Genomic DNA, 48,994 nt, shown 5'->3' on the forward strand with positions numbered 1-48,994 from the left:
CTAACTGTACTCTAGCGGATCCTTCGTGCTCATGACGGATTTCGGGGTTTTCACGACTCCTCCCGACCCGCAAGTGCCCGGCCGTCGACTCGTCCCGCCCGGCCAACCGGGGCAAGAACCTCGCGAGGTCCGCCGAGGCATGCCCCGATCCCGGTGCGTCCGGGCCGAGGGCCCGTCGCGGCCCCGACGTCAGACGAGCTCCGCGACGACCCGACGCAGCTCCCTGAGAGTCATGGGTTTGCTCAGGTAGGCGTCGGCCCCCGCATCCAGGCAGCGCTCGCGGTCGCCCGACATCGCGAGGGCGGTGAGGGCGACGATGGGGAGAGTCCGGGTCTCCGGGGCGGAACGCAGGACACGGATGGCCTCGAGCCCATCGATCCCGGGCATCTGGATGTCCATGAGCACCAGCCGCGGCTGGAGCGTGGAAGCCATGCGGATCGCCTCCTCCCCGTCGCGAGCCTGGGAGACCCGGTAGCCGGCCGCGACGAGGACGTCGGAGATCAGCTTGCGGTTGAGCTCGTCGTCGTCGGCAAGGAGGATGAGCGGTGGTTCCGGCTCCGGAGCCTCGCCCGCGGCTTCCCCGCTCGCGAGGCCTGCGGAGCGCGTCGGTCGTGCCTCGAGCGGAGGGGAGGCCGTTGCCCGGCCGGGGTCGTACTCCTCGGGCTCGTCGAAGGGCTCCCACGGGATGGTCACGATGAACCGGCTCCCGCGACCGGGCTCGCTCTCCACCGAGACGACGCCGTGATGCAGGGCCGTGAGCTTCTCCACGAGCGCCAGCCCCAGGCCGGTCCCCGTATACTGGCGGGACAGGCGGCTGTCGATCTGGCGGAACGGTTGGAAGAGGATCTTCATATCCTCCTCCCGGATGCCGATCCCGGTATCCCAGACCGTGAATGTGAGCGAGCGGGATGCCTTGTCCGCCTTCACATCGAGGCCGACGGCCCCCCCTTCCGGCGTGAACTTCACGGCGTTGCTCAGGAGGTTCACCAGGATCTGCTTCAGCCGCAACTCGTCGGCGAGGATCGAGTCCGCCCCGCCGTCGGTCGCGCAGGACAGCCTCAGGTTCCTGGACTGGGCCGCCTGACGCACGAGCCGGATGCTCCCCTGACAGATCGAGTCGATGCTGGTGGGTATGGGGTCGAGCCGTATCTGCCCGGCCTCGGCCTTCGACAGGTCGAGGATGTCGTTGATCAGGCCCATCAGGTGCCGACCGCTCTTCTCCACGTCCCGGATGACCGAGACCTGCTCGTCGGTCATCGCGCCGTAGACGCCCTCGACCAGCGACTCGGAGAGGGCCAGGACGGCGCTCAGGGGCGTGCGAAGCTCGTGGCTCATGCTGGCGAGGAACTCGTCCTTGAGGCGGGAGGCGTGGGTCAGCTCGAGGTTGGTGCGCGTCAGCTCCTCCGACCGCTGGCGGAGGGCCTCTTCCATCTCCTTCCGCTCCGTGATGTCTCGCATGATCGTGGAGAAGAAGGCCACGCCGCCGTCATTCCCGCGGTGCGCGAGGATAAGCTGGGAGACGGGCCTGGCTCGGCCCGCGGCGGTCAGCACCTCCGTCTCGCCGAGCCAGTGCCCCTCGCGGACGGCCGTCGGGATTCCCTCCTGAATGATCCTGGCCGATGACTCGGGGGGGTGGTAGTCCTTGATGGACCGCGGGAGCCCTTCGGTGACCGGGCGAATCCCGAGAATCCTCCTGAAGGCCTCATTTTCCCACATCGGCACCCCTTCGGGCGTCGCCGTGGCGATGTAGTCGGTCGAGGAGTCGATGATCCGCGCCAGTTTGTGGACGTCCGCCGCCTGCGCGGCGGCCTGCCGCTCCAGCTCGGCGTTGAGTGCCCGGATGGCCTGGTCGGCCCGCCGACGTTCCGTGGCGTCCATGACGGCCGCCAGCACCATGGGCCCCGAATCGGTCTGGACGAGGTTCAGGCCGATCTCGACGGGGAACTCGCTGCCGTCCTTGCGAACGGCGTTGAGCTCGCGCCCATGTCCCATATCCATACGGAACGGCGAGGCCGTGAACTGGCCGCGGAGCTGCTCGTGGTGGCCGCGTGCGGACTCGGGGACCAGCATGTCGATCGACTTGCCGATGAGTTCGTCCCGTTCATAGCCGAGCCAATCGACGAACCGGCCGTTGACCATCGTGATCAGGCCCGCGGCATCGACGACGATGAGGCCCGCCGGCACCGACTCCACGACCGTCCGGAATCGCTCCTCGCTCTCGCGAAGCGAGAGCTCCGCCAGCTTGAGCGAGGTGACCTCCGAATGCGCGACGACGGCCCGGCTCGGTCCTCCTTCCACGAACGGGGTGACGCGACCGATGAACCAGCGGCGGGCGGAGGGGGAGTGGCAAGGATACTCCATCTCGAACATCGGCCTGCGTCCCGCCAGGACGTCGCGGATGCCGGCCGCGAAGTCGGCCGCCTGGGCGGCGTCCTCGCCGGTCGCTGCGTCGCAGACCTGGAGGTAGTTCCTCCCGTCGCACGCGTCGCCGAACAGGCCGTTCTCGCAGGCGAAGTCACGCCAGCTCCGGTTGACCGCGAGGATGTCTCCCGTCTCGTCAAGGACCGCAATCGACGTCCGGAGCGAGTCGAGGACGGAGCGTGCCAGCCGCTCGGACTCCCTCCGCGCCTCCTCCGCGGACCTGCGCGCCGTGATGTCCTGATGGACCCCGCAGAGGCGCAAGGGGCGTCCCAGGGCGTCTCGAGCGATGACCTTGCCGACGTCGAAAATCCATGCCCAGCTACCGTCCTTGCGGCGGAGCCTGTACTCGGCGGTGAATTCCGGACTGAACCCGTCGAGGTGTTCTTTCACGGACTCGCGCACGCTCGGGGCGTCGTCGGGATGGAGCAGATCCTCCCAGGCCTGTATGTGCCCCCCTAGCTCCTCGGGGCGATATCCGAGCATGCCGGCCCAACGAGCGTCGTAGTCCAGCCGGCCGGAGGGGAGATGCCAGTCCCACGTGCCGAGGCCGGCGCCGTCGAGCGCCAGCCGATATCGCTCGTCGCTCTCGTGCCGACGCTCCTCGGCTCGCTTCCGGGATGTGATGTCGATGATCGAGCCGACAGCCCCGATCGGACGCCCCCCCTCGCCTCGTTCGACGCGGCCCCGACACTGGAACCAGCCGAGGTGACCATCGCAGAGCGTCGCGCGGAACTCGAAGAAGATCTCGTCCGATCGTCCCTCGAAGGCGCCGAGGATCGCGGCGGCGACACTCTCGCGATCGTCGGGATGATGCCAGGCGATCCAGCCCTTCAAGTCCGCCGGGACGCCCGCCTCGCCAATTCTCACCCATTCCCAGAAAGTCGGGTCAAGCCGGCTAATCGCCGCGTCCTCGCCCGCCTCCCAGGTCACGACCCGACCGCTGGTGGTGGCCAGCCTGTAGCGATCGGCAGTCTCGCGGAGCTGCGACTCCATCCGCTTCCTCTCGGTGATGTCCTCGACGGTGCCGACCAGCCGGGCGGCCCGTCTCCCAGGACCATCAACCTCGACCTCCGCCAGCCCATGCGACACCACCCAGCGCAGGGAGCCGTCGTCCTGGATCACGCGGAACTCGATCGAATACGGCTCCGAGTCGACCCGCCCCAGCGCCGCCTCGACCCGGGCCCAGACCTCGGCGACGTCGTCCGGGTGGAGGCGATCCAGCATCTCGTCGATCGAAAGCCGCTCGCCGGGCAGGCCGAATATCTCGCGATATCGCGCGTCATAGGAGGCGACCCCGATCGTCGGGTCGTAGACCCACCACCCAAGCCGGGCGGCGTCGAGCGAGAGCTGACGCTGCTGCGACAGGCGTTCCAGAGCCTCCTCGGCCCGTCTCTTCTCCGTGCGGTCGACGAACGAGGCGAGGATCCCATCGTCAACGCTGACGCCCGAGATTTCGACCACGAGCACGCGGCCGTTCTTGCAGGTCACCGAGACTTCGACGGGACCGATGCGGCCCCCCATGTGGGCCGCCTCTTCGACGGCCACGGTCCACATGCTCCGCACCTGCCGGCGATAGGCCTCGTCGGGATACGCCACCTGCAACCACGCGTCGAGCGTCGGTACGTCGACCTTCGAGTAGCCGAAGAGTTCGACGAAACAGTCGTTGAGGTACGCGGTGACGCCGTTCCGGTCGATGTACCCCAGCGGCAGAGGCAGACGCTCGACGAAGCGGCCGAGCATCCCCGCACCGATTCGGAGCTCGGATCGTGCCCGCGACCCTGCCGCCACCAGCCTGGCCGCCCGCGTGAGCAGTTCGGTGGCGACGATGGGCTTCGTCAGGAAGTCCCAGGAATTCCCGGCGAGAGTTGCCATCCGGAGTATCTCTTCCTCACCCGAGGCCAGCACCAGGACCGGCACGTCGCGCGTCGTCGACCGTGCATGCAGATCCTCGATCAGCCGCTCGCCACACAGGCCGGGCGCCTTCAGGTCGCTGAGGACGAGGGCGGGCACCACCTCGACGGCCCGTGCGAGCCCCTGGTCCCCGTCACCGACGACCTCCACGCGATATCGCCCGCCGAGGATCTCGGCCAGGGAATCCCCCTCGACGGGGTCGTCCTCGATGATCAGGACCAGGGGTAGCTCGTGACGCGGATCGAGGTCCGTCGATCCTTCGGGCACGGTCGAGTCCCGATCACGGCCAACTCCGGTCCGTCGATCGGGCTCGGGGATGACTTCACGCCGGTCGTCAAGGACGCCGGCGCCGTGTCCCTCGACCGAGAGGATGGCTCCGCCGACGGTCGCTTTCCATCCGTCGAACGTACAATGAGCCTTTGTCCACGAAGCGTCGGTCCTCGCCCCGTCAATCGTGCCTGGGGCCCAACTCCGACACACCCTGGTGTTTGTGCCCACCACGGCAAGGTCCTTCCACATCGCTTCCGAAGTGAATCGAGCACGTGGATGGCCAGAACGATCGCGCAGAGCGGGATGTTGGTCGATCCCGTGGCCACCTCGGAGTCGGCCTACCGCGCAGATTGCCGAGGCGAACTGGCGTCAACTTCAGGGAAAGTCAGCTCGCCGCCGGCCCTTCCCGAACTCAAGTCCTTCGGAGAATCGCAGCTTCGCGACTCAGAGCATTCGACCATTCTAAGTCAGAATATCACAGAGTGGGCGGCCAGGTCTAGCAGACTTGATAGACACATAACATATCATCCGTCGCTTCCGGATGCAGCGAGCCGGCCGAGTCCCCGACACTCCGCGGCCGAATCGTCGGCCCATACGCTCGATGCGTCGGCCCGCCCGCCTCACCACGCATTCGCATCGACACGCACGCGACGGACCAGGCGGCCGGCCCCCGGATGCGCGTCCTCGTCGCCCAGCCCGGCGGGCGCAGCGAAATCGCTCCACCAGCCCCGGGAAGTCGCCTCGCCGAACTGGGCTCCTTGACCGGCGTGCGAGCCCCGTGCACCATTCGCACGGGCCGCACGCCGACCGTTCGCGCCGTCGTGGTCAAGCCGCCACAGCAAGGGCCGTCAGCCAGCCGTGCGAGTCGGAGCGGGCCAGGGGCGAAGCCGCCAAGGGTCGATGCCACGAGACGGGGCAGGCCGGGACATGGCAATGCCGGTCGTCGATTCGATCCCACGTCGTCCAGCCTGGAAAAGCAGCAGAGCCGCCACCCGACCCCGAGCCAGATAACACTCAATGTCGATGTTCGGACCATCTCGAGTCGTGATTTCAGGACTTCCCTTGGGCTGATTTTTCGGGTGTTCCCGGGGTGGTTATGTCGCAAGAGATGACTCAGAATAGAGCCCCTTGAATGCTGCGTCTCAAGCTGGAATTCCCGCTCGGCGTGGCATATCGCCAGGAGATCCGCCGCCGTCGCCGGAGGCCGTTGAGCGTCCTCTTTCGAGGCGTCGGGGCCGACGACTCGGCTAGCCCGAACTTCACGGGTCAGCCCGCCGTGGGCGCGTCCGAAAAGGTCGTCGGAGAAACCGGGTGATGAACCGTTGCGACTGGGCAAAGAACGAACTGGCGATCCGCTACCACGACCAGGAGTGGGGCGTGCCGGTCCACGACGACCGCCGCTGGTTCGAGTTCCTGATCCTGGAGGGAGCCCAGGCCGGGTTGAGTTGGGACACGATCCTCCGCAAGCGAGAGGCGTATCGGCTCGCATTTGCGGGTTTCGACCCTGAGGCGGTGGCAGGGTTCGACGAGGCTCGCGTCGAGACGCTGCTGGCCGACCCCGGCATCGTGCGGAACCGGCTCAAGGTCACCTCGGCGGTGAAGAACGCCCGCGCGTTCCTGCGCGTGCAGGAAGAGTTCTCCGGCTTCGACCCGTACATCTGGCGGTTCGTCGAAGGGCGTCCGGTCGCGAACTCCTGGCACGAGCTCGGTCAGATCCCCGCAAGGACGCCGCTCTCCGATGCGATCAGCAAGGATCTCAAGAAGCGGGGTTTCACGTTCGTCGGCACGACGATCTGTTATGCCCTGATGCAAGCGACGGGGTTGGTGAACGACCACCTCGTTGGCTGCTTCCGGCATCGTGAGGTCGGCGGCGCATGAGCGCCGGGCGATCCTCTCGCCGTCCACGTCCGCCCTGGCGACGACGCGAAGTGGGCCGGCCTACTTCTTCGTCGATTTCGTCGAGCCTCCGGCCGCTCTCAGCCTCACGATCCGCCCGATCAGGTCATACGGAATCGGCTGATCGAGCGGGAAACGGAGGTTCCCCTTCTCCCCCGCGTAGGGCGCGACCGCTTCCAGGAGGGCTTGGTCCCCTCTGACCGGGGGATAGAGCCCGATGTGATTCTTGAAGGCCGCGAAGTAGACGAGGATCGTCTTCTGCCGGAATGCTGGCATCCGGTAGCTGATCGTTTCCTCCGCGTCGGGGGCCGCTTCGCTGACGGTGACCCGAATCTTCTGGAGAATCTCCTGAACGTCCGGCGGGAACGACGCGATGTACTCGTCGATCGTCCCGTGTGTCGATTGAGCTTTTGCCATGTCGTCTCCTCGAAATGGAGTCTACCACGGCGATCGGCTTCGTCCTCAACCTCGTGGGCGGCGGATCGCCCGAACGTCTTGAACGGCGTGCGAGCCCCGAGCGTCATGCGCGAGGGCCTCACGCCGACCTTCCGTGCCGTGCCACCCAACCTCATCGGCTCGAATCGTCTCGTGCTCAGGGCTGAGGCCTGGGGGCCTCGTTCGGCCTCGCCAGCCTGGCCCGCCAGTCGGCGGCCTTGTCCGGCTTTCCCCAGGCGTCATAGAGCTTGACGATTCGCTCGGCGGCTTCGCCCAGGCCTTGCTTGTTCTGGGGTGGGATCCTGGCCTCGCGTGCCTTCATGCCCTCGTAGCCCGAGATGATCAGCGGCTCGGATTCGGCGTACTTGTTCTGGCCCAGGAGTGCCTGACCGAGATGGCTGCGGGTGGCGAAAGTGGTCCACTCGTCGGGCTGGAGGTTTTCGCGAACCACCAGGCACTCGCGCAGCAGGGGCTCGGCTTCGGTCCATTTGCCTTGCTGAATGAGGCTCTGGCCGAGGGGCGCCAGGATCCCGGCCATGCGGAATTCGTCGGGCCCGGACTGCTTGCGGAGCTGCTCCAGCGCGTCGCGTAACAGTGGCTCGGCTTCGGCACCGCGGCCGGACTGATTGAGGAGGGCTGTCAGGTCCCGTGTCAGGTCGAGGGTCAAGGAACCGTCGGGCCCCTGCAACCTGCGATAGGCTTTGAGTGCCCGGCGGAACAGGGGCTCGGCTTCGCTCGGCTTCGAGGGCGCCAACTGATGCGCCCGCAAGTGGATCCCTTCGAGCATCTCGGGGTCGTCCGGATCGAGCTTCGGCTCGTCCGTCTTGGGCGCCGGCAGTCGGTTCAGGAGTGAATCGACGTCGGCCCAGAGCTTCTCCCACGACTTCTGCTCGCCCGAGGGTAGCCGGGCCAGCGTCTCGGCCTCGCGGATGCCCGCCAGGTAAGGGTCTTCCTTCCAGAACCGGAAGGCCTGCGCCATGTCCGGGAGATCCCGCGGCGGGGCAGATCCGAGGCGCCTGTTCGAGGCTTCCAGTTCGGCCTGCAACCAGTCGAGGGCCTGTCGGCGGAGTTTCGCCCTCGCGGCGTCATCGATCGGCGGCACATCCTTGCCTGGCCCTGCGCAGGCCAGGGCCAGGAGTTTTCGGACGTGATCGTAGCCCGACCCCTCCGTGACCGGCTTGCTGAAGATCGCAATCGCTCGTCCCCAGTTCCGGTCGGCAGCATATCGCTCGCCGATGACGGATCGCAATTGCGAATGACGGTCGACCAGATCGTCGATGGCATTCCGGTCGGCCAGGAAACCCGGGGCAGCGACGGCCATCCTCGCCCAGAACTCGTGCAGGGCATACTGGACCAGACTATCGGGAGGTCCTCTGCGTGACCACTCGCACCAGAACCGGATGTGTGGCAACAGCAATTCATGGGCGACCATTCTAGTTCGAGCGATCTGAGCATCCACGAGTCTGAGCTGGAAATCGAGGCATTGTCGCCAGGCGGACGTTTGATGAGGAACTTTGGAAGCCAGCTTCTGCCAGTAATCGACCGCTTGTTGAAGCACCGTGGCGCCCGCGGCAGGATCGTCCGCGGCGGCAACCGCGAGGCGCTTCTCATAGGCCGTTGCCAGCCGATAGTGCTGTCGGGCCTGCCCGGGATCAGCGAGGACGACGCTCTGACGGATCTCAATCGCCTTGGTGTAATGCGGGATGGACGCGGCGGTTTGCCCGTGGCGGCGCTGAATGTCGCCGAGGATTTCCGCCTCGTCGGCGAGCGCGGAGTCGAGGTTTCCCGCGGCTACCATCGTCATCTTGATCGACCGGGGAAGCCCTGCGGTATACATCCAAAGATCATCGACCGCACGATAAAGGTCGCCGTCGCCCCGAGCCAGATTGCTCCATGGTAGGGCCTTGAGGATGGTCAAACTTGGATTCCAGCCCGCGGTGGCGATCGTCACGCCGTCCGGGCTCACGGCCGCGTAATGCGGGCTCGACAGGGAGACGAGCTCCTTGCCGATCCGCCAGTCCCAGACGAACAACCTGGAGCCGCACACGAAAAGTCGATCGCCGCCGGTACTGAAAGCCAGGTGACCGAACCCGACTCCCGGCCTCGCCTGGACCGACGAACGCAACTTCCCGAGGGCCGTGTCCCACAGGATCAGGCGGGGAGGAGTATCCTCCGCCTCCGCCACGAAGGCCAGCAGGTCTCCGTCCCGATGGAACACCGGGACACGTTGGTCTCGCTCCCATTTCCCCGTCTGCACCGCGCCGAGTGGACCATCGAGGCGGTTGAGCAGTCGTCCGGTGGACACATCCCAGACTTGCAAACTTGTACCTGTTAGCAGGGCCGCCCGCGTGCCGCCGGGATTGACCGACACGACTCCCAGGCCGCGCGCCTCGGGAGCGGGCAACCGTCGCTTCGAGGTCACATCGAACACGGCCACTTCGCGGTCGTGGTTGGAAGCCACGAGGATCCGGCCCGAGGCATCGAAGGCGGCGTGATAGGGACGCGGGAAGTCGATCGACCGCGTCTCGACCAGGCGCGTCCCCTGGTGAAGGAGGTCGTAGAAGGAGAGCCCCGCATCGGTCGCGACGACCAGTTCGTTCGTCTTCGGCTCGGTCAGGAGGGCCTGGCCGGCGTAATCCCCCACGGCCTTGAGCGGGAACGAGCGATAGGTCAGGTCGCTCGTGCGGAACAGGTGGAAATTCGCCCTCTGTGGAAAGAGGAGGCTGGCGCCGGAGTCGGCGAATGCCACGAGTTCGGCCTGGGCGGAACTGGGCTCCGCGTTCGTATCGATCGCGAGTGTGGCGACCAGGCCCGGCGTCCAGCACTTGAGCAGCCCGTCGACCCCTCCGGTGACCAGGCGGCCGTCGGGCAATCGTGCTAACCCGCAGATCGACGACCCATGCGACAGGGTCTGGCTTTCCCCATCGGCGTCGCGGATCGTGACGGTCCCGTCGGGGCTCCCCGCGAGCCCGAGCTGGGATCGCGGATCAAAAGCGAGGTAGTTGATGATTCCGGGATGGGAGATGTGAAGTGAGGGCCCACTCCGCGAGTTGCGTTGCAGCCTCAATCCATCCGAATAAACGACCTCACCGTATCCGGAGTGAAGGACGGGTGTCGCGGGCCTGATGGTGGAACTGTACCTGGGCAGGATCGGGTCCAGATCGGCCGAGGGTCGCAGGGTCTGGGCATCGAAGAGACGAACCGCATGGTCGGCGGCGGAGTGCTCGTCGAAGCCGATGAACTCGTCGTGGACTCCGACATACACTCCCGCGAGATCCACGAACACCTTCAAATCGCTTGGGTGATGGAGCGGCGCCAGCACCACCGACGCCCGCCGCTCCCAACCCTCCGTGACAATCCGCTCGAGGGTCCCCTCTGAAGGAGCCGTGCGACCGATCGGCGGCGCTCCGATACGGAGGACGTACAGATCTCTTCCGCCGGGCCCAAACGCGATATCGGCGCCGCCGGTGCCTGCGGCTTCGTGCACGATTCGTCCCGTCTCGACGAGGAGAATCCGGAAGGGCGGCCGGGACGAGTCGGCGGAGCAGACACCGACATGGCGGGTCAGCGGATCGATCTCGAGCTTCCTCGCCCGACCGGTCGTCTGCCGCCAGAGTTCCCTGAGGGTCCAACTGTCCCAGAGTGCCACGGTTCCGTCACGACCGGCGGTCGCCAGGAGCCGTCCGTCGGCCGATGCAGCGACGCTATCGAGCCCCCCCTGGTTGGTCTGCAGGCTCCACCGTTCCAGGGGACAGCGGGCCATGAGATGGCCCCACTCCCAGCCGCGCAACTCGGGCTGGGCCCCCCAGAGGATGTCCGCCACGCGATACCTCGCCTGGTCATCGCCCTGCAGCATCGACTCGGCCAGCTTCATCGTCGAGCGGTAGCCCTCCCGCTGGGCGATCTCCTTCTCAGCCTCGGCCCGCGCCGCGATCCGATTCATCTCGTTGCTGGCCAGTCGCTCTCGCCGCGCGAGATTCGACTCTCGCTGGGCAGCGTTCCTGAAGTAGGATGCCGCCGTCAGCGAGGCCGCCGTCACCGCGACCATCAGGGCCGTGAGCACTCCGCCCAGCACCGCGATCACCGGATTGCGCCGGGCCCACCGCCAGTAGCGCTCGCGAGTGCTCACTTGCCGGGCCCGGATCGGCTCGTCGGCCAGGAATCGGCGGAGGTCCTCGGCCATCGCCTCGGCCGATTGATACCGCGCCTTCGGATCCTTCTCGATCGCCTTCAGCACGATCGTCTCCAGGTCCCGCGGGATCCTGGGATCGATGGCCCGGGGCCCCGGCGGCTCCGCGTTCTTGATCTGCTCGATGAGCTTCAGCCGGTCCGAGGAGTCGAATGCCGGTCGGAGCGTGAGCAGCTCATAGAGCGTGAGGCCCAGCGCGTAGATGTCGGACCGGGGGTCGACTTCACCTCGGAACCGGCACGGTGCCATGTAGCGGAGGGTGCCCACGATGTCGCCGGTTTGCGTCAGCCCCTCGTCATCCCCCTTGGCCAGTCCGAAATCCGCGATCCAGACGACCCCCGCGTGGTCGAGCAGGAGGTTGCTCGGCTTGATGTCCCGGTGGACGATCCCGCTGGCATGGGCGTAGGCCAGCCCCTGGGCCACCTGGCGGCCGATCCGGGCCACGCTCCCGAAGTACGGAGACCGCCGGCTCGAGAGGTACGCCGTCGAGACCTGGCTCCCGCCGGGCAGCAAGGCCGAGGGCGCCGGGGGCGTGGTCGTATCGGCCCCGATTGGAGCGGTCTCCGCGGTCGCGAAGTCCCTGCCGGGGTTCGGGTCACGGGCGATTTTCTCGCCCGTTGCACGGTTGGCCGCGTCGGATTGCGGGATATCACAGGACGGTGCCGCCCCTTCGATCGCGATCTGGCCGCTCAGGAGCGACTCCGCGACCCGGCCGATCGCGGGCGCGGGCACACCGGGCGAGGTGGCGGCCTCGGCGAGCCTGGGGCCGGTCGCCACGTCGGGCTTCCGCCCGCGATCGCGGAGCCGCACCAGCTCGTCGATGACCTGGTCGAGCCCCTGGCCCTGGATGAACTGCATGGCGTAGTAGGCCGTCTCGCCGTCGTGGCCGACCTCGTAGACCGGCACGATGTTCGTATGGTGCAGCCGCGCCGCCGCCTTCGCCTCGCGGCGGAATCGCTTCAGCGACTCACCGTCGCGGGCGACCTGCCCCGGCAGCACCTTGAGCGCCACCCGGCGGCCCAGGCTCATCTGCTCGGCCTCGTAGACGACGCCCATCCCACCCCGGCCGATCTCGCGCAGGATGCGGTAATCGCCCAGCCGGCGTTCGTTGCCGGGTGACAGGGCCGGCGATCGCCGCACGCCCGCCGGCACGGGGTCCCGATCGATCGTCAGGTCCCGCTCGACCATCACCAGGGCCGGCAGCAGCTCGCGGATCAGGTCGGCCAGATCGGGGTGGAGGGCCGCGTATTCCTCGACGCTGGGCCGCTCGCCGGCACGATACCGCGCCAGGAACGATCCGGCGATCACCTCGAAGGGGTCGCGATCGGCGGTCGGCTCGCTCATGGTCCCTCACCGGAGAACTCGCCGGGCAGGGCGGCAAGGATCTCCTTGAGCCGCACCAGCGCGCGGGTGTAGCGTTTACTCGCCGCCGACTTGTCCAGGCCCAGGGCCGCGGCGGCGTCGCCGTTGGTCATCTGCTCGTAATGACGGAGGACCAGGATCTCGCGGTCCAGCGGATCCATGCGGTTGAGGGCCTCCTGCAGCCGGATCTTCCGCTCGGCCCGGATCGCCGCCTCGCTGGGGCTGGTCAGCTTGCCCAGGAGACGGGCGGCCAGGGCACCCGTACTGGCCCCGGGCATCGCGCCGCGGTAGATCGACACCTCGCGGCCGACGTCGCGGCCGGGGGTGTCCAGGTGCCGCCGATGATGCTCCTGTACACGCTGGCCGACCAGGAAGCGAAGCCAGATGTAGAACGGGACAGACGGGTCGCGGATGAACTCGTCGAGCCGCCGGATCGCGTCGAGATAGCCCTCCTGGATCACGTCGGACGCGTCGACGCGCCCCAGGAGCCTTGGGTCCAGGCGCAGCGCGACCATTCGGCGCAATCGCTCTCGGTATCGCTCCAGGAGCCTAGCGATGGCCTCCCGGTCGCCCGCGGCGGCGCGCGCGACGAGGTTCGGCACCTGCCCGGGGGGTGGTGACATGTCATTCATACTACGTGGAATACTGCGAAATGCAAGGAATGGGGACAAATCCCTCGGGCCTCGACCCCGATCGCCACCGCCCACGCGCACTATTTCGTTATGTTTTGCTTCCTAGACGAAGGTTCGGTCCCCAATCAGACTGGGCCCGCAGTACAGGTAGATATGCCCAAGTAGAGGACGAAGCCCGTCCGGGGACGTGATGACGATTCTCAGGACCGGTGCACGCGATGGCGTGGCGCCGAGCGGATCGCCGTCCGTCTCCAGGCGGCTTCGAGAGCCCCGACGTCGCATTTCTCCCCCCTGAAGGGCCGATCCATGACGACAGCAGCCTCCCCCGTCGAGCCGGCGCTGGAATCGACCCAGCCCGTGGCAGAGGACTCCCCGCCGCTGATGGCGGTCCATACGCCGAACTTCCCCTCGCTCTTGCGGCAACTCGGGGCGTCGCTGCTGGTGACCACCTACCAGGCCGGCAAGCTGGTCGTGGTCCGCGACGAGGGGGACCACCTCAACACCCATTTCCGCGCCTTCCAGTCTCCGATGGGCATGGCCCTGGCCGGCGATCGGCTGGCGGTCGGGACCAAGATCCAGGTCTGGGAGTTCGTCGATGTCCCGGCCGTGACGGCCAAGCTGGAGCCGCCGGGCCGCCACGACGCCTGTTTCCTGCCCCGCTCGAGCCACGTCACGGGCAACATCCAGATCCACGAGATGGCCTGGGGGGCCGGCAATGAACTCTGGGTCGTCAACACCCGCTTCTCCTGCCTCTGCACTCTCGACGGCTCGGCCAGCTTCGCGCCGCGGTGGCGGCCGCCGTTCGTCTCGGCGCTGGATCCGACCGATCGCTGCCACCTCAACGGCCTGGGGATGGTCGACGGCCGCCCGCGCTACGTCACGGCCCTGGGCGAGACGGACACGCCGGCCGGCTGGCGGGCGGACAGGGCCGGGGGCGGCATCGTGATGGACGTGGCCTCGGGCGAGGTGATCACTCGCGGGCTGTCGATGCCCCATTCGCCGAGGTGGTACGGCGGGCGGCTCTGGGTCTGCGAGTCGGGCGCGGGGACATTCGGCTACATCGACCCGAACACCGGCAAATACGTGCCGATCGCCGAGGTTCCCGGCTTCACCCGAGGTGTCGACTTCGCCGGCAACCTGGCGTTCGTGGGCCTGTCGCAGGTGCGCGAGAGCGCCGTCTTCAGCGGCATCGCGATCACCGAGCGGCTGACGGCGGAGGAGCGGACCTGCGGCGTCTGCGCGATCGACCTGAGGAGCGGCCGGTTGGTGGCGCTCCTGCGGTTCGAGACCGCCGTGCAGGAAGTCTTCGCCGTGACGGTGCTGCCGGGGCGGCGGTTCCCGGAGCTGATCAACGACGACGAGAGCCTGCTCGAGAACTCGTTCACGGTCCCCGACGCGGCGCTGGCCGACGTATCGGCGGCGCTGCGGGCGCCGGCCGGGAATGGGCATGTCTGAGCGTGGATAAATTCGCGGTCCGGTGATCCCCGACGATTCCCGCGGCGAATTGCGCCCGCCCTCCGGAGAATCTCGCGGCGATTCCCCGTCGGGTCATGGCCCGTGAAGTCCTGAGAGTTTGCTCATCACCGAGGTGATTCACCAGCACAGGAGCGATGAAACGATGAAGGTCGGCACGGCGAGCGATCGGCGACGAATCGGTCCGGGTTTGGTCGAGCATCGGAGGCGGCAACGCCGACGACTGCGGCCGTCCTTGCTGGCGCTGGAGGACCGCAGGCTGCTGTCGACCTTCACCGTCACCAGCACGCTCGACGACGGCAGCCCGGGCACCCTGCGCCATGAGATCGGCCAGGCGAATGCGAACCCGGGAGACGACACGATCGACTTCGACGGTGGCGTGTTCGCCACCCCGCAGACGATCACGCTGAACGGCAACCAGCTCGAGCTGGGCGACACGTCCGGGGCGACCACGATCACCGGCCCGATCGGCGGCGTCACGGTCGACGGCAACGACGCGAGCCGGGTGTTCCAGATCGACGGCGGTGTCACCGCGTCGATCTCGGGGCTGACCATCACCGGGGGCAGCACCGGCTACTTCCAATCTGGTGGCGGCGTGCTCAACTACGGCACGGCCACGCTGATCAACTGCACCGTCAGCGGCAACACCGCCCGCCCGGACTGGTTCAACCCCGGCGGCGGCCTCGCCACGGGAGGCTACTGGGGCAAGGACGCCGCAACCACGCTGATCAACTGCACCATCAGCGGCAACGACGGCGGCGGCGTGAACGCCGCTTGGGGCACCACCACGCTGACCAACACGATCGTCGCCGGCCAGGCATCCGGGGGCGACATTAGCGGCACCGTGTCGGGCACGAACAACCTGATCGGCACCGGCGGCTCGGGCGGGCTGGTCGACGGTGTCGACGGCAACATCGTCGGCGTCACCGACCCGGGGCTGGCCCCGCTGGGCGACTACGGCGGCACCAGCCCGACCATGGCCCTGCTGCCCGGCAGCCCGGCCATCGACGCCGGGACCGGCGCCGGCGCACCGGCCACCGACCAGCGGGGCCAGCCCCGGGCCGGTGCCGTCGACATCGGCGCCTTCGAGAGCCAGGGCTTCACCCTCACGCCCGTCGCGGGCACCCCGCAGGGCTCGGACATCGGCACGCCGTTCGCCGACCCGCTGGTCGCGACCGTGTCGGCCGTCAACCCGCTCGAGCCGGTCGACGGCGGGGTCGTCCGCTTCGTCGCCGGCCGCGTCGGCGGCGCCACGGCGATCCTCTCGGCCCCCTCGGCGGTCATCGCCGGCGGCCAGGCCGCCATCACCGCCGCACCCAACAACGCGCTCGGCGGTTACGAAGTGGTCGCGTCCGTACCGGGGCTGTCCCCCGTCTCGTTCGCCCTCACCAACACGGGCACGCCGTTCGCGGCCCTGGTCGTCAATACGACGAGCGATTCGCTCTTCCCAGGCCCGGGCCTCCTGAGCCTGCGTGAGGCCATCGGGTTCGCCAACGTCGATTCCCTGGGGATCTCGAGCATCACCTTCGATGCGGGAGTCTTCGCCGCGCCGCAGTCGATTACCTTGACCGGGACCCAGCTCGAGCTCTCCAACACGACCGAGACGGTGACGATCACCGGCCCGGCGGGAGGCGTGACGGTCAGCGGCGGCGGGCTGAGCCGGGTATTCCAGGTCGACCCGAATGTGACGGCGTCCATCTCGGGGCTGACCATCACCGGCGGCAATGCCGGCTACGACGGCGGCGGCGGCCTGATCAACCTCGGCACGACCGCGCTCATCAACTGCACGATCGGCGGCAACTCCACCAACGGGGGCGGCGGCGGCCTGGCCACCGGCAGCTCTTCCTACCCCGGAGCCACGACCTCGCTGACCAACTGCACCGTCAGCGGCAACTCCAGCTTCGCCGAGCTGTACGCCTCCTACGGCACCACCACGCTGACCAACACCATCGTCGCCGCCGTGGGCGGCGGATTCAGCATCTTCGGCACCGTGTCGGGCACGAACAACCTGATCGGCACCGGCGGCTCGGGCGGGCTGATCGACGGGGTCGACGGCAACATCGTCGATGTGGCCGACCCCGGGCTGGCCCCGCTGGGCGACTACGGCGGCACCAGCCCGACCATGGCCCTGCTGCCCGGCAGCCCGGCCATCGACGCCGGGACCGGCGCCGGCGCACCGGCCACCGACCAGCGGGGCTACGCCCGGGCCGGTGCCGTCGACATCGGCGCCTTCGAGAGCCAGGGCTTCAGCCTCACGCTCGTCGCCGGCACCCCGCAGAGCTCGGACATCGGCACGCCGTTCGCCGACCCGCTGGCCGTGTCCGTGGCGGCCGTCAACCCGCTCGAGCCGGTCGACGGCGGGGTCGTCCGCTTCGTCGCCGGCCGCGTCGGCGGCGCCACGGCGATCCTCCTGGCCCCCTCGGCGGTCATCGCCGGCGGCCAGGCCGAGACGACGGCCGCGCCCAACAACGCGCTGGGCAGTTACGCCGTGGTCGCGTCCGTACCGGGGCTGTCCCCCGTCTCGTTCGCCCTCACCAACACGGGCACGCCGTTCGCGGCCCTGGTCGTCAATACGACGAGCGATTCGCTCTTCCCGGGCCCGGGCCTCCTGAGCCTGCGTGAGGCCATCGGCTTCGCCAACGTCGATTCCCTGGGGATCTCGAGCATCACCTTCGATGAGAGCGTCTTCGCCGGGCCGCGGAAGCTCATCGCCTTGACGGGGGCCCAGCTCGAGCTCTCCAACACGACCGAGACGGTGACGATCACCGGACCCGCGGCGGGCCTGACGGTCAGCGGTGGCGCGATCGAGTTGACCACAGCCGGTTCCGACTCCGGCTTCCCGGTCTCGAGCTCCGATCTGCTTCAGACGAACCTGAGCAGCTCGAGTGTCACGGGCAACATCGGCGACGAGGAAGGGCTCAACACGGCGGCCGACATCACCGCGCTGAGCAACGGCCAGTTCGGCCCCGCCGCCCCGGTCAACCCCCCCGGGCCGAACCCCGAGGTCGTGCTGATCCACGACGGGGTGGAGATCACCTACAATCTCGACACGGGCATGCACCCGCTGGGTTATGACCTCACGAACATCAACACCTACGCAGGCTGGGGAGACTCAGGCCGGAGCCAGCAAGACTACACCATCTATTATTCGACGGTGACCGACCCGGACACATTCCTGGAGTTGGATGCCGTGTTCGCCCCCAGTTATGACGGGCGGCCCAGCGACACGGCGGCGTTCCTGTCGGGCAGCTCTGGGATCCTCGCCAGCAATGTGGCTTCGATACGCTTCTCCTTCCCATCGACCCAGAATGGCTACGTCGGTTACCGAGAGCTGGACGTCCTGGGTGTCCCTTCAACCGCCCTGGTCCTTCCCTCCGGAGGGCCGAGCCGCGTGTTCCAGGTCGATGCGGGAGTCACCGCGTCGATCTCGGGGCTGACCATCACCGGGGGCAGCACCGGGGGCAATGGCGCCGGCTTGCTCAACTACGGCACGACCACGCTGATCGGCTGCACCCTCAGCGGCAACTCCGCCAACAACGGCGGCGGCGTGTTCAACGCCGGCACGGCGACGCTGACCGACTGCACCGTCAGCGGCAACTCCGCCAGCAACGGCGGCGGCGTGTTCAACGGTGGTAGACTCACGCTGGTCAACAGCACCCTCGACGGAAATACAGGAGGATATGGCGGCGGCCTGTACATCGGCAACGGTGCCTCGGCCACGCTGACCGGCTGCACCGTCACCGGTAACAGCGGCGGCCTGATCAATCTCGGCGGAACGGCGACGCTGACCGACTCCACCATCAGCGGCAACGGTCGCGGCCTGAACAACGGCTACGGCGGCACCATGACGCTGGCCGGCTGCACCCTCAGCGGCAACTTCGGCTTCGCCCTGATCAACAACGGCACAGCCACGCTGACCAACAGCACCTTCAGCGGCAATGCCGGCTACGGCCTGGTCAACAACGGCACGGCGACGCTGACCGACTGCACCGTGAGCGGCAACTCGGACAGGGGCGTGGAGGCCCGCCCCGGGAGCACGACCACGCTCACCGACAGCACCGTCAGCGGCAACTCGGGCAGTGGCCTGAGGATCTGGTACGGCGGCACGGCGACCCTGACCGGCTGCACCATCAGCGGCAATGCCTCAAACAACCAAGGCGGCGGCGTGTACGTCATGGGCGCGGCCACGCTGACCAACTGCACCATCAGCGGCAACTCCGCCCTCGGCAACGGCAACAGCCCGGGCGGCGGTGGCCTGGCGATCTCCCGGCGAGGCAGGGTCGCGCTGACCAACTGCACCATCAGCGGCAACTCCGCCCTCCGCAGGGGCGGCGGCGGCCTGTTCAACGATGGTGGCACGGCGACGCTGGCCAACACCATCGTTGCCGGGAATACCGCCGACCGAAGTCCTGACGTCATTGGCGACTTTGCCTCTCAGGGGAATAACCTGATCGGCAAGACCGACGGCAGCAGCGGGTGGGTCGGCTCCGACCTGACAGGCACCATCGCGACGCCGCTCAACCCCTTGCTGACACCCCTTGGCAATTTCGGCGGCCCGACCCTGACGATGGCCCTGTTCGTCGGCAGCCCGGCCCTCGACGCGGGGAACATCGCCCTCATCCCCGCGGGGATCACGACCGATCAGCGCGGGCGACCCCGCATCATCAACGGCACCGTCGACATCGGTGCGTTCGAGGCACAGACCGCCATCGCCCCCAGCTTCGTGGTGGACACCACCGCCGACAAGGTCGATTTCTCCGACGGACGGACCAGTCTTCGCGAAGCCATCGGATCCGCCAACGCCTTCGCCGGCAACAGTGTCACCTTCGATCCGACCGTTTTCGCTAGTGTCCAGACGATCACGCTGTCGCTGGGGCAACTCGAGCTGAGCAACACGTCCGGGACGGAGACGATCACCGCGCCGGCGGCGGGCGTCACGGTCGACGCTAACAACGCGAGCCGGGTGTTCCAGGTCGACCCCGGCGTCACCGCGTCGATCTCGGGCCTGACGATCACCGGAGGCAAGACCGGCGGCAAGGGCGGAGGCCTGATCAACTTCGGCACGACCACGCTGACCGACTGCACCCTCACCGGGAACACCTCCGGCGATAACGGCGGCGGCCTGTACAACAACTTCGGAACCGCCATCACGCTGACCGACTGCACCATCAGCGGCAACTCCGCGGCCAGCGACGGCGGCGGCCTTGCCGGCGGCGACGGCGGAACGGTCACGCTGGCCGGCTGCACCATCAGCGGCAACTCCGCCGACAGCGACGGCGGCGGCGTGTACATCAAGTTCGGCGGCACGGCCACGCTGACCGGCTGCACCATCAGCGGCAACTCCGCGGCCCGCAACGGCGGTGGGCTGTACGTCAACCGCGCCACGACCACGCTGACGGACTGCACCGTGAGCGGCAACTCCGCGGCCCGCGACGGCGGTGGCCTGTTCAGCTCCGGCACGGCCACGCTGACCGGCTGCACGGTCAGCGACAACTCCGCCGACGGCCGCGGCGGCGGTGTGCTTAACGGCGGCAAGCTCACGCTGACCGGCTGCTTCGTCAGCGACAACTCCGCCGATAACGGCGGTGGAGTGTCCACCACCAGAGGCACGACGGTACTGACCGACTGCACCGTCAGCGGCAACACGGCCGGATCGCAGGGCGGAGGCCTTTACGCCAACAACGGCGGGGCCACCACGCTTACCAACTCCGTCGTCAGCGGCAACTCCGCCTACAACGGCGGCGGCCTGTTTAACTACTTCGGCACGGCGACGCTGACCGACTGCACCGTCGAAGCCAACTCCGCCGGCCACAGTGGCGGCGGCCTGATCAACTTCGGCACGTCCACACTGATCAACACCGCCGTCATTGGCAACCTGGCCGGTGACTGGGGTGGCGGCATGACCAACTCCTCGGGAACCGCCACGTGGATCAACTGCACCGTGAGCGGCAACTCCGCCGGCGTCGTTGGCGGCGCCCTGAACAACAACTCCACGGCCACGTTTACCAACTGCGACCTCAGCGGCAACTCCGCAAAATGGGGCGGCGGCGTGTTCAATTTCTACGGCACGACCACCCTGAGCAACTCCACCGTCAGCGGAAACTCCGCCACCTATGGCGGTGGCGTCTGGAGTGCAGCCGGCACGGCCACGCTCAGCAGTTGCACTGTCAGTGGCAACTCCGCCATCAACGGCGGAGGTATTGCCAACTACGACACGACCACGCTGGGCAACACGATCGTCGCCGCCAACACGGCCGGCACGGGCCCCGATGTCTCCGGCGACTTCAGCTCCCTGGGGAACAATCTGATTGGCACGACCGACGGCAGCAGCGGCTGGGTCGGCTCCGACCTGACAGGCACCATCGCCACGCCGCTCAATCCCCTGCTGGCACCGCTGGGCGACTACGGCGGCCCGACCCTGACGATGGCACTACTCCCAGGCAGCCCGGCCATCGATGCAGGGAGTAACGCCCTCATTCCCGACGGCGTGACCACGGACCAGCGCGGCCTGCCCCGCATCGTCAGCGGCGTCGTGGACATCGGCGCCTTCGAGTCAAGCGGGTTCACCATCGCCGTCAGCTCGGGAGACGGCCAGTCCACGGGCGTGCTCACGGCCTTCCCGAACCCGCTGGTCGCGACGGTCACGGCGAACAACCCGGCCGAGCCCGTGGCGGGGGGCCTGGTCACGTTCGCCCCGCCGTGGAGCGGGGCGTCGGCGACCATCAGCGGAAGCCCGGCGACCATCGGCGGCGACGGCTCGGCGAGCGTCACGGCCACGGCCAACGGCATCACCGGCAGCTACGCCGTCACGGCCACGGCCGGCGGCATCACGACGCCCGCGAGCTTCGGGCTGACGAACCTCCAGTTGATCATCGCCCTCGACCCGTCGGCGTCGGCGGCACTCAGCCTCTCCGGCAACGCGAGCATCAACACCGCCGGCATCGTCTACGTCAACTCCAGCTCGTCGGGCGCCCTCTCGGCCAGCGGCAACGCCAGTGTCACGGCCTGGGCCATCGATGTCCATGGCCGCTTCGTGAGGAGCGGCCACGCCGGCCTCAATCCGACCCCGGTCACGGGGGCGCCGGTGCTTCCCGTGGCCTCACTGCCGTCACCGAGCACCTCGGGGATGACCAACTACGGCTCCTTGACCCTGGGCGGGAATTCAACCCGGACGATCCAGCCGGGCATCTACACCAGGATCAGCGTGTCCGGGAACGCCAGGCTCGCGATGGCACCCGGCATCTACGTCATCGAGGGGGGCGGCTTCTCCGCCTCCGGATTCGCCAGCGTCAGCGGTTCCGGGGTGATGATCGTCAACGCCGGGAGCGACTATCCCGCCGCCGGCGGCAGTTACGGCAGCATCTCGCTGGGCGGCAACGCGGCCTTCAACCTGAGCCCCGCGAGCAGCGGCATCTATGCGGGCATCGCCCTCTTCCAGCCGAGCGACAACACGAAGCCCATATCCGTCACCACCAATGCCTCGGGGATCACCGGCACGATCTACGCGCCGGCGGCCGCCCTTTCCGAGAGCGGTAACGCCGCGCTCAATGCCTCCCTGATCGTCAAGAGGCTCTCGATCAGCGGCAACGGGGTCGCCAACGGCCCGAGCCAGGCCGGCCCCGCGATTGCCGGCATCCGCAGCAACCCGGCCGCCGCCTCGGGGGGCGCCGCCGCGACGTTTAGCTCGATCGGGGCCGTGTCGGTCCTCGACCAGGCCGCGCCCGCCACGATCCCCATCAAGCTGAAGATCAAGCTCATCAATGCCATGGGCAACAACGTCGGCGCGTCGAGCCTGCCGGTGGTGTCCATGGCGGCCGCCAATTCCGCCGGCAGTCTCGTTCCGCAGGGCCTGCCGGTGGGTTCGCCGCTTGACACCCCGGTCGCGATCGACTCGGCCAGCGGGGCGTTCCGATTCGGCCTGAAATCGAAGGGGTCCAGGCTGTTCATCTAGGGGGCAGAGGTGGACGGGAGTCCTGGCGATCGGGACCCCAGAGACTTCCGTCCCTGATCCCGCCGCGCGAGAGAAATTCCCCGCCACGGCGCCGACGACACCCGGCGCGGATCGACGACGAGGAGAGCTTCAGGGAGAGCTGGTTCGCAGTCCCAGGCGCGGCAATGGTCAAGGTGCCGACGGGCAGTAATCCAATACTATTCATAAGTCAGTTCGATCTGCCGGTTCCCCCGGCGGGTCGCATCCGGCCTGCCGGGAACCACGCAACGATACCGGGACGTGTCGAGGATCGTGGGGCCTTGAGAGAGCCTGTTCATCACCCGGGTGATTCACCACCAGAGGAGCCAAGGAACGATGAAGGTCAGCACGGCGAGCGACCAGCGGAGCGGCGGGCGGGGTTCGGTCGAGGCCCGGAGACGGCAACGCCGTCGGCTGCGGCCGAGCTTGATGGCGCTGGAGGACCGCCAGTTGTTGTCGATGTTCACCGTCACCAGCACGCTCGACGACGGCAGCGAAGGAACCCTGCGGTGGGCAGTCGGCCAGGCGAACTCGACCGTGGGGGCCGACACGATCGACTTCGACAGCAGCTTCAACACACCGCGGAAGATCACCCTGCTCCCGGCTTCCGGCGGCCAGCTCACGTTGACGGACACCGCCACCACCACGATCAACGGCCCGGGGGCCGGCCTGCTCTCGATCAGCGGCAACAACACGAGCCGGGTGTTCGCGATCAATCCCGGCGGCGCGGCGTCGATCTCGGGAGTGACGATCACCGGAGGCCGTGTGACCGGTTCCGGATCGGCCGGCCGAGGGGGGGGAGTGGCGAACTTCGGCACGACCACGCTGACCGACTGCACGGTCAGCGGCAACCGCGCAACCGTCTCCGGCGGCGGGGGGCTGTACAACGCTACCGGAACGCTGACCGTGGATCACTGCATCGTCAGCGGGAACACCTCCAATAGCGGCGGCCTGGCGAATTTCGCCAATGGCACCCTGATATTGACCCAGTCCACGGTGAGCGGAAACTCGGGCTCGGGCGTGGCCAACAACTCGGGCATGGTCACGCTGACCGGCTGCACCCTGAGCGGAAACTCGAGCATGGGCCTGATCGGCTCGGGTGGCACGGCCGCTCTGACCAACTGCACCGTCAGCGGCAACTTCAGGGGAATGTCCATACTCAGCGGTACGGCCACGCTGACCAACTGCACCGTCGGTGGCAACAGCGAGTTGGGCCTCTACAGCCCGATTTCCGGGATCCTGAACCTCGGCAACACGATCGTCGCCGGCAACGGCAGCTTCGACGCCAGGGGGCAGTTCGCATCTCGGGGCAACAACCTGATCGGCACGTCCGATCTCAGTTCGGGCTGGATCGGCTCCGACCTGACCGGCACCAGCGCCCAGCCGCTGAATGCCGTGCTGGCCCCATTGGGCAATTACGGCGGGCCGACCATGACGATGGCCTTGCTGCCCGGCAGCCCGGCGATCGACGCCGGTGCCAGCGGCGTGGGAATCCCGACGACCGATCAGCGCGGCGTGGGCCGAATCGGCGGCGTGGACATCGGGGCCTTCGAGTCGAGCGGGTTCACCCTGGCCTATACCGCGGGAAGCGGCCAGTCGGCCAGTGGCGCGTTCCCCGACCCGCTGGTCGCGACCGTGACGACCAACAGCCCGCTCGAGCCGGTGGCCGGTGGCCTGGTGACCTTCACCCCGCCGGCCAGCGGGGCTTCGGCGACCTTCTCGAGTGACCCGGCGGTCATCGGCGGCGACGGCACGGCGAGCGCAACCCCCTCGTCCAACTTCATCGGCGGCACCTACACCGTCTCGGCGACGGCCGCCGGCGCCACGGGGGCGGCCTCGTACATCCTGACGAATTACGCGGTGGTGTCGATCGCGGTCACGCCCGGCGATCCGTCGCTGGCGCTGGGCGTGGCGGGGCAGCTCACCGCCATGGGTACCTTCGCGGACGGCTCGATCCTGGACCTGACCGATGCCGTGGGCTGGGATTCGGGGACGCCGTCGGTGGCCGCAATCAGCGGCACCGGCCTGGCCACCGGGCTGGCCGTGGGGACGAGTAAGATCACGGCATCACTGGATGGCGTCACGAGCCCGGACGATACCCTGACGGTGATCGCCCCCAGCTTCGTGGTCGATACGGCCGACGACTCCTTCGGATTCTTCAGCGGGACGACCAGTCTGCGCGAGGCGATCGCGGGCGCCAACGCGGTCCCGGGCCAGACGATCACCTTCGACAGCATCGCGTTCAACACGCCCCAGACCATCACCCTGGGGGGCACCCAGCTCGAGCTGAGCGGCACGACCGGGGTGACCACGATTACCGGCCCGGCGGGAGGCGTGACGGTCAGCGGCGGCGGGCTGAGCCGGGTGTTCCAGGTCGACCCGAATGTGACGGCGTCCATCTCGGGGCTGACCATCACCGGCGGCAATGCCGGCTACGACGATGGCGGCGGCCTGATCAACCTCGGCACGACCGCGCTCATCAACTGCACCATCAGCGGCAACTCCACCAACGGGGGCGGCGGCGGCCTGGCCACCGGCAGCTCTTCCTACCCCGGAGCCACGACCGCGCTCATCAACTGCACCATCAGCGGCAACTCCAGCTTCGCCGAGCTGGGCGCTTACTACGGCACCACCACGCTGACCAACACCATCGTCGCCGCCGTGGGCGGCGGATTCAGCATCTTCGGCACCGTGTCGGGCGCGAACAACCTGATCGGCACCGGCGGCTCGGGCGGGCTGATCGACGGGGTCGACGGCAACATCGTCGATGTGGCCGACCCCGGGCTGGCCCCGCTGGGCGACTACGGCGGCACCAGCCCGACCATGGCCCTGCTGCCCGGCAGCCCGGCCATCGACGCCGGGACCGTAGCCGGCGCACCGGCCACCGACCAGCGGGGCTACGCCCGGGCCGGTGCCGTCGACATCGGCGCCTTCGAGAGCCAGGGCTTCAGCCTCACGCTCGTCGCCGGCACCCCGCAGAGCTCGGACATCGGCACGCCGTTCGCCGACCCGCTGGCCGTGTCCGTGGCGGCCGTCAACCCGCTCGAGCCGGTCGACGGCGGGGTCGTCCGCTTCGTCGCCGGCCGCGTCGGCGGCGCCACGGCGATCCTCCTGGCCCCCTCGGCGGTCATCGCCGGCGGCCAGGCCGAGACGACGGCCGCGCCCAACAACGCCCTCGGCAGTTACACGGTCATCGCCAGCTCCGGTGCCCTGTCGACGACGTTCGACCTGGAGAACACCGGCACCATCTTGTCGGCCCTGGTCGTGAATACGACGAGCGATTCCCTCTTCCCGGGCCCTGGTCTCCTGAGCCTGCGTGAGGCCGTCACCTTCGCCAATCTCGACACCCTGGGGATCTCGAGCATCACCTTTGATCCGACGTTGATCGGCCAGACGATCACCCTGACCGGAACCCAGCTCGAGCTCTCCAACACGACCGAGACGGTGACGATCACCGGCCCGGATGGGGGCGTGACGGTTGACGCCGGCGGGCTGAGCCGGGTGTTCCAGGTCGATGCGGGTGTCACGGCCTCCCTCGGCCACCTGACGCTCACCGGGGGCATGACCGATGGCAATGGCGGCGGCCTCGATAACCTGGGCACGACCACGCTGACCGATTGCTCCCTGAGCGGCAATTCCGCCGGCGGCAACGGCGGCGGCCTGTACAACTCCGGCCTGGCCACACTGAACGGCACCGCGGTCGGCGACAATTACGCGTACGGCGATGGCGGCGGCTTCGCCAATCCGGGCAATGCCACGCTGACCGACTGCACCATCAGCGGCAATACCGCCCACCGCTCCGGCGGCGGCATCCACAGTTCCGGCACGCTCGCCCTGAACGGCTCCGACGTCAGCGGCAATTCAACCACCTTCTATGACATCGTCGGCCTCCGCGGCAGTGGTGGCGGCCTGTACAACCGCGGCACGGCGACGCTGAGTGATTGCACGATCATCGGGAACACCACGTCCGCCCGATCACAGGGGGCCAGCGGGGGCGGCGTGGCTGCCGGCGGTGGTGCCGTGACGACCCTGACCGACTGCACCATCAGCGGCAACTCCACCCTCGGCTCAGCGTCGGGCGGCGGCGGCCTGTTCAACGGGGGCGGCCAGTACGGACATGGCGGCCTGGACAATGAGGTCGCCAGCACGGCCGTCGTGAACCGATGCGTGATCACCGGCAACTCTTCCCGTTTCTATGGTGGCGGCCTGGCCGATTTTGGAATGGTCACGGTGAGCGGCAGCACCATCAGCGGCAATTCCGCCGCGTCCTCCGGAGGCGGCGTGTCCGTCGGGACTACGTTCGACAACTATACCGCGATCGCCACGTTGATCGACTGCACCATCGACGACAACTCCGCCACCGGCTCCAGCGGAGGCGGGGTGGCGAGCTGGGGCGCGACGACGCTGACCGGCTGCACCATCAGCGGCAACTTCGCCGGGGTGTCCGGAGGCGGCGTGCGCAGTGCCGCCGCTGCCAACGGCGTCTCTGCCCCGGCGTCGGTCACGCTGACCGACTGCACCATCAGCGGCAACTCCGCGGCACGCGACGGCGGCGGCGTGGAGACCGGCAGCCAGTCCCTTGGCCAGCAGGTGTATCAAAGTGCGACTCTTCTCAATCACTGCACCGTGAGCGGCAATTCCGCCGGTGGCAACGGTGGCGGCCTGGATACCGGCCGCTTCGGGACGACCACGGCGATCAACTCCACGGTCAGCGGGAACTCCGCCGTCAATGGCGGTGGATTGTACGCCAAGGGCTCCTTCTTCTACGGCAACCGGTACGGAACGATCAACCTGACCAACTGCACCGTCAGCGGCAACTCCGCGAGTGGCAATGGCGGCGGCCTGGTCAACGGCTCCATAGCCACGACCACCCTCGTCAACACCCTCGTGGCGGTGAACACGGCCGGCACCGTCGGGCCCGACGCCCTGGGTACGGTCGTCTCCAACGGCAACAACCTGATCGGCGAGGTCGACGGCAGCTCCGGCTGGGTCGACACCGACCTCACCGGCACCGTCGCCACGCCGCTCGATCCGCTCCTGGCACCGCTGGGCCTGTACGGCGGTCCGACCGAGACGATGCCCTTGCTCCCCGGCAGCCCGGCCATCGACGCCGGGACCGCAGTCGACGCACCGGCCACCGACCAGCGGGGCCTCCCCCGGGTCGGCGGCGTGGACATCGGGGCGTTCGAGAGCCAGGGCTTCGTGTTCACTCCCGTCGCCGGAAGCACCCCCCAGACGGCGGTCGTCGGCACGGCCTTCAGCAAGCCCCTGGCCGTGTCCGTCACGGCCAACAATCCGGTCGAGCCGGTCGACGGCGGCGTGGTGACCTACACCGCGCCGACCGCCGGCGCCTCGGCAACGCTCCCCGCCATCGACGCCGTGATCTCCGGTGGCCTGGCCGGCCTCACCGCTACGGCCAATCAGGTGATCGGCGGCTACGCCGTGGCGGCGACTGCCGCCGGAGCGTCGGCCTTCAACTTCGTCCTGAACAACGTCGCCTCGGTGAATACCGCCTTGACCTCGGTCGGCTGGGGTTCCCAGACCGCGACGGTCGCCGGACGGACGAACCTTCCCTGGGCGAACATCTCTCGCTTCGTGTTGACCTTCAACACGCCGGTGACCCCCACGGTCGCCGACCTGGTCGTGACCGGTTGCGGCGGGAAGGTCTATCCCGTGGCCGCGGTGAGCATCGACGGCAATACGGTCACCTGGACGCTCAAGAGCCCGATCGTCGATCCCGACGTCGTCACGTTCGCCGTGAATCCGCTCCTGGCGGTCTTCACGACCCAGCTCCGGATCCTGCCGGGCGACGTGAACGACGACGGCGTCGTCAACAGCCAGGACATGGTCTTCGTCCGCAACGCTTACGTGAAGATCGGGCCGCCTCCCTCCATCGACCTGATCTTCCTGGACCTCAACGGCGACGGCGTGATCGACATCAACGATTACAACATCGTCCGCAAGAATTGCGGCAAGAAACTCTCCTGATCGAGCGACCTGGCCCCGGGCGCGAGCCTCGCGCCCGGGGCCTTTCGTCTCCCAATCTCGCCCGACAGCACCACAGCGAAGGAGATGACCATGCGGAAATTCGCGACAGCTCTCGTGATCCTTGCATTCGTTGGACTCACCTCTCCCAGCCGCGCGGGCCTCATCATCGAGGCTCCCAGGATCACCACGACACCGGGGCAGGCCGGGTCGTTCGATATCCTGATCTACTCGATCGGAGGCTCCTATCAGGTCTCGGCAATCACGATCGAGTTGTCCCTGTCGGGGCTTACGGGCGTGTCCTTCACCGACGTCAGCATCGCGACGACGACCCCCTATCTGTTCGCCGATCCGGGGGTGACGAACGGGGGCGGTCCGTTCTCCCTGGATCCGTTTCCGAATACCGCCTTTCGGGCGTCGGACTCCGAATTCGGGAGCTTGGGTTACGTCCAGATCGATCTCGGCGTCACGTTCGGGATCGCCCACGTCTCGTTCATGGTGGATCCGGGCACGGTGCTAGGAGAGCGCGGCTTGATATTCGGCGCCGGCACAACGCTCTCGGACATCGACGGCGCCCCGATCGCGTTCGAGGGCATTAACGGCGTCGTGAGCGTCGTGCCCGCGCCGTCGAGCCTCGTGCTGCTCGCGGGCGGCTTGCTCTGCACCCTCGCGAACGCTCGAAGACGATATCCCAGGAAGCAAGGCCACGGAGCGTGCCTCGCGGCCACGCCCGGCAATCGGCCAACCGGCGGAGACAACGATGGTCAGCCGCGCGGGCTGAGCCATGAGTTCCGGTTCGCGTAAGCGACACCGAGTCCATCGACAGGTTCGATGCCGGACCGGCGGTTCCCGGAGCAGATCAGCGACGGCGAGGAATTGCTCGAGACTTCGCTCGGGGTGACCGACAAGTCGTCGCCGCGGGCGCCGGCCGCCAACGCGCGGGCGCTGGGATTGTCGCATTCTCAAGGTGGGTGAAATTCTCGGATTTCCTTGAGGGATGTTCACGCAGCCGACTGGAATCCACCCGCGGACCCGCCCTGGGTTCAAGGCTCGGGCCCTTGTGAGTCGAAGCCGGCCCGGCCGCCGCTCTCGGGCGTGGCGCGGAGCGTCCGGCCGTCGAGGAGATTGCGGAGATCATGGACTCGCTATACCACATCCTCGCGGGCCGAAAAGAGATACGGAAGCACCGACTGCCATTCGGCGTCGGAGACATCGCCGGGATAGGGTTTGTGGGTGATCACACCCAACCTACGTCCGCGACCTGGCTAATGCTCACAACACGGTCGAAACCGATGGCACGGTTCGGCTGAGGATGGTGGCCTTTCCCCTCCTCATCGAGGGCAGGTCATGTTGTGAGCCAGACCGTCGCGTTGCAGCCTTGCACTGCCTCTCATGGACGGAATTGTAGGTCGCGCTCCTGGCCTTCCAAAACGAGTGCAACCCAGGATCGGCGTCAACGTAAGTTAAAGCGGGCGATGGGATTCGAACCCACGACGTCCAGCTTGGGAAGCTGGCATTCTACCACTGAATTACGCCCGCGATCTGACGGCCGGTGCAAGGACAGAGGCCGTCGGGCCCTGAGAGGTTCGCGATGAGCGGGACCTCTTCAACCCACGAGATAACGATAGCAGCATCGTCGGCCGGGGGCAACAGGGTGGACGGGAACTTGTGAGACCGGGGAAGGCTTTCCCTCGCCGGACGGGGCGAGCCATCAACGCGGCGGGGTGACGGGGTGCTCCCGGGCGCCGGGGGCATCGACGATCGGCCAGGAGGCTCGCAGGTCGTCGCGATACGGGCCGATCCGATCCTCCGGGATCGGGCTGAAGCCGAGAGTCAGGGCCGGAGAGTCGGGCCGCAGGCGATAGTCGTCATGGGCCGCATCCACGAAACGCGGATCGGCGATCCGCGAACGCCGGTCCATGCCGAGGAGCTGCCAGGACGCCCATTCGTCCAACGACTCCACCTCACGGAAAGAAACGCCCGACACCAACAACCCACCGCTCCGGGCCGGGAAGTCGATCCGGACCCGGAAATCCTTCATCCGCTCGTGATGGCCGGGCTCGCCCGGGGCCGGGATCTTGAAGACGAACTCGAAATCCTTCCACTCCGGCCCCACCTTGCACTCGTTGGGCCAGTTGGCCCAGAAGTACTGTCTCGCCTCGTAACCCTGGAGCATCAGGCCCGCCTTCGCGTCGAGCCCGGTCGATCGCATCCGAGCCTTCAAGCGATAGGTATGACCGGGCCGCGCCGGGAAGAGCTTCGTCACCACGATCGGAGAATTATCCTTCGATTTCGAGGCATCGAACGCCGCCTCGATCCGGAGCACGCGACGGCCGCCATCCTCGACGATCCCGGCCGCCGAGCTCGGGGTGAAGATCTGCCACTCCCAACCCTCGGGCAGCTTCCCAACCTCGGCCGTCGAGAAGTCGCCCGGGATCAGGTCGCCGGAGATGTCCTTCCCCGGCAATCGCTGGCCCGTCCGGATCGGCTTGCCATCGTGCCAGACGAGGTTGTCGTCGAACACGTTGCGATCGAAGGGCACGTCGTTCGTCCGCACCAGGGCCGACTCTGCGCCGCGATAGGCGATGATGTTCCGCGTGAACTCGTTGCCCGTCATGATCAGGCCGTTCGGCAGGACGGCGTCCCGCGGATGCACCCCCATGTTCCGCATCGACTTCCAGGCGGGCGAATCCCGGACCATCTCGTAGCCCTTGATCATCGTCGGCAGGTGGTCCTTCCAGTAGGAATGATCCACCCGCCACCCCGAGTATTCGTACTGCTGCGGGCCGTTGTCCACGAAGATGTTGTTCGAGATATGATTGTCCCGGCCATTGTGCAGGTGCAGGCCCGCGCGCGAGCAGCGGTAGACGATGTTGCCGATCACGTCCACGCCGCCCGTGTTGTCGTCCAGGTAGATCCCCCAGGCGAAGTGGGGAGAGACCCACCGCCCGTGCTCATCCTTGCCGAAGCCGAGCATGTCGTGGAAGCGGTTGTAGCGGATGATCGTCCCCCGCGACGAGATCCAGTCCCGGCCGCCCGTGTAGACGGCGCCGGTGTCCTCGGTCTCGAGGTTCATGTGGCGGACGTGGTTGTACTCGATGATCAGGTTGTTGCCGCTGAACATGATCCCCATGCGTGGGCCGTCGTGGATGTAATTGTGCGAGGCGACGTTGCCGACGCCCTCCATGCCGATCCCCACACCCTGCGCGTAGCGGACGCCGACGTGGTGGATGTAGTTGTTGTCGGCGACGTTCCCCGCGGGCGTCAGGGCCACTCGGTCGCCGCCCGAAAGGTAGATGCCGTGCGAACCGACGTCGGAGATGTCGTTGCCGACGACCCGGTTGTTCGTCCCGCCGTTGACGCCGACGGCGCCATGGCTGTAGTCGCCGACGCCCCGGATCGTGCAGCCGGCGAGGGTGCAGTGCGACGTGTTGTCCAGGGAGACGGCCTCGCCCGTGCAAGACTCCATCGTGAAGCCGCGGAGCGACAGGTATTCCGTCTTCGGCCCGATCGCAACCAGGGTGCCGATCGTCGGAGCGACGATGGCGTGGGCGTCGTCCAGCGGCGCGGGGGGCCAGAGGTAGAGGGTTCCCCGGTCGCGGTCGAGATACCACTCGCCGGGGGCGTCGAGCTCTTCCAGGGCGTTGCGGACGTAGTAGCGATCGCCGGGGCGGATCGGGTAGGAGGCGTCCGACGCCAGCTGGATGGTCCTCGTCGCGGGGTCGATCGACTTCACGCCGACGATGTTGTTCCACCAGTTGTAGCGCGGGAAGACGAAGACCTGGACCTCGGCGGGCTTGCTCCAGGTCCGGGCATCCTGCGGCTTGAACCTCAGGGTGTGGCTATCCTCGCCCGGGATGTTCTCGTACATCGGTGCGAGGCGGCCGTCGGCGAACGCCCAGCCGCCGCCGTAGGGGTTCGCGGGGTCGAAGTTGGGATAGCGAGCCAGGGGGAGCCTCTTGCCGCCGCAGAAGAGCTCGGAGAAGGCCGCGCCTTTCAGGCCCTGGGCGGCGAGATCGGCCTTGAGGATCTTGCCGCGATGGGGGACGAATCCGCGGACTCGACGGCCGCCGCGGAGGGTCGCCTGCTCGCGCGGGTAGGAACGGTAGACGACCGGCGAGGCGGCCGTACCGCCGTCTTCGTTCGAGAGCCGGAACGTCTCGGTGAACTCGTAGGTGCCGCCCCTGACGAAGACGGTGACGGCCTCCGTCGGCCCCCCCTGCCTCGCCTTCCGGACGAGGTCCCGGGCCTTCGCGATCGTGGCGACGGGGCCATCGGACCGGGAGGGATTGGGACTCTCCAGCCGTCCCGACCAGGCGTCATTGCCGCGGGTGGAGACATACAACTTCAGCTCGGCCGCGGGGGCGTGAGCGGCGGAGCCGAGGGACGCGACGACGACGAGGATCAGGACGGGCGAGGTCAGGACATGCGGTCGGCGATGGAACATGGCAGCGTCCCTCCGGCCGGGTCGCGCATCGTCCCGGCCGCTGAGTGTGGCCTGGCCGCCCGGCGCCGGGCGGCCCCCAGCGTTCCAGCATACCGGCTCAGCCGAGCGGTTCCACGGGGGCCCGCTCGGTCCGCGATCGTGTGGATTCTGCTAAGAGAATCCCGTCGGCTCCGTCATAATGAACGGACCGGGCACATCTCGTCTCGTGACTCACCTGGGGGAGAGGGATCCCATGGGCCAGAAAGTGCGACCGCTACTCTTCCTCTCGCTGGCGTTCGCGGGCTGCGGTAGCGAGCCTCCGAGCGCGACCGTCGAGAGCGCCAAGGTCGCCCTCCCCGCGGCGAAGAGCGACATGGCGCCCCGATCGGCCAGGAGTATGGCCACGGCGCCGGCGGCGGCCCCGCTCACTCCCCCGATGATGGCCGCCGGTGCCGTGGTCGCCTTTCAGGAGACCCCCGCGAATCCGGCCGCGACCGCCGCGGCGATGGCGCGGAAGATCATCTACGACGGCGAGATCGACCTGATCGTCAAGGACGTGGATCCGATCGCGAAGCAGATCACGTCGCTCGTCCAGGATGGTAAGGGCTACATCGCCGAGCAGAGCACCACCGGCTCGCCCGGCTCGGTGCGCTCGATGCGGTGGAAGCTGCGGGTGCCGGTGGAGCGGTTCGACGCGCTGGTGGAGAAGGTCGCGGGCCTCGGCGAGCTCGAGCGGAACACGCGGACCTCGCAGGACGTGACCGAGCAGTTCTACGACGTCGAGTCCCGCATCAGGAACAAGAAGGCCGAGGAGAAGTCGCTCACCAAGATCCTGGACGAGCGCACGGGCAAGCTCGAGGAGATCCTCAAGATCGAGACCGAGCTCTCCCGCGTCCGCGGCGAGATCGAGGTCTTCGAGGGCCGGCTCCGGATGCTGGACAATCTCTCCTCGCTGGCCACCCTGTCGGTGAGCATCCGCGAGCGGGAGAAATTCGACCCCCCTCCCCCGGCCGTCGCCGACTTCTCCTCCCAGGTCTCCCGGACGTGGGAAGCCTCGATCAAGGGCATGATCGATATGGGCAAGGGGATCGTGCTCTGGGCCGTCGCCTGGGCGATCTGGATCCCCTTCTGGATCGTCGGAGCGATCATCGCCTGGATGCTGCTCCGATGGGCCTATCGCCGCCTGCCCCGGCTGATCGCGCTCGCGAGCATGCCGCTCACGCTACGAAAGACCAAGACGAACTAACCACAGAGGCACGGAGGCACAGAGAAAAGGGGACGGAGGATCGGGAGCATGAGTCAACGGTAGGAAGAACGGACTGTCATGACTCAGGATGCATATCAACATCCCGAATCACTCCTCTGGAGGGCGGATGGCGAATTCGCCGAGAATCGCCCGCCCCCTATTGCTCCTCGTTCCTTCCCTTCCCGCCTCAATCCACTTCCGGTCTTCTCTGTGCCTCTGTGCCTCTGTGGTTCGATTCCTATGACAGCCGACGGTCGACCTCGGGCAGCAGGCGGGCGAAGTCGAGCTTGCTGGGGCAGGCCGCGCGGGCGGCCTCCAGGTCGGCGCCTTGCCAGTCGCGAGCCTCGGCGGGGAGGGCGTCGTAGCATTCGCGGGCGTGGGATCTCAGGCCGTGGTGCTCGTGGTAGGTGAGGAACCGCGTCAGGTCGCCGAGTGCCGCGGTCGTGCCGGCGGCGTGAGAACAGCGGCCGTCGCAGTCGGCGCAGAGCATCGGACCGTGGGCGAGGTCGGCGTCGCGGAGGGACTTCAGGTCGGCGGCCTTGAGCGGGGCGAAGCGGCGGGCGGCGTCGGAGTTGATCCGAATCTGGTCCGTGTTGGTCATGGACACGCACGACGAGGCAATCCGCTCGTCGGTCCAGATCGCGTGCAGCAGGGCCTGGAAGGGCGTGAGGTTCTTCTCGGCGAGCATCGGGACCTTCTCCTTCACCTCGTCGAGCATGTTCCGCTTCTGGCCGGTGCCCAGGAAGTGGCCGGCGAGCTGCTTCATGGAGATGAGCCCGATGCCGGCCTTGTGGCAGGCGTCGAGCGCCTTGTTCAGCGGCGCGTCCTTGTCGAGCCAGGGGCTGTACTGGACCATGATCGCGTCCACGATGCCCCCCTCGGCCGCGGCCTGGAGGATCTGGGCGCGGTTCCTGTGATGGGTGGAGATGCCGACGAGCTTCGACTTGCCGGCCTTCTTGACGGCCGCGACGGCCTCCTTGAATTCCTTGCTCTTGACGTAGGCGATCGCGTCATCGAGCGAGTGGTTGTCGCCGAAGCTGTGGACGAAGAAGAGGTCCACGTAGTCGGTGCCCATCGCCGCCAGCCGCTGGTCGAGCATGGGCATGATCTCGGCGGGGGTCCTGGGGAGGTCCTTGGTGACGACGAAGACCTCCTTGCGGACGGCGGGCTCGGCCTGGAACCACTGCTTGAAGTCCCCCTCGGACTGGTAGCGCTGGGAGGTGTCGAAGCAGCGGATGCCCTGGGAATACGCATACCGGAGGATCCGCTGGATGCCCGCGCCCCGGCCGGTCCCGGCGTTCAGCATGGTGACGTCGATGCCGGTCTTGCCGAGCGGCCTGCGGGGGATGCCCAGGGCCTTGTCCGCAGCCTCGGGCTTGCCCCGGTCCGGCTCCTGGGCTTCGGCGGCATGGCCAACGCTCACGGCCGCGGCGGCGACGGCCCCGGCCTGGAGGAACGAGCGGCGATCGGTGCTGGTGCTGCCGGTAGGATCGTGCGTCATGGCCCGCGACTCCCGCATGGTGAAAGGACGATGCCCCGAACCGGAAGGCGACACGCGCCCATCCTATCGCCGCCCGGCCCGCCTTGCCATGCCTTCGAATGCATGGGCACCTGACGATATCCGCGGCCCGCCCGGGCGCCGGACGGGGCCGGATCTCGCGGGGCGAGCCGGCCAGGAAGATCGCGGAAAAGATCGTTGACATCTACGGGACGAGACGTACGATAAGGGACGTTGATACGGCCCTTCTCGTAGGAATCAATGATGCCTGATGTTTCACCGACCGCCCGGGAGCTGGAGGCGCTCAAGGTCCTCTGGCGGCTGGGTCGCGCGACCGTGCGGGAGATCTACCGGGAGCTGAAGCCCCGGGACGGGGAGCTCGCGTACACGACGGCCCTGAGCCTGCTCCAGACGATGGAGCAGAAGGGGCTCGTCGGGCACGAGTCGGCGGGGAAGGCCTACGCCTACTTCGCGAAGGTCCGGCGGGACAGCGTCTTCCGCCGTCTCGCCGGCGGGTTCCTGGATCAGGTGTTCGACGGGGCGATGGGGGAGTACGTCGCCCGGGCGCTCCAGGCGAAGCCCCCGAGCGTGGGCGAGCTGGAGGAGCTGGAGGCGATGATCGCCGAGGCCAAGAAGCGGGCGCAGGCGAGGGACGACAAGCCGAAGGGAGGGACGCGATGAGCTTCGATCTCGATCGGGTCGGCTATGGACTCGCGGACTATTACGCCGCGGCGACGCTCGTGCTGCTCGGGGCGATCGCGGCGATGCTCGTCCTGAAGCAGCCGGCGCGGCGCCTTTATCTCGGGGGGGCGGCGCTCGGCGGCCTGCTCTCGCTGACGATCCTGGGCCTGATACCAATCGGGCCGAAGACCCATCTGAGGACGCAGGCCGGGGCGACGGGGCTGCTCCCCGCGACGGGACCGACGGTGCTTGAGCCGGCTCGGACGTTCGAGCGGACCGCAGCGAGACCGGCCGAAATCACTCCCGTGGCGGAGGAGGCCGGCTCGGCCGTGATTGCGCCGCCGGCGGGGCCCGCGATGACGGTCCCGGACGGGTGGACGCTCGCGGTCTGCTCGTTCCTCGGCGGGTCCGGGCTGATGGTCGGCTGGCTGGCCCTCGGCTGGTGGCAGACGGAGAGGCTGAGGCGGCGATCGCGGATGGCCGGGGTAGCGTTACGAGGGCTGCTCGCGAGGGTCATCGGCAGGGATAGTCGTGCCCCGGAGTTGCTCATCAGCGAGTCGCTCCATCTTCCCGTGGCCGTGGGCGTGCTGCGGCCGGCGATCATCCTGCCGGCGCGGTTCGTTCAGGATGAGCCGGAGTCCAATCTGAAAGCAGCGATCGCGCACGAATGGGCTCATATTCGCAACCGTGATTTATGGCTGATCGCGCTTTCGCGGCTGCTGTTGCCGGTCCTGTACGCCCACCCGGCGTACTGGTGGCTGCGGCGGCGGATCCGCGACGACCAGGAGGCCCTGGCGGACGCCTCGGCGGCCGGCGCCCAGGGGCGGCTGGGTTACGCAGAGGTCCTGCTGGCGTGGTCGCGGAGCGTGTCCTCCCCGGCGCCCTTCGCGGCGGGCGGATCGCTCGCGCTCTTCGAGAGTCCGTCCCAGCTCCGGAGGAGGATCGCCTTGCTTCTCGACCAGGGGATCCAGATCGAACCGACCTGTCCGGAATCCTGGGTTCTGGGAATCTCCGCGGTGTCGGCCGCTACCGTCCTGGGGCTCTCGCCGCTGACGCTCCGGCCGGCGTCCGCGGGCGCCGATCCCTCCGGAGTTGCCGCCAAGGCCGGGGCGGAGGAGACCAAGGGTGGGCCAGCCATGGACAGCACCACAACGCAGCGTAAGGGACGCGCGCTCGGCCCGGATGGCAAGCCGTTCGCCGGGGCGAAGGTGTATCTCTCCCGTCAAGGCTCGGGATGGAATCGCCATCCGAACCACTCGGATCGGCCCTCCCTCATCGGTACGACGGGCGACGACGGCACGTTCCGCTACCCGCAGGAAGCCAGGCCGGAGGACCGGTGGCTGTCCCAGGCCGTCGTGACGGCGGAGGGCCATGGCCCCGCCCTCGCCGACCCGGCGGAGAAGGACGAGGTGGCGACCTTCCGGCTGGTCAAGGATGACGTCCCGCTTCGAGGCCGCGTGCTGGACATCCAGGGCCGGCCGGTCGCCGGCGCCACCGTCCAGGTCGTGGGCGTGCTCTGGCACCCGGGCGGCTCGCTCGCCCCGTGGATCGAGCGACTGAAGGCGGAGAAGACGGCGTACCCCGTGGAATACTCCACGCTAAGGTCCTGGGCGCTCCGGGACGTTGCCGGGTTCTTCCCGGCGCAGACGACCGATGCGGAGGGCCGGTTCACCATCAATGGCCTGGGCCGCGAGCGGATCGCGTCGCTCCTGATCTCCGGGCCGGGCATCGAGACGCGATTCGAGTATGCCGCCACGCGACCGATGGCGAAGATGACTTATCCCGACTTCCCCGGGAACAACGGCAGCCATGACATCAGCTACCACGGCACCGGCTTCGACCTGGTCGCCGGCCCGGGGCTGGAGGCGTCCGGCACCGTCACCGACAAGGACACCGGCGCCCCGATCGCCGGGGCGGTCGTCGAGACCGCGGCCCTCTTCGGCAACCCGCTCCGCACGCTCAGCACGGTCACGGACGCAACCGGCCGCTACCGGCTCACCGGCATCCCGCCGAAGACCAATTTCAACGACGACCAGGCCCTCCTCGTCAATCGTTACGAGGGTCCGCCTTACCTTCCCACGGTGAAGCCGCTGGGCAAGTCGGAGGTCGGGAAGCCAATCCTCGTGGACCTGCAGCTCAAGCGCGGAGTCTGGGCGACCGGCCGCGTCGTCGAGAAGGGGACCGGCAAGGGGGTCAAGGCGAACTTCTCCTATTACATCCTCCGGGGCAATCCCCACTCCAAGAGCTACCCCCCTTACGGGACGATCCGGGCAGCGATGCCTAACGAGACCGATCCCGACGGTAGGTTCCGATTCGCCGTGATGCCGGGGCCTGGCGTGATCGGCGTCCGCGTCGGCAACGAGCATTACCTCCTGGGCGCGGGAGCCGACAAGATCCCCGGGGCCAGGAAAGGCGACCGCAATCTGGAGATGATCGAGGCCGAGCCGGCCTATCTTGTGCCCAAGAACTATCATTCGCTGGGGGTGATCAGCCCCGCGGTCGGCGACGAGTCGGTCTCCCTGGAGATCGCGCTCGACCGGGGCAAGACGGTTCGGGGGAAGGTCGTCGGCCCGGACGGACGGCCCGTTACCGGGGCCAGGGTGGAAGGCCTCCAGGACCACTTCCGGTCGTGGACGCCGCAGCCGCTGCCGGCGGATGAGTTCGTCGTCGAGGGGATCGGCGAGGGGAGCGACCGGGACGTCCTCGTCTGCCACGACGGCCTGAAACTCGCCGGCTCGTACGTGATCCGGCCGGACGAGGCCGGGCCCATCGCCGTGAAGCTGGAACCGGCCGGCCGGCTGTCGGGCCGGATCGTGGACGCCGCCGGCCTGCCGCTGGCGGGGGCCGACCTCGTGTCGTTCTCCCCGATCGGGGACGCGACGCACGAACGCGCGTCGTTCGCCGGCCCGGTCAAGACGGACAAGGACGGCCGCTTCCGTGCCGAGGCCCTGCTCCCGGGACGGAAGTACGACATCTACGTCCAGACGAGACGCCGGCTGACGGACGTGGTGAAGGACGTGGTCGTGAAGTCCGGCGAGTCCCGAGACCTCGGCGACCTGACCGTGAAGCCCGCGGAGTGATTCCATCGGGCTCAACGGGGAGGATGGAACATGCTCGAACCCTCGAAGACCCGATCCGCGGAAGAGGGCCCGTGGGCCGCGTACCATCCCTCGCCCGAGGCCCCCTGGGACCTCCGCCGCGTCGCCCACCTGCACCGCCGCGCGGGGTTCGCGGCAACGCGGGCGGAGGTCGAGCGGGACCTTCGCGAGGGGCACGAGTCGAGCCTTCGGCGCGTGCTCGAAGGGCACGGCCAGGAGGCGGGGACTCGCTCCGACCTGGAGGAGATCGCCGGGCGGATCGGCGACGCCGCGGTCGAGTCGCGCGACCCGCAGCGACTCAAGGCATGGTGGATCTTCCGCATGCTGGCCTCGCCCGATGCGCTCGGCGAACGGCTCGCCCTGATGTGGCACAACCACTTCGCGACGAGCAACCGGAAGGTGGACGACCTGGCGGCGATGCGGCGGCAGATCGACACCTTCCGCCGGCTCGCCCGGGCTCCGTTCGGCGAGCTGCTGAACGCGGCCGTCCGCGACCCGGCGTTGCTCACCTGGCTGGATGCCCCGGCGAACCGCAAGGGGCACCCGAACGAGAACCTCGGCCGCGAGCTGATGGAGCTGTTCACGCTCGGCATCGGCCACTTCACCGAGGCCGACGTGAAGGACGCCGCGCGAGCCCTCGCGGGCTGGACAATTCGCGAGGGCGAATTCCTCGACAACGTCGCGGCGCACGACGACGGCGAGAAGATCATCCTCGGCCAGAAGGGGCGATGGACCGGCGCGGACCTCGTCCGGCTGCTCCTGGACCATCCGGCCACGGCGAGGCGAATCGCGGGGCGGCTCTGCGAGACGTTCCTGGGGGAGAAGGCCGTCTCGTCCGGGGAGATCGACGAATTGGCGGAAGGACTGAGGACGCATGGCCTGGACGTCGGTTGGGGGGTGGCGACGATCCTCCGATCGCGGGCCTTCTTCGCCGAGGCCAACCTCGGCAACCGGGTCATCGGGCCCGTGGAGTTCGTGGTCGGCGCGGTGCGGTCGCTCGAGTGCTGCGACCCGATGCCCGGGACATTGCGGCTGGCGGAGTGGTGTGCGCGGATCGGGCAGGACCTCTTCTATCCGCCGAACGTCGGCGGCTGGCGGGAGGGCCGGGCCTGGCTCAGCACGCGGGGGATGGTCGCGCGGGCGAACTTCGCGACGGCACTGGCATCGTGGAAGGAGCTCGGCCTTGACGGACCGCCCGCAATTCTCCGGGACACAACCCCCGAGCGACTCGTCGCGGACCTGGCGGGACGATGCCTGGGGAAAGACCCCGGCGGAGGTTGGAAGGCGAGGATCGTCGCCGAGGCGCGGGCCGGGGCGAGCTCGGAGGCGGGGGCGGCAAGGCGGGCCGCCGCGATGATCCTGTCCAGTCCGGAGGCACAGGTCGGGTAAGTCGATCGAGATCCACACCACAGGAGATTCCTCATGGCAACGAGACGCGGCTTCCTGAAATCAACCCTGCGGAACGCCTCGCTGCTGGCGACGGCGCCGGCCGTGCCGGGGTTCCTGGCGGCGACGGCCCGCTCCGTGGAGCCGAAAGCGGACGGCCGGGTTCTGGTGGTGATTCAGCTCGATGGAGGGAACGATGGGATCAACACGGTCGTCCCGTTCCGGGATGACGGCTACGCGAGGAACCGCAAGGCCCTCCGGCTCGAAACCGGCAAGCTGATCAAGGTCACGGATTCGGCCGGGCTGCATCCGAGCCTTACGGGAGCGGCGGACCTGATCCAGCGCGGGGAGCTCGCTATCGTCCAGGGCGTGGGCTATCCCAACCCGAGCCGGTCGCACTTTCGAAGCATGGCCGTCTGGCACTCGGCGCGGCTCGACCCGGAGGAGCACGGCGGACCCGGATGGCTCGGGCGTGTCTTCGACAAGCGGCTTGCGGCGGGTGATTCCGCCGGCTCGTACTTCATCGGCGAGGGGATGCCACCCGAGGCCCTCATCGGTCATCGGAGCGCTCCCGCGGTGCTCGAACGCCAGGAAGACTTGATCCTGACGAATGCGAAAGGATCGCGGCAGGACGACGTGACGACGCCCGCAGGGGATGACCTGGTCGCGTTCGTGAAGCGGACCACGCTCGATGCGTACGCGACGGCCGATCGCGTGGCGGAGATGGCCGGCGCGAAGGCGCAGGCCGATCCAGGATCCGCCGAAGGCCTGACCGGGCGGCTGGCGCTGATCGCCCGGCTGATGAAATCCGGCGTCCGGGCCCGCGTCTTCTACACGCAGCAGGGGAGCTACGACACGCATGCCGGCCAGCTCAACACGCATGCGATCCTCCTGGCCGAGCTGTCGCGGGCATTGAAGGAGTTTCAGCACGAGCTGGAGTCCTCGGGGCTGGCCGACCGCGTGGCCGTGCTCTGCTTCAGCGAGTTCGGCCGGCGGCTCGCGGAGAACGATTCCGGCGGCACCGACCACGGCACCGCCGGCCCGTTGATCCTCGCGGGCAAGCACGTCCGACCCGGCCTGATCGGCGAGGCGCCGAACCTGACCGACCTGGAGGACGGCGACCCGCGGATGACGGTCGATTTCCGACGCGTGTATGCGGCCGTACTGCGTGACTGGCTGGGGATCTTGCCCGCGGACGCCCTGGGCGGGACCTTCGATCCCCTGCCTCTCTTTCGGACATCGTGAGCCGGACGGCTTATTTCATGAGGGGCTTCGGGGTGGATGAGTCCGGGAACCGAACCGGCGCCTCCTCGATCGCCAGGCCGAGGAGCATGTGCGCGGTGCGGCGGACCTCGAGGTCCGGATCGCCGAGCTGGCGGACGAGCGAGGCGGAGGCCTCGGCCAGGGCGCCGGGGTCGGCCTGTGCCATCCTCTGGAGCCAGACCAGGGCCCCCTGGCGGCTGTCGGAAGGGAGTTCCTTGCCGCCGACCGCTTCGATGAGCACGGCCCGGATGGCTCGCGAGGTCCGCGGACCAGTGATCCGGGCGAGTTCGACCGGCCCGGCGCTTCCCATGCCGGGTGAATTCTCGAAAGGCCCCTCGTTCTGGATCCAGAGGATCGCATCGGCCGCAGCGGCCCGCGTGGCCAGGTCGGGATGATCGAGGAGCGTCTCGAGGGCCGGGACGGCGGCGCGGGCCCCGGGTCCCGCCCCGGCGAGCATCGCGATCCGCTGGAGCCTGGCTTCGGGTTCGAGCTTCCGGGCGGCCTCGATCACGGCGGTGAAGACCCGGTCCCTCGTCGCCTCACCCGCCTGCCGCAGGTGCACCGCGAAGGGGATGTGATCGAGGGCGTCGAGATCGTCGACCAGGCGGAGGAGGAGCCGGGCCGCCACGGGGTCGTCACCGCCCCTCAGTTGCATGAGCGAGTTGGCAACGCTCAGCCGCACGACCGGATCGCGATCTTCGGCCGCGGCCTCCAACCGCGCGGACGCCTCGGGCCGCGGCCCCCCGGTGCCGAGTGCCGTCGCCGCGGCGGACCGGATCTCGCTCGAGGGGTCGTCGAGCAGGGGAGAAAGGGCCTCGAAAGTCGGCCGTTGAATGGCCGCCCCGCGATCGACATCGGCATCGGCCGTCGCGTTTCGGCTGCCCGTCCAGGGGCCTCGAGGCGTCCCGCGCATCATCCACAGGATCTGGATGGCTTTCAACCGCGAGTCGATGCGATCGTCCCCCCCTCCCTTGCCGACGAGACCGATGAGCGCGTCGACATAACGCGCCGGCTCCTCGCCGCCGTTGTAAAGGCCCTCGCACGCATCGGCGCGGACCTCCGGGTCGGGATCCTTGAGGGCCTGGCGGAGATACGACAGGGCGGATTCGTGATCCCTGGTCCGCAGCAGGCCGATCGCCGCGCGGCGCTCGTTCGCGTCCGGGCTGGAGAGCCCGGCGGCGATCCGGCGTCCCTCGAGCCATCGCTGAACAGCCGGGCCGCCCAGCTCGATCGCGGAGTAGAGTCCGATGAGGGCGGCGGCAAGCAGGGTCGAGTAGAGGAGGGGCCCGAAGGTCCGCCGGCGCGACGGGGCGTCGGATGTCGCCTCCGGCATCAGCTCAGCCATGACCGGAGTACCTCCAGGTCCCGTTTGGTCGCCGCGGCGGCCCGCGCCAGGTAGCCGGCGTCGCGGGGCTCGGATTCGAAGTATTCCAGGAAGAGGGAGGCCACGCCATCGAAGCGGGAGGCTCGCAGCGACGCCGCGTATTCCGGCCCCACCAGGCCCTGCCCCAGGGGGACACCCCTGAGCTTCGTCCCTTCCCAGACGAAGTCCTTGAAGCTCGCCACGGCCAGCCGGTCGCGGACGAGCTTCGCCTGGACGGGCCAGGAGAGGCCCCCCTCGACGCGGGCGTGGAAGATGTCGAAGTACCAGCCCACCTCCGCGGCCGGGTGCTTCCGCATCAGGCCCTCCATGTCCCAGACCGCGGACCCCACCATCCCCACGCCGGAGTGGTTCTGATAGCACGGCAGGATCCCGACCTCCTTGCTCAGGGCGACGAGCTCGTCGAGCCTCGGGCCGATGGCCTCGAGCTGCGGCCAGAGCGGGCGTTTCATGTCGTAGTGGTACCAGTTCATCCGGTAGCGCGTGATGCCCAGCGATTTCGCCGTGCGGAGGACGGATTCGGCGTGCTGCTCCCTGGCGACGGCGTTGATCCCCGAGGCGAGGACCGCGATCGAGATCCCTCGCTTCCCGAGGATCTCCACGAATCTCGGCAGGTCGTCGGCGACCCTGGCCGGCTCGACGTGCCCGCCGGGCCGGATCGGCGCCTCGATGGCCGTCACGCCAATCTCCGCCAGGGAGTCCGCGATCCGCTCGTGATCGAGGCCCAGGAGGTGCTTCGTGAAGACGGCGAGCGTGGGCGTGCCGGCTTCCGCGATCGCCCCCGCCGGCCGCGCCGCGAGGAGTCCCGCTCCCATCCCCAGCCCCGCCGCCGATGTCCGGAGGAAGCCGCGTCGTGTCTTCATGATTGTCCCCCGCGATGCTAACGTCCGCGATTGCCAGATTCGCCCCGTTCGATCATCGTGGATCCCGGGCGACGGCCCGTCAATGACGACTGTCAGAGAAAATCCGAGGCCCGGATGATCCCGTGCGAGCAGGCGGTCTACGGTAGCTTCCCGTTCTGGAACCGGGGATACGCGATACTGGCCCGGTCGGCGGGATGCCGGCCGGAGTGGCTGGACGCGCTCCGGCGGGCCGCCCAGAAGTACGGCGAGCGGCCGACGGGAATTCCCGAGCGCGCGGCCCTCTTCGCGATGCGACTGCCGCGAGGGCCCTGGATGATCGTCGGCGTCTTCCCCCAGGGGGCCGACGACCGGGGCCGGCCCGGGGCGCTCGCCTTCCACGGGCTCTTCGTCGATCCGCGATCGTACGCGAGATCCGGCGCCAGCCCGTTCCCGTTCGCCGGCTCCCTCCGCGGCGACTGGACCGCGGCGGACGAGGACGCCACGCTCCCCGCGGCATCATGGGCGGCAGCACGGCCGGCCCCGACGGACACGAACCAGACGGACCGAGCGATCTCCATCGCCGCGAGGATCCGTCGCGGCGAGCGCGTCTCGGTTCGATCCTCCGAGCCGATCGACGATCTCGCTCGCGCGGTCTGGAACTTGCTTCCCGGCCGGGTCCGACGTCGTGCGTCGATGGCGACCTGGGCATTCAGCGAGGAGAAGCTCTTCGATCTCATGGCGATGCCCCTTCTCCCCGGCTCGCCCGGCGAGCCCGATCTTCTCATCCCCACCGAGACGGCCCGACGTCCGCCCGGGCGTCGCCCCGCGGTCCTGGGCCTCGCGGCCCTGCTGCTCGGCATTTCAGCCCTCCTGTTCGTCCTTTTCCGCGGCCGGTCAGGGTTGCAGGAAGGGACCGTCGAGGAACCCAGCACGCCCCTCGCTCCGAGATCCGCCGACCGCGAGCCCCAGCCGACCAGGGCCTCCCTCGTGCCGCCCGCTTCGCCCGACGAGATGCGGCCCGCGTCCGTTGAGGAGATCCGGCGGATGTCGGAAGCCCTGGCCTCACTTGCTGACCGCCTCGGATCCGACGTCGCGGAACCGCCTCCCGCGGACGCCGCCGAATCCATCCGCCGCCTCGCCGAACGCCTCCGATACCGCGGGCCATTGCTCGGGGACGAGGACCTGGCGCGGCTCGAAACCCTCGCGGCCGCCGAGGGCCCGCCACCTCGAGGTGGCAGGGGTCCGCTCCCCACCGCGACCTCGGACGCAGCCAACGCCCTCCGCTGGCATGACCTCGTCATCCGGTTCCGCGGCGATCGCCGCTTGCCCGCAGGCATCAATCAGGAGCCTCCCCGCCGCCAGCTCGCCCTCCTCGCCTGGATTTTCCACCTGGAGGATGACCCGGGGATCTCGGAGGCCGTCCGTCACGGGACCCCGGAGGAGATCGTCCACGCCCTGGCCGACGCCCTGCTCGTCGACCTCCCCCTGCCCCGGACGTCGCTTGCCACGAGCTTCGCACCACTCGACGAGTACCGGAACTTCCTCGGGTCCCTACCCCGAAAGTGAGGTCTTGTCATGAAATTGCTTCGAGCGAACGGGACGGGCTATCCAGGACGGCCGCGATTCTGTCATCCTGGACGTTCGCGAAGGTGGAAAGGAAACCGGACGATGCACGACGAGGATCCCTCGACAGATCCGTATGAGCAGGCGGTCGATGACCCGGCGTCCGAGGAGCCGGCGCCCCATTCCGGCCGACGGAGGAGGCCTTCCCTCGTGTTCGCGGGGCTGGCGATCACCACCCTCTCGACGCTCTGCATCTTCGCGCGTTGCTCCGGCGGGCAGGCCGTCACGGAAGAGGCCCTGGCCGCGGCTCGCGACACCTGGGCAGAGGCAGGGATCCGGGATTACGACATCGAATGGACGAGCTCCGGCAATGTGGAGGGGCGTTACGTCGTGACCGTCCGGGGGGGAGAGGTCCGTCGGGTTGAGGGAGTCGCCGCCGACGGGCGGAGGTCCGAGCTGTCGCCGGCGGAGAAGCGGTTCTACGGGGTCGATGGCCTCTTCACGACCATCGCCGACGAGCTCGCCCAGCTCAAGTCCGATCGCCCCTTCGGGAGCCCTCGCGGGATGAAGGTCGTGATGCGATTCACGCCCGACCCGCGGCTCGGCTATCCGCGGCTCTATCGCCGCGACGTGATGGGGACCTCGCAGGGCCTGGCGATCGACGTCATCCGCCTGACCCCCCTGGGAGTTAGGCCCGGATCGTCGGGCCCTCGTTCCTGAGGCCGGGACGGAGTTGCAAGCACGCGCAAATCCGATCCGGGATTCCCGATCCCGGAGTCCGGGGCCGTCCTCTTCCCCCGCCGTGTTCCATAATCCCTCTGGGGGACCTTCGGGGCACGAGGAGGATTCGCGAGCGTGGGCCGAGGCGATGAAGCAATCCCGAGCCAGGAGCGGAGCTGGGGGCGGCACGCCGCGCGATACCAGGAGTTCTTCGTCGACCCGTTCGCGCCCGGGGTGGTGAACCCGCTCTGGGACGCGCTGGGATCGATGGAGGACGCCGGCCGGAAGACCGTCCTCGACCTCGGCTGCGGCACGGGCCCGCTGCTCCCCTTGCTGCTCGACCGATACGGCTTCGGCCGGGTGATCGCCCTGGATTTCGCCCCGGGGATGCTCGCGCAGGCCCGGAAACGCCTGGGGCCCGAACGATCCGGGCGCGTCGAGTTCCTGGAGCGATCGATGACCGGCCTGGTCGACCTCCGCGGCCGGGTCGACGTGGCGATCGCGATCAACTCGCTGGTCATGCCGGACATCCGCGATATCGACTCCGCGCTCGGCGAGATCCGCGAGTCGCTCCAACCCGGCGGCGTCTTCCTGGGGATCGTCCCGTCGCTCGATTCGATCCAGTATCTGACGATGCTCCAGCTCGACCAGGCCCTGAAGCTCGGGATGTCGCCCGAGGAGGCCGCACAATTCACCGCGCTCCACGCCGAGCACAGGCTCTACGACTTCGCCTTCGGACGATTCCGTTATCGGGGCCTCCGCCAGAAGTTCTGGACGTCGTTCGAGGTCGAGTACCGGCTGGGGAAGGCCGGCTTCCGCGTCGAAGGGCCGAGCAAGGTCCTCTACCCCTGGGACGAGAGCGCCCCCGCCACCGCCGAGCTCGGCGAGTATCCGCCCTGCTGGGACTGGTACTTCCGGGCGACCCGGTGAGCACCGCTTGGGCCCTCCCTTGCCAGGCCGCGAGTCCGGCTCTACGCTTGATCCGAGTCGGACAACGTCCCGAATCCACGCAAGCCGCGGCCGTTCTCCGGGAGCTGGCACCATGGGCAAGGATCGGCGGAACATGCCCTCGCAGGAGCGCTCGATCAAGGATCGGGAGCAGGAGATCTTCGACGACCTGCCGCCGGCGACGGGGCCGGTCCCGGCCGCCCGGCCGTTCGCCGAGTACCTGCGCGAGACGCCGGCCGCTCCCCTGTCGAGCGGGGTCAAGGCGATCTTCTGGATCGCCGGCATCGCCGTGATCCTCCTCCTTTGCGCCGCGCTCTGGCGGGCCCAGCATCCGCGGACCACGCGGACCAGGCGCGCTTCCCGACCCGCGGCCGCCGACTCGAGGCCCGACCCCGCCCGCGGTCCCTCGCCGATCGCCTCAGCGCCGGCGAGGCCGGCAGGTCGTTGACGGGCCCCGGGGGCGGGGTCAAGATAGCACGCCATTGACTCGGATCCACCGGGGTTCGTTGCGAGGAACCTTCCGGGTCGTGGCCACGCAACAGCTCCTTGCCGGGAAGGGAAGGGTCGGCGATGCTCCCGCTTGCTCTCGTCATCTGGATGTCGGTCCTGACGGGACCCCACCACGCCGCGGCCGAGTCGGTGCCGGCGCAGCCCGCCACCCAGCCCGCCGCGAAGGCCGACGGCTTCGTCCCGCTCTTCAACGGACGCACCCTGGACGGCTGGTACACCTTCCTCCAGAAGCACGGCAAGAACGCCGACCCCGATCGGATCGTCACCATCGAGGACGGGACGATCCACCTCTACAAGCACGCCGCCGACCGGGACCTCGTGGTGATGGGCTATATCGCCACGGAGAAGGAATATGGCAACTATCACCTGCGGGTCCGCTATCGTTGGGGCGCCAAGAAGTTCCAGCCCCGCTACGACCTCAAGCGAGACGCCGGCATCTACTACCACATCCTGGGCGAGGACGCCGTCTGGCCGCGGTCGCTCCAGTTCCAGGTGGAGGCCACCAACGTCGGCGACCTGATCGCGCTGCACGGCTTCCAGCTCGACTCCTGGGTGGACCCGAAGACGAAGGATGAGGTCATGCCGACGTTCCTGGACGTGCCCAAGGGCGGCATCCCTCGCGTCCTCGGAGGCAAGGGGATCCAGTACCAGAAGCACCTGGCCGGCGACCACGAGGTCGATGGCTGGAACACGGCCGAGATCATCGCCAAGGGGGACAGCATCACGCACCTCCTCAACGGCCGCGTCGTGAACCGCGGGGTCCACGTCCGGCTCGTCGACCCGGAGCACCCGGACGCCCCGGCGAAGCCGATCACCAAGGGCCGGATCGCGCTCGAGATCGAGGCCGCCGAGATCGAATTCCGCGAAGTCGAGATTCGCTACCTGGACT

At 68.4% G+C, this 48,994-nt stretch carries 25 protein-coding genes and 1 tRNA gene; 17 read left to right on the forward strand and 9 right to left on the reverse strand.

Features of this window, described 5'->3' with window-relative positions:
• Positions 1-189: 189 nt before the first annotated feature.
• Positions 190-4,599 carry a PAS domain S-box protein gene (locus tag G6O54_RS27490; protein WP_165230624.1) on the reverse strand — a complete coding sequence of 1,470 codons (4,410 nt, stop codon included), beginning with the start codon at positions 4,597-4,599 and terminating at the stop codon, positions 190-192.
• A 1,135-nt stretch (positions 4,600-5,734) separates the two neighbouring features.
• Here G6O54_RS27490 and G6O54_RS27495 point away from each other — a divergent pair.
• Both G6O54_RS27495 and G6O54_RS27500 read left to right on the forward strand, forming a co-directional pair.
• On the forward strand, positions 5,735-5,917 hold the full coding sequence (locus tag G6O54_RS27495) for a hypothetical protein (RefSeq protein ID WP_165230627.1): 183 nt from the start codon (positions 5,735-5,737) through the stop codon (positions 5,915-5,917).
• Positions 5,917-6,480, forward strand: a complete 564-nt coding sequence (locus tag G6O54_RS27500; protein ID WP_165230630.1) for a DNA-3-methyladenine glycosylase I — start codon at positions 5,917-5,919, stop codon at positions 6,478-6,480. Before G6O54_RS27495 ends, G6O54_RS27500 begins: the two co-directional genes overlap by 1 nt.
• Positions 6,481-6,540: 60 nt before the next feature.
• Here G6O54_RS27500 and G6O54_RS27505 read toward each other — a convergent pair whose 3' ends face one another.
• The 3 genes from G6O54_RS27505 to G6O54_RS27515 all read right to left on the reverse strand — a co-directional run bounded on the left by G6O54_RS27505 (position 6,541) and on the right by G6O54_RS27515 (position 13,116).
• Positions 6,541-6,915 (reverse strand): iron chaperone, encoded by a 375-nt coding sequence (locus G6O54_RS27505; protein WP_165230633.1) that lies wholly within the window; start codon positions 6,913-6,915, stop codon positions 6,541-6,543.
• A gap of 175 nt (positions 6,916-7,090) precedes the next feature.
• Positions 7,091-12,466, reverse strand: coding sequence for a WD40 repeat domain-containing serine/threonine protein kinase (locus tag G6O54_RS27510; protein WP_165230636.1), 5,376 nt, complete (start codon positions 12,464-12,466; stop codon positions 7,091-7,093).
• The gene (locus tag G6O54_RS27515) at positions 12,463-13,116 is read right to left on the reverse strand and encodes a sigma-70 family RNA polymerase sigma factor (protein WP_369432158.1); all 654 of its coding nucleotides are present in this window, start codon (positions 13,114-13,116) and stop codon (positions 12,463-12,465) included. Before G6O54_RS27515 ends, G6O54_RS27510 begins: the two co-directional genes overlap by 4 nt.
• 306 nt (positions 13,117-13,422) lie before the next feature.
• Between G6O54_RS27515 and G6O54_RS27520 the strand changes: the two genes are divergently transcribed.
• The 5 genes from G6O54_RS27520 to G6O54_RS27540 all read left to right on the forward strand — a co-directional run bounded on the left by G6O54_RS27520 (position 13,423) and on the right by G6O54_RS27540 (position 29,518).
• Positions 13,423-14,571 (forward strand): TIGR03032 family protein, encoded by a 1,149-nt coding sequence (locus tag G6O54_RS27520; RefSeq protein WP_165230642.1) that lies wholly within the window; start codon positions 13,423-13,425, stop codon positions 14,569-14,571.
• 163 nt (positions 14,572-14,734) lie between these two features.
• The gene (locus G6O54_RS27525; protein WP_165230645.1) at positions 14,735-22,540 is read left to right on the forward strand and encodes a right-handed parallel beta-helix repeat-containing protein; all 7,806 of its coding nucleotides are present in this window, start codon (positions 14,735-14,737) and stop codon (positions 22,538-22,540) included.
• Positions 22,541-22,894: 354 nt separating this feature from the next.
• Positions 22,895-28,546 carry a choice-of-anchor Q domain-containing protein gene (locus G6O54_RS27530; protein WP_165230648.1) on the forward strand — a complete coding sequence of 1,884 codons (5,652 nt, stop codon included), beginning with the start codon at positions 22,895-22,897 and terminating at the stop codon, positions 28,544-28,546.
• A 90-nt stretch (positions 28,547-28,636) separates the two neighbouring features.
• Positions 28,637-29,347 carry a PEP-CTERM sorting domain-containing protein gene (locus G6O54_RS27535; RefSeq protein ID WP_165230651.1) on the forward strand — a complete coding sequence of 237 codons (711 nt, stop codon included), beginning with the start codon at positions 28,637-28,639 and terminating at the stop codon, positions 29,345-29,347.
• A 27-nt stretch (positions 29,348-29,374) separates the two neighbouring features.
• Complete coding sequence (locus G6O54_RS27540) at positions 29,375-29,518, forward strand: hypothetical protein (RefSeq protein ID WP_165230654.1); 144 nt, start codon at positions 29,375-29,377, stop codon at positions 29,516-29,518.
• Positions 29,519-30,010: 492 nt separating this feature from the next.
• Here G6O54_RS27540 and G6O54_RS27545 read toward each other — a convergent pair.
• Both G6O54_RS27545 and G6O54_RS27550 read right to left on the reverse strand, forming a co-directional pair.
• Positions 30,011-30,082, reverse strand: a tRNA-Gly gene (locus G6O54_RS27545).
• Between the two features lie 172 nt (positions 30,083-30,254).
• Entirely contained in the window at positions 30,255-32,990 is a 2,736-nt protein-coding gene (locus tag G6O54_RS27550; protein WP_165230657.1) for a right-handed parallel beta-helix repeat-containing protein, read from the reverse strand.
• 232 nt (positions 32,991-33,222) lie between these two features.
• Between G6O54_RS27550 and G6O54_RS27555 the strand changes: the two genes are divergently transcribed.
• Complete coding sequence (locus G6O54_RS27555; RefSeq protein ID WP_165230660.1) at positions 33,223-34,215, forward strand: DUF4349 domain-containing protein; 993 nt, start codon at positions 33,223-33,225, stop codon at positions 34,213-34,215.
• Positions 34,216-34,453: 238 nt separating this feature from the next.
• On the opposite strand, the gene G6O54_RS27560 is transcribed toward G6O54_RS27555, so the two are convergent.
• Positions 34,454-35,716: an aldo/keto reductase gene (locus G6O54_RS27560; RefSeq protein WP_165230663.1), complete on the reverse strand. Its 1,263-nt coding sequence runs from the start codon at positions 35,714-35,716 to the stop codon at positions 34,454-34,456.
• A gap of 261 nt (positions 35,717-35,977) precedes the next feature.
• On the opposite strand from G6O54_RS27560, the gene G6O54_RS27565 reads away from it, so the two are divergent.
• From G6O54_RS27565 to G6O54_RS27580, 4 genes are read left to right on the forward strand one after another with little or no spacing between them, the layout of a single operon-like run.
• Positions 35,978-36,394 carry a BlaI/MecI/CopY family transcriptional regulator gene (locus G6O54_RS27565; RefSeq protein ID WP_165230666.1) on the forward strand — a complete coding sequence of 139 codons (417 nt, stop codon included), beginning with the start codon at positions 35,978-35,980 and terminating at the stop codon, positions 36,392-36,394.
• Positions 36,391-39,474 (forward strand): M56 family metallopeptidase, encoded by a 3,084-nt coding sequence (locus tag G6O54_RS27570; protein WP_165230669.1) that lies wholly within the window; start codon positions 36,391-36,393, stop codon positions 39,472-39,474. Before G6O54_RS27565 ends, G6O54_RS27570 begins: the two co-directional genes overlap by 4 nt.
• 30 nt (positions 39,475-39,504) lie before the next feature.
• Positions 39,505-40,881: a DUF1800 domain-containing protein gene (locus tag G6O54_RS27575; protein WP_165230672.1), complete on the forward strand. Its 1,377-nt coding sequence runs from the start codon at positions 39,505-39,507 to the stop codon at positions 40,879-40,881.
• A gap of 33 nt (positions 40,882-40,914) precedes the next feature.
• Positions 40,915-42,123, forward strand: coding sequence for a DUF1501 domain-containing protein (locus G6O54_RS27580; protein ID WP_165230675.1), 1,209 nt, complete (start codon positions 40,915-40,917; stop codon positions 42,121-42,123).
• 10 nt (positions 42,124-42,133) lie between these two features.
• Here the strand turns inward: G6O54_RS27580 and G6O54_RS27585 are convergent, their stop codons facing one another.
• Together G6O54_RS27585 and G6O54_RS27590 are read right to left on the reverse strand one after the other, a co-directional pair.
• On the reverse strand, positions 42,134-43,486 hold the full coding sequence (locus tag G6O54_RS27585; RefSeq protein WP_165230678.1) for a HEAT repeat domain-containing protein: 1,353 nt from the start codon (positions 43,484-43,486) through the stop codon (positions 42,134-42,136).
• Positions 43,474-44,385 carry a sugar phosphate isomerase/epimerase family protein gene (locus tag G6O54_RS27590; RefSeq protein WP_165230681.1) on the reverse strand — a complete coding sequence of 304 codons (912 nt, stop codon included), beginning with the start codon at positions 44,383-44,385 and terminating at the stop codon, positions 43,474-43,476. Before G6O54_RS27590 ends, G6O54_RS27585 begins: the two co-directional genes overlap by 13 nt.
• Before the next feature lie 114 nt (positions 44,386-44,499).
• On the opposite strand from G6O54_RS27590, the gene G6O54_RS27595 reads away from it, so the two are divergent.
• From G6O54_RS27595 to G6O54_RS27615, 5 genes are all read left to right on the forward strand, one after another.
• A complete protein-coding gene (locus G6O54_RS27595; RefSeq protein WP_165230684.1) occupies positions 44,500-45,930 on the forward strand; it encodes a hypothetical protein in 1,431 nt (476 codons plus the stop codon).
• A 102-nt stretch (positions 45,931-46,032) separates the two neighbouring features.
• On the forward strand, positions 46,033-46,647 hold the full coding sequence (locus G6O54_RS27600) for a DUF6174 domain-containing protein (protein WP_250847119.1): 615 nt from the start codon (positions 46,033-46,035) through the stop codon (positions 46,645-46,647).
• A 135-nt stretch (positions 46,648-46,782) separates the two neighbouring features.
• Positions 46,783-47,577, forward strand: a complete 795-nt coding sequence (locus tag G6O54_RS27605; RefSeq protein WP_250847120.1) for a class I SAM-dependent methyltransferase — start codon at positions 46,783-46,785, stop codon at positions 47,575-47,577.
• Between the two features lie 112 nt (positions 47,578-47,689).
• Positions 47,690-48,043, forward strand: coding sequence for a hypothetical protein (locus tag G6O54_RS27610; RefSeq protein WP_165230687.1), 354 nt, complete (start codon positions 47,690-47,692; stop codon positions 48,041-48,043).
• A 122-nt stretch (positions 48,044-48,165) separates the two neighbouring features.
• Positions 48,166-48,994, forward strand: an 829-nt coding sequence (locus G6O54_RS27615) for a 3-keto-disaccharide hydrolase (RefSeq protein WP_250847121.1), incomplete at its 3' end; no start/stop codon positions are given.

The organism is Aquisphaera insulae (assembly GCF_011064615.1).
GTDB lineage: Bacteria > Planctomycetota > Planctomycetia > Isosphaerales > Isosphaeraceae > Aquisphaera > Aquisphaera insulae.

Bases quoted from the DNA above. Each gene is read 5' to 3' on its own strand.
- G6O54_RS27595 (WP_165230684.1), top strand. From the start codon at position 44,500: ATGATCCCGTGCGAGCAGGCGGTCTACGGTAGCTTCCCGTTCTGGAAC.
- G6O54_RS27510 (WP_165230636.1), bottom strand. From the start codon at position 12,466: ATGAGCGAGCCGACCGCCGATCGCGACCCCTTCGAGGTGATCGCCGGA.
- G6O54_RS27515 (WP_369432158.1), bottom strand. From the start codon at position 13,116: ATGAATGACATGTCACCACCCCCCGGGCAGGTGCCGAACCTCGTCGCG.
- G6O54_RS27560 (WP_165230663.1), bottom strand. From the start codon at position 35,716: ATGACGCACGATCCTACCGGCAGCACCAGCACCGATCGCCGCTCGTTC.
- G6O54_RS27535 (WP_165230651.1), top strand. From the start codon at position 28,637: ATGCGGAAATTCGCGACAGCTCTCGTGATCCTTGCATTCGTTGGACTC.
- G6O54_RS27570 (WP_165230669.1), top strand. From the start codon at position 36,391: ATGAGCTTCGATCTCGATCGGGTCGGCTATGGACTCGCGGACTATTAC.
- G6O54_RS27505 (WP_165230633.1), bottom strand. From the start codon at position 6,915: ATGGCAAAAGCTCAATCGACACACGGGACGATCGACGAGTACATCGCG.
- G6O54_RS27495 (WP_165230627.1), top strand. From the start codon at position 5,735: ATGCTGCGTCTCAAGCTGGAATTCCCGCTCGGCGTGGCATATCGCCAG.
- G6O54_RS27600 (WP_250847119.1), top strand. From the start codon at position 46,033: ATGCACGACGAGGATCCCTCGACAGATCCGTATGAGCAGGCGGTCGAT.
- G6O54_RS27540 (WP_165230654.1), top strand. From the start codon at position 29,375: ATGCCGGACCGGCGGTTCCCGGAGCAGATCAGCGACGGCGAGGAATTG.
- G6O54_RS27565 (WP_165230666.1), top strand. From the start codon at position 35,978: ATGCCTGATGTTTCACCGACCGCCCGGGAGCTGGAGGCGCTCAAGGTC.
- G6O54_RS27580 (WP_165230675.1), top strand. From the start codon at position 40,915: ATGGCAACGAGACGCGGCTTCCTGAAATCAACCCTGCGGAACGCCTCG.
- G6O54_RS27550 (WP_165230657.1), bottom strand. From the start codon at position 32,990: ATGTTCCATCGCCGACCGCATGTCCTGACCTCGCCCGTCCTGATCCTC.
- G6O54_RS27530 (WP_165230648.1), top strand. From the start codon at position 22,895: ATGAAGGTCAGCACGGCGAGCGACCAGCGGAGCGGCGGGCGGGGTTCG.
- G6O54_RS27590 (WP_165230681.1), bottom strand. From the start codon at position 44,385: ATGAAGACACGACGCGGCTTCCTCCGGACATCGGCGGCGGGGCTGGGG.
- G6O54_RS27610 (WP_165230687.1), top strand. From the start codon at position 47,690: ATGGGCAAGGATCGGCGGAACATGCCCTCGCAGGAGCGCTCGATCAAG.
- G6O54_RS27575 (WP_165230672.1), top strand. From the start codon at position 39,505: ATGCTCGAACCCTCGAAGACCCGATCCGCGGAAGAGGGCCCGTGGGCC.
- G6O54_RS27555 (WP_165230660.1), top strand. From the start codon at position 33,223: ATGGGCCAGAAAGTGCGACCGCTACTCTTCCTCTCGCTGGCGTTCGCG.
- G6O54_RS27520 (WP_165230642.1), top strand. From the start codon at position 13,423: ATGACGACAGCAGCCTCCCCCGTCGAGCCGGCGCTGGAATCGACCCAG.
- G6O54_RS27585 (WP_165230678.1), bottom strand. From the start codon at position 43,486: ATGGCTGAGCTGATGCCGGAGGCGACATCCGACGCCCCGTCGCGCCGG.
- G6O54_RS27525 (WP_165230645.1), top strand. From the start codon at position 14,735: ATGAAGGTCGGCACGGCGAGCGATCGGCGACGAATCGGTCCGGGTTTG.
- G6O54_RS27500 (WP_165230630.1), top strand. From the start codon at position 5,917: ATGAACCGTTGCGACTGGGCAAAGAACGAACTGGCGATCCGCTACCAC.